Origin of the sequence: Paraburkholderia sp. GAS199 (assembly GCF_050436585.1) — a bacterium.
In the GTDB taxonomy this organism is placed as follows: Bacteria; Pseudomonadota; Gammaproteobacteria; order Burkholderiales; family Burkholderiaceae; genus Paraburkholderia.
The window spans coordinates 229,782-287,452 of record NZ_JBNDMM010000004.1; the positions used below are offsets into that span (position 1 = coordinate 229,782).

Annotated in this window: 43 protein-coding genes and 2 pseudogenes (2 of these 45 cut by a window edge); 30 read left to right on the top strand and 15 right to left on the bottom strand. The window is 64.3% G+C overall.

The annotated features are described in order from the left end of the window. The 3 genes in view from recC to P3T18_RS17950 are tightly spaced (each overlapping or abutting the next) and all read left to right on the top strand, a layout consistent with a single transcriptional unit that may run on beyond the window. Nucleotides 1-1,208: the final stretch of an exodeoxyribonuclease V subunit gamma gene (recC, locus tag P3T18_RS17940; RefSeq protein WP_429301307.1), read on the top strand. The gene continues 2,182 nt to the left of window position 1, outside the view; only the last 1,208 of its 3,390 coding nucleotides appear in the window; its start codon lies off the left edge, out of view; the stop codon is at nt 1,206-1,208. Further along, complete coding sequence (gene recB, locus P3T18_RS17945; RefSeq protein WP_429301308.1) at nt 1,205-4,894, top strand: exodeoxyribonuclease V subunit beta; 3,690 nt, start codon at nt 1,205-1,207, stop codon at nt 4,892-4,894. Before recC ends, recB begins: the two co-directional genes overlap by 4 nt. Continuing rightward, nucleotides 4,891-7,023 (top strand): AAA family ATPase, encoded by a 2,133-nt coding sequence (locus tag P3T18_RS17950; RefSeq protein WP_429301309.1) that lies wholly within the window; start codon nt 4,891-4,893, stop codon nt 7,021-7,023. The genes recB and P3T18_RS17950 overlap by 4 nt, the downstream gene beginning before the upstream one ends. Nucleotides 7,024-7,114: 91 nt before the next feature. On the opposite strand, the gene P3T18_RS17955 is transcribed toward P3T18_RS17950, so the two are convergent. Further along, the gene (locus tag P3T18_RS17955) at nt 7,115-7,759 is read right to left on the bottom strand and encodes a VC0807 family protein (RefSeq protein WP_429301310.1); all 645 of its coding nucleotides are present in this window, start codon (nt 7,757-7,759) and stop codon (nt 7,115-7,117) included. Between the two features lie 144 nt (nt 7,760-7,903). Here P3T18_RS17955 and arfB point away from each other — a divergent pair, with 144 nt between their 5' ends. After that, nucleotides 7,904-8,308 (top strand): alternative ribosome rescue aminoacyl-tRNA hydrolase ArfB, encoded by a 405-nt coding sequence (arfB, locus tag P3T18_RS17960; protein WP_429301311.1) that lies wholly within the window; start codon nt 7,904-7,906, stop codon nt 8,306-8,308. A gap of 124 nt (nt 8,309-8,432) precedes the next feature. On the opposite strand, the gene P3T18_RS17965 is transcribed toward arfB, so the two are convergent. Then, nucleotides 8,433-9,731 (bottom strand): EAL domain-containing protein, encoded by a 1,299-nt coding sequence (locus P3T18_RS17965; protein ID WP_429301591.1) that lies wholly within the window; start codon nt 9,729-9,731, stop codon nt 8,433-8,435. A 540-nt stretch (nt 9,732-10,271) separates the two neighbouring features. Between P3T18_RS17965 and P3T18_RS17970 the strand changes: the two genes are divergently transcribed. Next, on the top strand, nt 10,272-10,562 hold the full coding sequence (locus P3T18_RS17970; protein ID WP_429301312.1) for a putative quinol monooxygenase: 291 nt from the start codon (nt 10,272-10,274) through the stop codon (nt 10,560-10,562). A gap of 102 nt (nt 10,563-10,664) precedes the next feature. Here the strand turns inward: P3T18_RS17970 and P3T18_RS17975 are convergent, their stop codons facing one another. The 3 genes from P3T18_RS17975 to P3T18_RS17985 all read right to left on the bottom strand — a co-directional run bounded on the left by P3T18_RS17975 (nt 10,665) and on the right by P3T18_RS17985 (nt 12,387). Further along, complete coding sequence (locus P3T18_RS17975) at nt 10,665-10,922, bottom strand: hypothetical protein (protein ID WP_007182306.1); 258 nt, start codon at nt 10,920-10,922, stop codon at nt 10,665-10,667. Nucleotides 10,923-11,163: 241 nt separating this feature from the next. Then, nucleotides 11,164-11,403 (bottom strand): hypothetical protein, encoded by a 240-nt coding sequence (locus tag P3T18_RS17980; RefSeq protein ID WP_429301313.1) that lies wholly within the window; start codon nt 11,401-11,403, stop codon nt 11,164-11,166. Nucleotides 11,404-11,667: 264 nt separating this feature from the next. Next, the gene (locus P3T18_RS17985) at nt 11,668-12,387 is read right to left on the bottom strand and encodes a YdcF family protein (RefSeq protein ID WP_429301314.1); all 720 of its coding nucleotides are present in this window, start codon (nt 12,385-12,387) and stop codon (nt 11,668-11,670) included. Nucleotides 12,388-12,654: 267 nt separating this feature from the next. Here P3T18_RS17985 and P3T18_RS17990 point away from each other — a divergent pair, with 267 nt between their 5' ends. Further along, a complete protein-coding gene (locus P3T18_RS17990; RefSeq protein ID WP_429301315.1) occupies nt 12,655-12,978 on the top strand; it encodes a hypothetical protein in 324 nt (107 codons plus the stop codon). Nucleotides 12,979-13,420: 442 nt separating this feature from the next. On the opposite strand, the gene P3T18_RS17995 is transcribed toward P3T18_RS17990, so the two are convergent. Beyond that, nucleotides 13,421-13,675, bottom strand: a complete 255-nt coding sequence (locus P3T18_RS17995; RefSeq protein WP_429301316.1) for a hypothetical protein — start codon at nt 13,673-13,675, stop codon at nt 13,421-13,423. A 338-nt stretch (nt 13,676-14,013) separates the two neighbouring features. Next, a pseudogene (locus P3T18_RS18000) lies at nt 14,014-14,409 on the bottom strand (transposase); the annotation flags it as partial. A gap of 408 nt (nt 14,410-14,817) precedes the next feature. Between P3T18_RS18000 and P3T18_RS18005 the strand changes: the two are divergent. From P3T18_RS18005 to truB, 9 genes are all read left to right on the top strand, one after another. Continuing rightward, complete coding sequence (locus tag P3T18_RS18005) at nt 14,818-15,720, top strand: LysR substrate-binding domain-containing protein (RefSeq protein ID WP_429301317.1); 903 nt, start codon at nt 14,818-14,820, stop codon at nt 15,718-15,720. A gap of 100 nt (nt 15,721-15,820) precedes the next feature. Further along, nucleotides 15,821-17,026 carry a pyridoxal phosphate-dependent aminotransferase gene (locus tag P3T18_RS18010; RefSeq protein ID WP_429301318.1) on the top strand — a complete coding sequence of 402 codons (1,206 nt, stop codon included), beginning with the start codon at nt 15,821-15,823 and terminating at the stop codon, nt 17,024-17,026. A 334-nt stretch (nt 17,027-17,360) separates the two neighbouring features. Next, entirely contained in the window at nt 17,361-18,476 is a 1,116-nt protein-coding gene (scpB, locus tag P3T18_RS18015) for an SMC-Scp complex subunit ScpB (RefSeq protein WP_429301319.1), read from the top strand. Between the two features lie 63 nt (nt 18,477-18,539). Beyond that, on the top strand, nt 18,540-20,426 hold the full coding sequence (gene rluB, locus P3T18_RS18020; RefSeq protein WP_429301320.1) for a 23S rRNA pseudouridine(2605) synthase RluB: 1,887 nt from the start codon (nt 18,540-18,542) through the stop codon (nt 20,424-20,426). Nucleotides 20,427-20,969: 543 nt separating this feature from the next. Beyond that, the gene (rimP, locus tag P3T18_RS18025) at nt 20,970-21,428 is read left to right on the top strand and encodes a ribosome maturation factor RimP (protein WP_007182297.1); all 459 of its coding nucleotides are present in this window, start codon (nt 20,970-20,972) and stop codon (nt 21,426-21,428) included. Then, on the top strand, nt 21,425-22,900 hold the full coding sequence (gene nusA / locus P3T18_RS18030; RefSeq protein ID WP_429301321.1) for a transcription termination factor NusA: 1,476 nt from the start codon (nt 21,425-21,427) through the stop codon (nt 22,898-22,900). Before rimP ends, nusA begins: the two co-directional genes overlap by 4 nt. A gap of 94 nt (nt 22,901-22,994) precedes the next feature. Continuing rightward, a complete protein-coding gene (gene infB, locus P3T18_RS18035) occupies nt 22,995-25,937 on the top strand; it encodes a translation initiation factor IF-2 (RefSeq protein ID WP_429301322.1) in 2,943 nt (980 codons plus the stop codon). 89 nt (nt 25,938-26,026) lie between these two features. After that, entirely contained in the window at nt 26,027-26,392 is a 366-nt protein-coding gene (gene rbfA / locus P3T18_RS18040) for a 30S ribosome-binding factor RbfA (RefSeq protein WP_429301323.1), read from the top strand. A gap of 70 nt (nt 26,393-26,462) precedes the next feature. Further along, nucleotides 26,463-27,398, top strand: coding sequence for a tRNA pseudouridine(55) synthase TruB (gene truB, locus P3T18_RS18045; protein ID WP_429301324.1), 936 nt, complete (start codon nt 26,463-26,465; stop codon nt 27,396-27,398). A gap of 132 nt (nt 27,399-27,530) precedes the next feature. Here truB and P3T18_RS18050 read toward each other — a convergent pair. The 4 genes and pseudogenes from P3T18_RS18050 to P3T18_RS18065 all read right to left on the bottom strand — a co-directional run. Further along, nucleotides 27,531-29,123: pseudogene (locus tag P3T18_RS18050) on the bottom strand (DHA2 family efflux MFS transporter permease subunit); the annotation flags it as partial. 6 nt (nt 29,124-29,129) lie between these two features. Beyond that, nucleotides 29,130-30,359 carry an EmrA/EmrK family multidrug efflux transporter periplasmic adaptor subunit gene (locus tag P3T18_RS18055; RefSeq protein WP_429301325.1) on the bottom strand — a complete coding sequence of 410 codons (1,230 nt, stop codon included), beginning with the start codon at nt 30,357-30,359 and terminating at the stop codon, nt 29,130-29,132. Nucleotides 30,360-30,439: 80 nt separating this feature from the next. Further along, nucleotides 30,440-31,948, bottom strand: coding sequence for an efflux transporter outer membrane subunit (locus P3T18_RS18060; RefSeq protein ID WP_429301326.1), 1,509 nt, complete (start codon nt 31,946-31,948; stop codon nt 30,440-30,442). 49 nt (nt 31,949-31,997) lie between these two features. Then, entirely contained in the window at nt 31,998-32,513 is a 516-nt protein-coding gene (locus tag P3T18_RS18065) for a MarR family winged helix-turn-helix transcriptional regulator (protein ID WP_429301327.1), read from the bottom strand. A gap of 319 nt (nt 32,514-32,832) precedes the next feature. On the opposite strand from P3T18_RS18065, the gene typA reads away from it, so the two are divergent. From typA to P3T18_RS18095, 6 genes are all read left to right on the top strand, one after another. After that, nucleotides 32,833-34,659 carry a translational GTPase TypA gene (typA, locus tag P3T18_RS18070; protein ID WP_134456385.1) on the top strand — a complete coding sequence of 609 codons (1,827 nt, stop codon included), beginning with the start codon at nt 32,833-32,835 and terminating at the stop codon, nt 34,657-34,659. Nucleotides 34,660-35,003: 344 nt separating this feature from the next. Then, nucleotides 35,004-37,865 (top strand): 2-oxoglutarate dehydrogenase E1 component, encoded by a 2,862-nt coding sequence (locus P3T18_RS18075; protein ID WP_429301328.1) that lies wholly within the window; start codon nt 35,004-35,006, stop codon nt 37,863-37,865. A 151-nt stretch (nt 37,866-38,016) separates the two neighbouring features. Then, nucleotides 38,017-39,297, top strand: a complete 1,281-nt coding sequence (gene odhB, locus P3T18_RS18080) for a 2-oxoglutarate dehydrogenase complex dihydrolipoyllysine-residue succinyltransferase (RefSeq protein ID WP_429301329.1) — start codon at nt 38,017-38,019, stop codon at nt 39,295-39,297. Nucleotides 39,298-39,456: 159 nt separating this feature from the next. Beyond that, the gene (lpdA, locus tag P3T18_RS18085) at nt 39,457-40,887 is read left to right on the top strand and encodes a dihydrolipoyl dehydrogenase (protein ID WP_429301330.1); all 1,431 of its coding nucleotides are present in this window, start codon (nt 39,457-39,459) and stop codon (nt 40,885-40,887) included. A gap of 93 nt (nt 40,888-40,980) precedes the next feature. Next, nucleotides 40,981-42,078 (top strand): cell division protein ZapE, encoded by a 1,098-nt coding sequence (zapE, locus tag P3T18_RS18090; RefSeq protein ID WP_429301331.1) that lies wholly within the window; start codon nt 40,981-40,983, stop codon nt 42,076-42,078. 175 nt (nt 42,079-42,253) lie between these two features. Then, a complete protein-coding gene (locus tag P3T18_RS18095) occupies nt 42,254-42,697 on the top strand; it encodes a transposase (RefSeq protein WP_429301332.1) in 444 nt (147 codons plus the stop codon). A gap of 128 nt (nt 42,698-42,825) precedes the next feature. Here the strand turns inward: P3T18_RS18095 and P3T18_RS18100 are convergent, their stop codons facing one another. The 4 genes from P3T18_RS18100 to P3T18_RS18115 form a co-directional block, all read right to left on the bottom strand. After that, nucleotides 42,826-43,311: a DUF2147 domain-containing protein gene (locus P3T18_RS18100; RefSeq protein ID WP_429301333.1), complete on the bottom strand. Its 486-nt coding sequence runs from the start codon at nt 43,309-43,311 to the stop codon at nt 42,826-42,828. 285 nt (nt 43,312-43,596) lie between these two features. Continuing rightward, nucleotides 43,597-45,306 (bottom strand): ShlB/FhaC/HecB family hemolysin secretion/activation protein, encoded by a 1,710-nt coding sequence (locus P3T18_RS18105; protein ID WP_429301334.1) that lies wholly within the window; start codon nt 45,304-45,306, stop codon nt 43,597-43,599. A gap of 285 nt (nt 45,307-45,591) precedes the next feature. Further along, a complete protein-coding gene (locus P3T18_RS18110) occupies nt 45,592-47,049 on the bottom strand; it encodes a collagen-like triple helix repeat-containing protein (protein ID WP_429301335.1) in 1,458 nt (485 codons plus the stop codon). Between the two features lie 212 nt (nt 47,050-47,261). After that, nucleotides 47,262-48,734 (bottom strand): collagen-like triple helix repeat-containing protein, encoded by a 1,473-nt coding sequence (locus P3T18_RS18115; protein WP_429301336.1) that lies wholly within the window; start codon nt 48,732-48,734, stop codon nt 47,262-47,264. Between the two features lie 652 nt (nt 48,735-49,386). On the opposite strand from P3T18_RS18115, the gene P3T18_RS18120 reads away from it, so the two are divergent. From P3T18_RS18120 to P3T18_RS18160, 9 genes are all read left to right on the top strand, one after another. Beyond that, nucleotides 49,387-49,563, top strand: a complete 177-nt coding sequence (locus P3T18_RS18120) for a Flp family type IVb pilin (protein ID WP_429301337.1) — start codon at nt 49,387-49,389, stop codon at nt 49,561-49,563. 141 nt (nt 49,564-49,704) lie between these two features. Then, on the top strand, nt 49,705-50,205 hold the full coding sequence (locus P3T18_RS18125) for an A24 family peptidase (RefSeq protein WP_429301338.1): 501 nt from the start codon (nt 49,705-49,707) through the stop codon (nt 50,203-50,205). Further along, the gene (locus tag P3T18_RS18130; protein ID WP_429301339.1) at nt 50,202-50,699 is read left to right on the top strand and encodes a TadE/TadG family type IV pilus assembly protein; all 498 of its coding nucleotides are present in this window, start codon (nt 50,202-50,204) and stop codon (nt 50,697-50,699) included. Before P3T18_RS18125 ends, P3T18_RS18130 begins: the two co-directional genes overlap by 4 nt. An 88-nt stretch (nt 50,700-50,787) precedes the next feature. Beyond that, on the top strand, nt 50,788-51,738 hold the full coding sequence (cpaB, locus tag P3T18_RS18135; RefSeq protein WP_429301340.1) for a Flp pilus assembly protein CpaB: 951 nt from the start codon (nt 50,788-50,790) through the stop codon (nt 51,736-51,738). A gap of 41 nt (nt 51,739-51,779) precedes the next feature. Next, on the top strand, nt 51,780-53,267 hold the full coding sequence (locus tag P3T18_RS18140; protein ID WP_429301341.1) for a type II and III secretion system protein family protein: 1,488 nt from the start codon (nt 51,780-51,782) through the stop codon (nt 53,265-53,267). A 129-nt stretch (nt 53,268-53,396) separates the two neighbouring features. Next, nucleotides 53,397-54,638, top strand: coding sequence for a fimbrial protein (locus tag P3T18_RS18145; protein WP_429301342.1), 1,242 nt, complete (start codon nt 53,397-53,399; stop codon nt 54,636-54,638). Between the two features lie 3 nt (nt 54,639-54,641). Next, on the top strand, nt 54,642-56,024 hold the full coding sequence (locus tag P3T18_RS18150; protein WP_429301343.1) for a CpaF family protein: 1,383 nt from the start codon (nt 54,642-54,644) through the stop codon (nt 56,022-56,024). Continuing rightward, nucleotides 56,017-57,102, top strand: a complete 1,086-nt coding sequence (locus P3T18_RS18155) for a type II secretion system F family protein (RefSeq protein ID WP_429301344.1) — start codon at nt 56,017-56,019, stop codon at nt 57,100-57,102. The genes P3T18_RS18150 and P3T18_RS18155 overlap by 8 nt, the downstream gene beginning before the upstream one ends. A 2-nt stretch (nt 57,103-57,104) precedes the next feature. Further along, on the top strand, nt 57,105-57,671 hold the 5' portion of the coding sequence (locus P3T18_RS18160) for a type II secretion system F family protein (RefSeq protein WP_429301345.1). Its footprint extends 456 nt past the window's final position; the window shows 567 of its 1,023 coding nt (coding positions 1-567); the start codon lies at nt 57,105-57,107; its stop codon lies beyond the right edge, outside the window.

Below are 57,671 nucleotides of genomic sequence, written 5' to 3' on the forward strand. Positions count from 1 at the left end.
GCGACAACGCGCCGCTGCCGCCGGCGGCGCTGGTCGACGAACTGCTCGACTATCTCGCGCAGATCTCGGCGCCGGAAGGCGCGAGTCCGGCCGACCTGGAAGCGGCGCGTCAGGCGTTTATCGTCGAGCATCCCTTGCAGGCTTTCGCGTCCGATTACTTCTCGTCGGAGCGCGGCCTTTTCACCTACGACATGGATCGCGCGGAACTGGCGAGTCTGCTGGCGGCGCCCCAGCATGCGGCGGCCGCGCCGTTTTTCGACCGGCCTTTACCCGCCGAAGACGCGGCACCTGTCGCGTTCGACGAATTCGTGCGCTTCTGGCGTCATCCGGCGCGAGCGTTATTGCGCGACCGGCTGGGCATCGTGCTCTCCGACGCGCAAGGCGAACTGCTCGATACCGAGCCGTTCGACCTCGATTACGCGGGGCGCGACGCGCTGGCCGAGCGCCTCCTGCCCGTGCTGCTCGACAACGAGTCCGACGAGGTCCTTTACGAACGCGTGCGCCGGGTCGCGGCCGCGAGTCCGGAGTTGCCGGGCGGCGCGACCGGCGCGGTGTGGCGCTCGCGCGAACTGGGCGCGCTACGTCAGCTCGCCGACAGCGTGCGCCGCGAGGTAGCGGGCGGAGTCAGGCGTCTGCCGTTCGTGCTCGACATCGCGCCGCGCTGGCCCGATCCGAGCGACATCGCCGGCACGCTGTTCGGTCCGCACGACGCCGCTTTGCGCGAGAACGCCCAAACGCCGCTGCAACTGCACGGCACCTTGAATCTGCTGACTGAAACGGGACAAGTGATCTTCCGCTACGCCAAACCTACCGCGCGCGATTATCTGTCCGCGTGGCTCGCGCATCTGGTGTATTGCGCGGCGCTGCCCGATGGCCCACGCCGCACGGTCTGGCATGGCAGCGGCGAGAGCTTCGAACTCACGCCGGTCGCCGCGCCGCTCGCCGAACTCGCGCCGCTGGCCGCGCTGTTCAGAGCGGGGCGCCGGATGCCGTTACGGTTTTTCCCGAAGAGCGCCTGGGTGAAGGTGAGCGAAAGCGACTCGGCCGCGCAAGGCGTCTGGATCAACGACCGCGTGCGCGGCGAGTCCGACGACCCTGCCTTGCGTATCGCATTGCGCGGCACACCGCTCACGCTCGACGAACCGTTCGGCAGTCTTGCCGCGATCGTCTTCAAACCGCTCACGCACCATCTGCGGAGCGTGTCATGAGCGGCGCCGTGTCGAATCACGCGCTGGTGGCCGAAGAACTCGATGTCTTCGCCTGTTCGCTCGACGGCGTCAACCAGATCGAAGCGTCGGCGGGGACGGGCAAGACCTGGAACATCTGCGCGCTGTACGTGCGTCTGTTGCTCGAAAAGAACCTGAACGCGGACCAGATTCTGGTCGTCACGTTCACGAAGGCGGCCACGGCCGAACTGCACGAGCGCATTCGCGGCCGTCTCGCGGAATTGCATCGCGCCATCGAAACCGGTGACGACGGTGGCGATCCCTTCATCCAGCGTCTGTTCGAAACCACGCTGGCACCGCAGCGCGGGATCGAGCGTGACGACGCGTTGAAGGTCGTCCGGCGCGCGCTGCGCACGTTCGACCAGGCCGCGATTCACACCATCCACGCCTTCTGTCAGCGTGCGCTGCAGGAAGCGCCGTTCGCCGCGGCCATGCCGTTTGCGTTCGAGATGGAAGCCGACGACGCCGCGCTGCGTTTCGAAATGGCCGCCGATTTCTGGCGCGAACAGGTCGAACCGGTCGCGCACGCGCATCCCGCATTCGCTGCCTGGCTGGTCGCGCGCCGCGCAGGTCCCGGCTCGCTCGACGAGCAACTCGCGCGGCGTCTGAAGAAGCCGCTGGCGTTGTTGCGCTGGGGCAGTGTCGCGGCGGCCGGCGCGGTGGATCCGCGTGCCGCGTTCGACGCCGCCTGCGAACTCTGGCACGCCGAACGCGACACGATCGTGCGTCTGCTCGGCGAGGCACAAGACAGGCTCAGCAAGACCTCGCACAAGCCCGAACTCGTGAGCGCGGCGATTGCCGCGTGGGCCGACTATTTCGCGCAGGGCGACTGTCACGCGCCGCCGCCGCGTGCGGCGTTGAAGCTGACGGCGTCGGCATTGAAGAAAGCCACCAAGGTCAAGTTCGAACCGCCCGAGCATGCCTTCTTCGCGCACGCCGAAGACCTGGCCGCTGCGGTGGTCGCGGCGGAGGCCGCGCAACGCACGCGCTGGCTCGAACTCGTGCAAGGCTGGCTCGACTATGCGCCGGGCGAACTGGTCGCGCGCAAGCGCACGCGGCGCGTCGTCTCGTTCGACGACCTGCTGTCCAACCTCTACCGTGCGCTCGAAGCGCACCCCTGGCTCGCGGATGCCTTGCGCACGCGTTATCCCGCCGCGCTGATCGACGAGTTTCAGGACACCGACCCGCTACAGTTCGCGATCTTCAGCCGCATTTTTGCGCCGGCCGGACCGCTGTTTCTGGTGGGTGATCCGAAGCAGGCGATCTACAGCTTTCGCGCCGCCGACCTGCATACCTATCTGGCCGCGCGCGCGGCTGCTTCGGCGTGCTACACGCTGGCGGTCAACCAGCGTTCGACGGCGCCGATCGTCGAGGCCTGCAACCGCCTCTTCGAAGCGAATGCCCAGGCTTTCGTGCTCGACGGTCTCGACTATCAGCCGGTACGCGCAGGCGAGCGGCGCAGACCGCCGCTCGTCGATCCCGCTGCGGCCGAGGGCGACTTCCGCATCTGGACCTTGCCGCAAGGCGAAGCCGCGCTGACCAAACGCGACGCGCAGCGCGCGGCGAGCGAAGCGTGCGCGGCGGAAATCGTGCGGCTCTTGCGCGGCGCGCGCGAAGGCTCGGTGACGATCGGCGACGTGCCGCTCGCGCCGGGCAACATCGCCGTGCTCGTGCAGACCCACAAGCAGGGCAGTCTGATCAAACGCGTGCTGGCGGCGTGGGGCGTGGGCAGCGTCGAACTCGCGCAGGCCTCCGTATTCGCCACGCTCGACGCCGAACAGATCGAGCGCGTGCTGGCCGCCGTCGATACGCCAGGCGATCTGCGCCGCTTGCGCGCGGCACTCGCCACGGATTGGCTCGGCATGGACGCCGCCGCGCTCTGGCGTCTGGAGCAGGTAGCCGACGCACCCGCGCCGGCCGACGATCCCGCTCATGCCGCCGACGCGATGGGCTGGGTCGAGCGTTTTTCCCGCTATCGCACGCTGTGGCATGAACGCGGTTTCGCGGTGATGTGGCGCACGCTCATGCGTGAGTTGCGCGTCGCCCAGCGGCTGGTGGCCGGGCAGGATGGCGAGCGGCGTCTCACCAACGTGAATCATCTGGCCGAACTTGTGCAGGCGCGCGCGGCCACGCAACCGGGCATCGCGCCCACCTTGCGCTGGCTCGCCGCGCAACGTGCGCAAGGCGGTGGCGAAGACGCGCAACTGCGTCTCGAATCCGACCGCAATCTCGTGCAGATCGTGACCGTCCACAAGTCGAAGGGTCTCGAATATGCCGTGGTGTTTTGCCCGTTCCTGAACGATGGCGCGCTGCGCGATCCGCCGTCTTCCGGTCTGCCCGACGCGCGCGAGTATCACGACGAGAGCGGCGACGCGGTGCTGCATTACGGCTGCAACGACGAAGAAGCGGAGCGCGCGTCGCTGTACGCCACGCGCGAACAGGCAGCGGAGCGCGCGCGGCTTGTCTACGTGGCGCTCACGCGGGCCGTGTATCGCTGCTATCTGGTGGCGGGCACGTATCTGTCGTCGCGCTCCACCAAAGAGTCGCGGCGCAGCGTGCTGAACTGGCTGGTCGGCGGCAACGGTCATCGGTTCGACAACTGGCTGACCGACCCGCCCGACGAAGCGGCCCTTGCGGCCAGCTGGCAGGCGCTCGGCGGTGGACCGGTCGCGTTGCAGCCGTTGCCGCGCGTCGAGCGTCGCGTGCCGCTGGAGAGCTTGCAGGATAGCGGCGCGCGGATGCAGGCGCGCACAAGCCGCCGTTCCTTGCGCGACCAGTGGCGCATGGCGAGCTTCAGCGGTTTGATCGCGGCCGGCAGCAAGGCCGAGGAAGCGCCCGCGCCGGTCGAAGAGGTGCGTCCGGATCACGACGAGATCGCCGACGTGACGGCACACGCGCCGTTGTCCACTGTCCAGGCCGTACCTTATGCCGCGGACGACATCCTCGGCTTTCCGCGCGGCGCGGCGGCGGGGGATTGCCTGCACCGCATGTTCGAACTCGCGGATTTCACGCGGCCCGATAGCTGGCCCAAGGCAATCGAAGGCGCCTTGCGCGAACGTCCCGCGCCGGCCGCGCCCGAGCTTGCCGCGCGCTTGCCGGCCATGATGCACAACCTGATCGCGGACGTGGTCGGCACCGAATTGCAGCCCGGCATGGCGCTTGCCAATCTGGATCCGCGCCGGCGTCTGAACGAAATGGAGTTCCTGTTCGCGGCGCCTTCGCTCGATTTTCCCGGCTTGCGCGAGTTGCTGATCGAGCACGGCTATCCGGACGTCGCACTCGAACCCGGCGTGCTGCGCGGCTTCGTCAAAGGATTCATCGACATGATCGTCGAACACGACGGCCGCTTCTGGATCGTCGACTGGAAGTCGAACCATCTGGGCGACACGGCCGGGCACTATGCCGCCGCGCCGCTCGAAGCGGCGATGGCGAGTCATGCGTATCACCTGCAAGCTTTGCTTTACACGGTTGCCTTGCATCGTTATCTGAAAACCCGCGTGCGCGATTACGACTACGACACGCACATCGGCGGCTATCTGTATCTGTTCGTGCGTGGCGTGCGTCCGTCGTGGCACGACGCCGACGGACCCGCAGGCGTGCATCGACGGCGGCCCGCGTTCGAACTCGTCGCGCTGCTGGATGCGGCGATGATCGGGGGTGTCGCATGAGCACGCTGGATCAGACTCCGAACCTGCCGCCCGAACTCGACGACATCGAAGTGAACGCGCCCGCGCCGGCCGACTTCGGCACGGCGCTCGCGGAAGGTTTCGCGCGGCGCATCGGCGTGCTGGCGCAGCGCGGTGGCGCGTCTCCCGAAGCGGTCGAATGGGCCACGCGCGCAGCGTTTGCCGCCAGCCGCGCGACCGCCGAAGGACACGTGTGCGTGCCGCTTCGTATGCTGGCGCGGCGCTTCGAGGCGTCGAGCGGCGCAGTGCGCGCAGCACTCTTCGCGAGCGGCCTCGCGAGCGACGGCACCGAAAGCGCGGCGGCGTTGCGCCCGCTCGTCGTCGACGCGCAGGGCCGCCTTTATCTCGCGCGTTACTACGATTACGAACGACGCCTCGCGCGCTCGCTGGTCGCGCATGCGGGCGGTGAGTCTTCAACGGAAATTCGCGAGCAATCGGACGCGTCGCCGCGTCTGCTGCACGAGCGTCTGTTGCGCTATTTCGGTCCGCTTCGCGACGACGAGGTCGACTGGCAGCGCGTCGCCGCGGTGATGGCGCTCTCGGGGCGGCTCACCATCGTCAGCGGCGGTCCGGGTACGGGCAAGACGACGACCGTGGTCGGCGTGCTGGCCTGTCTGCTCGATGCGCACGCCGATCTGCGGATCGCGCTTGCCGCGCCCACCGGCAAGGCGGCGCAGCGCATGCAGGAAGCCTTGCTGGCACGCGCAGGCGATCTGCCGCCCGCACTCGCCGCGCGTCTGCCGCAAACGTCGTACACCTTGCACCGGCTGCTGGGTTCGGGGCCGGGCGGGCGCTTCCGGCATCATCGCGACAATCCGCTGCCGTACGACGTCGTGGTGATCGACGAGGCTTCGATGATCGACGTCGCGATGGCCGCGCATCTGCTCGACGCCATCGCGCCGCAGACGCGTCTCGTGATGCTGGGCGATAAGGACCAGCTGGCCGCGGTCGAAGCCGGAGCCGTGTTCGCCGAACTCAGCGCGCGGCCGAGCTTCACGCAGGACGGCTTGCGGCACATTGCCGACGCGCTTCGCATCGATCTGCCGAAGCTTGCCGGGGCGCTGCCGTCGGTGTCGACGCCGGCTTCGTCGCCCGCTTCGTCGCCAATTGAGCGGGATAGCCATTCCGTCGACGCGTCGTCTCACAGCGCGGCGCCACCCGACGATCTGTTCGCGCAGCTTGCGCCTGTCGAGGACGAGCTTTTCCCGAGCGCCTCCGGGCCTGCCTGGAATTCGCCGCCGCAAGCATCGCAGCCCATGGCCGGCCAGACGCCGCTCGCCGATTGCGTGGTCTGGCTGGAGCGCAATTACCGCTTCGGTCTGGAGTCGCCCATCGGCCGGCTCTCGCTGGCGATCCGCAACGGGTCCGCGCAGGCGGCGCTGGAGGTCCTGCATATCAATCCCACCGAAGATCCCGCCGAGCCTTGGGCGGCGGCGCTCCACGAAGATACGCATGTCACGCTCGCCGAGCGCACGGTCGCGCGTCTTGCGGCCGGCTTTGCGCCCTACGCGGAAGCGCTTCGCGACGTGCTGGCGTCGGACACGCCCGATCCGTTGCGTCTGTTCGACGCGTTGAACCGTTTCCGTATTTTGTGCGCGACGCGCTCCGGGCAACGCGGCGTCGATCAGGTGAATGCCGTGATGTCGGCCCAGGTGCGACGCGCGGCGGGTGTCACGCTCGCGGTCGGCGCGCAGTGGTTCGCCGGGCGCCCCGTCATGGTGACGCGCAACGATTACGCCCTCGGTCTTTTCAACGGCGATATCGGCATTGCGCTGCCCGGCGCGGGCGGCGCGCTGCGCGTGTATTTCCGCACCGGTGACGGCGGTCTGCGGGCGGTGTCGCCGGCGGCACTACCGCCGCACGACACGGCGTTCGCGCTGACGGTCCACAAGTCGCAAGGCTCCGAGTTCGAGCATGCCGTGCTGATGCTGCCGTCGGTATTCAGCCGGGTGTTGTCGCGTGAACTCGTTTATACGGCGATCACGCGGGCGCGCGAAAGGGTCGAGGTGATCGGCACGCGCGCCGTGCTGGCGCAGGCCATCGCCACGCCGACTCAACGCGACTCGGGACTGGCGGCGCGAATCGCGGAGGAGTGGGGTCAGGCAGTGTGATGTTATGTGTGAGCGCGAGCGGCTCAGCCCGATTCAGTGCGAACCGTCGCGTTCGGATCGAGGCCGGGTGCGCCGTTCGCCTGACCCAGCGTTATCCGCTCGCGGCCGCATCCGTTTGCACGCGCGCTTCGACGCGGCCGCGCATGGTCTTGCGATACCACAGCGTCCATAGCGTCAACGCGCCGTAAATGCCGTAGCCGATGAACGGCGAGATCACGAGAAAGCGCTCGATCGGCCACGTGAGCGCCATCCATGCGCGCAGCGCGGTTTCGCCGGTGAGTCCGACGCCCCAGACCAGCGTCATCAGACGCATGGCGCTGACGAGCGCCGGGCGTTCCTGCCAGAGCTTCTCGAAGCGCGCCGCGCCGCCTTCCATTTCGCGGGCAACGGTGGCGCGCGCGAGGTAAAAGATCAGCGGACGGCGCATCGGCAGTGACAGAAGAAACACCACGCCAACTGCGCCGGACACCAGCGATTCTCGCAGCAGCAACATGCGCGGACTGCCGCCCACCGCCATGGCCGCGACCGATAGCACGATGCCGGCAATCACCATGATGCTGAGCGCGTCGACGCGGCGAAAGCGCGCCAGTTCGATCAGGCTCCAGACGATCGGCGGAACCGCCGAGGCAATCAGCGCGCCCGTCTCGCCCAGGTGAGGCAGCGTGAAACGGTAGGCGAGCCAGGGGAGCAAAAAGTTGACGGCCAGTTCGAGCACGAAGCCTGGACGCAGTTTCATAGGACTATACGGATCGGGCGAAAATCGCAGTATCGGCGAGCCGGCCGCACCCTGGCAACGAGTTTCGTGTTCGCTCGCGCGGCCGATAGCCGATAATCGGCGAAGTCTTCATTTGCTATCCATTGAGTAATCAACCCGTCCGTCATGACCTCTCGCTATCCGATCCCGCCGAACGAAATCGAACTGACTGCAGTGCGCGCGCAGGGAGCGGGCGGTCAGAACGTCAACAAAGTGTCGAGCGCGATTCACCTGCGCTTCGACGTGCAGGCATCGTCACTGCCTGAAGTGTTGAAGATGCGGCTGCTCGCGCTGTCGGATCATCGGCTCACGCGCGACGGCGTGGTGATCATCAAGGCGCAGGAACATCGCACGCAGGAAATGAATCGCGCCGCGGCGCTGGCCAGGCTCGACGAGCTGATCGAGAGCGTCAGCGTGACGCGCAAACCGCGCGTGGCGACGCGGCCTACGCGCGCGTCCAATATGCGTCGGCTCGACGGCAAGGCCAAACGGAGCGAAATCAAATCCGGACGCGGACGGGTGGACGACTGAGCATCTTGCGAAATCTGGATCGCGCTCGCGTTTCGACGTGTCGCGGTCATGTGTTTCGCCGCAGGCTCGAGCGCCATTCAACACGCGCATGACCGCGGCTAGTTCACCACTGCCTGACCGCCGATCAGCTGCGTTTCGCGCCCCGGCCCGCGTGCCGTTTGTCGACTGCCGAAGCAGCCGGCATGAAGTCGACGCACAGCACGTGCGTGCCGTTGTGGTCGAAGGCGATGGCGGCCGTGTAGCAGTCCTGGCCGTCGGCGAGCGAGTAATGCGGTCCCATCATCGCGACGCGTCCCGGCGCGGCCAGCGCGTGCTTGAAGTAAGCGCGCCGCGACCAGTTGCTGTGCGAGTTGGTATAAAGCGGCGCGAGTCGCAAGGGCGGCGGCGGCACGGATGCGGCCGTGACCGATGGCTGCGTTTGCTCACCCTGGCCGTCGGTGATGAATACGCGGCGCGCTTCAGGAAGATGCCAGACTTTCTGCGCGGCCTGGCGCAAGTCGCCGGTCGCCTTGTAGGCATCGACGGCGGCAAGTACGGCTTCGGCGAAACCCTCAAATCCGAGGCGCTGGTGACGCGCATGCGCACGTTCGTAGTTCGCGAACTTGCTCCAGATCGATTCGATCATGGCGGGCACTTTGGCACAGGCTTCCTTGACCGAACCCTTGGGTTGACCGAGCCAGAAACCCTGCACGAAATCCACGTCCGCCTGCATCAGGATCATCAGTTCTTCGTCGGTTTCGACGCCTTCGGCCAGCACCAGCGTGCCCGACTGATGCAGCATCGCGATCAGATGGCCGATCAGGGACTCGTCGCCCTCGCGTCGACCCGCGCGCGCCACCAGCGAGCGGTCGAGCTTGACGATATCGGGGCGAAAGCGCCACACGCGATCGAAGTTGGAGAAGCCGGTGCCGAAGTCGTCGATCGCGATCAGGAAGTCGCGCGGCTGTGACGCCGACAGCATGCTGGCGACGGCGGATTCATCGTCGGCAGGCTGCTCGAGCACTTCGATCACGATGCGCTCCTGCGGCAGACCGAAGTGCGCGGACAGTTCATCGATGAACGCACGTTGCGGCCAGCCGGTTTCGAACACTTGCGGACGGGTATTCAGAAACAGCCAGCCGGTGCTGATGCCTTGCTCCATGAAGTTCGCCACGTGCAGGCAACGCGCAATGCGATCGAGTTCGCGTGCGTCGGCGGCGGAGCGCGTGCCCGAGAACAGCACCTCGGGCGAGACCGGCAGGCCGACCGGATCGAACGCGCGCAGCAAGCCCTCGTAGCCGACCACGCTCTGGTGCGTCACCGACAACACCGGTTGAAAGACGCTATGCAAAGTCAGCGCGCGCCACGTCGCCGTCCAGCCGGTTTCATCCCGGACCAGATGCGGTAGCAGACCGCTCAGGGTCATTTCGCTGACGGTTGGCATATAGGCGGGAAAGAGGGCGGACATAGTGGCATCACGGCAAACGGGTGATGGGATGCGCGGACAGCTTTTGCGCGCAATGGATGCATAGCCCAGGCGTCGATGGGATGAGTCGGACGAAGCCCGAAAATGAGCCCGAAAACGCGGAGAGCGATGCCAGCCATGCTGAACTCCGACGGTATAGTCAAAACGAGTCTAGCAGTTCGTTTGGCGCATGAATGTGCGGGTTATCACAGACGCCGGCAATGCTCGAACTCAGGTGAGAAGGTCCGCGAAACGCTGTTGAAACGGGGCGTCGCGCGGCTCGCGGCGAATCGGGTGCGAGGGCATCGTGCGCGCTCGCAGAGGGTGTCGCCGACTCAATCGATCGCTTGTATCAAGCCGAGCGTAACAGGGTCGCCGGTGACCACCCGCCAAACTCCAGGCGTCGCCGGTGCTCAGACGTTTTGCCCAAACCCGGTGCCTGCCACGAGGCGTAACGCTCGTCTGCAGGTTCGAAGCGCTGCGGGTATGCTGCTGCTTTTCATGAAACGGAGGTTGGGTATGGCGGAAGTCGCGGTGGTGGCAATCGCGGTGGCAAAGCCGGGATTCGAAGAACAGTTGCGCGAAGCGGCCGAAGGTATCGTCGGGCCGACGCGCAAGGAGCAGGGCGCGCTTCAGTACGATCTGCATCGCGACTTGCAGGAGCCGCGCCGCTTTGTGTTCGTCGAGCGTTGGGAGAGTCAGGAGGCGCTGGCGGCGCACGCTAAGTCGGCGCACATTCAGGCCTACGTGCAGGCCATCGCCGATTGGGTCGAACACTCGGAAATTCGTGTTCTGTCGAAGATTCTTTGAGCGACGCGAAGAAACCGATACGTCGTGAAACGGCGTTGCCCGGCTGCGACTGACGAGCAGGCCGGGCAATGTGAACGATGCGCTGAACGATACAGCCTTCGCCTAGTGCGTGGCTTGCGGGACGTCGAGGATCAGGATGATGGTCCAGTCGGCGTCGCCGTCATGGTGATACTGACGTTCCGCCACGATGAACGGTTGCTGCTTGCCATCGGGGCCGAGAAACAGCACGTCGCCTTCCATCGGCAGGCACTCGACAGGCGGCAGCGCGAGGAACGCTTCCTGACCGCCACGCGGCATCAGTTTTTCGATTTTGCGGGACGCTGCTTCGGTCCATTCGATATCAAGCTGGATGTTGCTCATGCTGTCCTCCGCACCTGGGTGCGCACGGGTTAGGGGAGTCGGCCGGTGGCCGGTTGGTGCGGGACTTTAGCATACCGCCGCAGGCGCGCCGCGGGTCTGGCGCCGTCGCTCCGGCCCGCTCGCACGCATCGATCGATTAGACAACAAAAAAGCCGAAACCGGCTGAGCCGGCTTCGGCTTTTCACCTTTGCGGCAGTGCCAGCAGGTGAGTCTTGCGATGGGTCGATTCAGACAACTCGACTCAGGAGCCGGCGTCGGCCTTCGGCATCTTCTTGTGATGCGGAGCACCCTTGTGATGTTTCATCGGGGCAGCCGGCGCGCTTTGCATGGCTTGTTGACGGTTTTGCAAATCTTGCGCGCGCTGTTCGACGTCGGCGGCCTTGGCCGGATCGGTGCTCATCATGACGCCGTTGTCCTGCGCATAAGCCGCGCCCGTTACGGCACTGAGGGAAACCAGGATCGCCAGGGACACTTTCTTCATTGTTACCTCCGCAGAGTGGTGATGGACCCGAGGAATTGCCTGTCCATAAGGAAAGACAATGCATTCTAGCCAGCAATATCCGCTCCAGCGGATGTTCTGTAACCGATATGACAATTAGTTACATCTGGTTACGCGGAGTGACGATTGAGTGACGTTTGCATGATGCTTTGCAGCATTTGAATTGGCTTTAACTGCATGACGGTCAGCCGATGCCGTGACTATCCATTCGCATCGCTAATCAAATCGATTCGACCAGCAAGGCGATTAGAACCAGCCGATCGCGCGATAGACGTGAAACTGCGCAATGCCGATCAACTCATGCAAAGCGATTTCCGCATTCACGAGATTTTCAAACTTGGGGAGTAAGCCGAGGTGAGCGCGTCTCGCACTCGAAATCAGCGGCTGCGGCGCAAGGCCGAAACGCTTGAAGTCGAGCAGCGCGCGCGGCATCTGATAGGCGGACGTGACGAGAATCAGCGAGTCGTAATTCGATTGTTCGACGATTGCCGTGACATTGCGGGCGTTTTCATAGGTCGTGCGGCTGCGGTTTTCGAGCACGATGTCCGCGCGCGGCACCTGCCGGCGCAGAAGATAGGGCAGATAGGTGTCGGCTTCGGTCACGCGGCGCCCCAGCGGGTCGCCGCCGCTCACGATCACCTCGCAGGTCGCCGAGGTGCGCTTGCAGGCGGCATAGCTGTCCGCGCTCGTCACGATCCGTTCGAACACGTCGCGCGGCGGCGCCAGTTCGTGTTCGGCGTTATAGATCAGACCGCCGCCCAGCATGATGATGGCCGTGCGCGGCGCGAATTTCGCAGGCGCGTCGGTTTGCCGGTGCGGCTGCGCGAGTTCGAGCAGCGGCGCCGTCAGCCAGCCGGCGGCAATCGACCAGAAGAAAACCGCGGTGCACAGCAGCAAAGGGAGCCGGGCGCCTTTCCATAGCATGATTGCTGCAAAAAAAAGCGCTAATAAAGTGAATAGAATCAATTTAGATGGGGTAACGTATGTCTTTCGGGACAAATCCATGGGCTTGCTATCGCGCCGCAGCGGTTGCATCGTCGGCTCGTGGACAGAACGCTACCATGCGTTCAGACGGGGGTCCTGAAAACGAGACCAGGCAGCACCGGACAGAAACGGGCCGCGCCACCAGCGCGGTCGGTTCCCAGCCACGGGCGGGTGCCATGCGCGTCACTGGTGGCGCGGTGACGTGTTGGGCATAGATGTGTCATAGCTGCACTTTAAGAAAGAAGTGAGATGACCACGTATTCCAACGAAGCGGTACTTGAAGCGCTGCGGCGGGCGCAATATCGCCAGGTCCCATGGGCAAGACGGCCGGGTGTATTCCAATATCTTCGCTCGCTCGGGCTCATGGACACAGTTCGGCAGCGCACGGTCGCGCCGGCTCCGGGTTTTCACGCACCTGTCGACATCGCCGTTCTCACCGATCGCGGCAGAGCAGAGTTCGAACGGCTCGCTCACGACGAACGGTCGATCAGCTGGACAGCGCAGCGCATGAACGACTACGTGCTCGGCTCGGCCGAGATACGGTCGCCGGCTGTGCTCGAAGCGCGGCCGTAGTCTCACCGCATAGCGGCGAGGCCTCGGCGGATGGTCGGCTGACGATCCGCCTGCAGAGCGACGGTTGATTGCCGGCTGAACCGGCTGATAACCCGTCGACCGCTGCCAGCGTCCGGCCGCATTTTTGCGGCTGGATGCCCATCCATTGCGTGCCGCCATGTGCGCGGCGCGATTCACTTCCGGTTACAACCTCGTCGCGCATGCGTGTTCGCGAACGCGTTGGCGTGCGCGCGCCAAAAACGTGAGCGTGCAAAAAACGCAGCCAAAAAAAAGCCCGTATCGCGAGGATACGGGCGTACCGGAATTACTACTGCCACGCTGTGCTAATGGCGTTGAATCAGACTTGCTGCGAAGCCGGTGGTTCCCCGTGCGCGCAACTTCTCGACAAGCGCAGGCGGATCAAATCGTGGTCCAAACGCTCAAGACCCCTAACGACGCACGCTTAACGACGTCGCCCCGGATCACCACGCGGCACATCGGGCCGCGCGCGCACGTTGCTCGCGATATCGCCGCGCAAGTCGCCGCGCGGCGTGGGCGGTGTGAAGTCGCGGCCACGCGCTTCGCTTTGCTGCCAGGCCTGGACGCTAGCCGTACGATCCGGACGCCAGTTCCAGCCCTGTGGACGCTGCTGAGCAAGCGTCGGTGCGGCCATCGATGAAACGACAATGCCGCACAGAAGCAGTGACATTGGTTTCATGCTGAGCTCCCGTCAAGCCCATCGACTCAAGGCCTGTTTGCATATCTCTACGGTAAGCCGAGCCGCGAAAGCACGCTGTAAGTAATAGTAAATGGATGTTTCATCCGCCACGCGGCGAGCGCGTGCGCACTCGTGTCGCGCGGGCTGAGGCGCGCGCGACCTAGGTGATTTCGGGACGAAAGTCGGAGGGGACAGCGGTATTGGGCGCGCCGGGGTGCGGTGCCCAAACTGGTGCGATATGCGTCCCGAGACGGTGCGCAGTGTCCCGGCGCCAAGACGCGTGGCCGGGTAGATGCCGGGCGCCAGCAGGCGCCCGGAGGCAATGCAAATTCGCGTCAGGCCATCTTGACCGGCGCGCGCCACGATTCCGGATTGGTCCAGAATGCGCCGCGCAGGCGGTCACGGCTCGGCGGTGCCGGCGGTTTGGCGGCGGTCGCGCCAATGCGTCCGCGCAGCGAAATTTCGCGGCCGCTCGTGCCGAGTCGCTTAACTATTTCGGCGAGCGTACCATCCGCTTGCCACTCGTCGAAACGACGGCGGCAAGTCGGCGGCGACGGATAGCGGCCCGGCAGCTTGGACCAGCCTTCACCCGTCGACAGTACCCAGAGCACGGCGTTGACGACCGCGCGCGCTTCCACACGTGGTCGACCACGACGTTCGCTCCGTGCTGGCTCCGCACAGAACAACGCCTCGACCAGCGCCCACTCGTTGTCTCTCAAATCGTCGAACAGCATCATGTTTCACCTCAGCGAAGCTAACTCCGGTGCGCTGCCCCGCGCCGCGCACTCTCCATGCACTCGATAGGCGAGTGCCAAGGGGGTCGGGCTTGTCATGGTCCTGATTGCAGTCAGAAATCATGGCGCCGACCCTGTGTGCTTCTTAATGCAGGATGTATGCCAGGTTAGGTCCAACTGCCTGAAAGCCCCGTGACAGCGGGCCAGCGCAGGCGCTAGCTAGGGGCGTATAAGAATCCAAAAAACCCATCTCGCAAATCGGGACAATCACCAATCTTGTGCAATCAAGCCCGTCCACCGTGCGTTTGCGCCTTCTTGCTGCATTGCAGCGAGACTGGCGAATTCGCATTTCGGCGACACTTTCGCCCTACAATGCGCATCAACTGATGCTATTGATGAGGTGGGTAAATGAATGTGACGCTGCGTCAGCTAAGGGTTTTCATCGAGGTGGCCCGTTTGCAGAGCTTCAGCCGGGCCGGCGATGAAATCGGCCTGACGCAATCGGCGGTGAGCCGCTGCGTGCGCGAACTGGAAGGCGAGATCGGGCTCAAGCTGATCGACCGCACCACGCGCGAAGTGCAACTGACCGACGTGGGCGGCAACCTGGTGTCGAGCGTCTCGCGGCTCCTCACCGATCTGGACGACGCCCTGCGCGAGATTCGCGAAATCGGCGAGCAACGGCGCGGCCGCGTGGTGGTGGCCGCCAGCCCGACGGTCGCCTGCCGCTTGATGCCGGGCATCGTGGCGGCTTGCGGACGTGACTTCCCCTACATCACGCTCGGTCTGCGTGACGACGTGCAAAGCGACGTGGTTCGCAAGGTCAAGTCGGGCGAAGTCGATTTCGGGGTCATCATCGGCCCGTTTTCCGCCGACGACCTGCTCAGCGAAGCGCTGATGACGGATTCCTTCTGCATCGTGATGCGCGACGACCATCCGCTCGCCAGCCGGGATCAGGTCAGGTGGACCAATCTCGACGGCCAGCAGCTCGTGATGCTCGATTACGCGTCCGGCAGCCGGCCCATCATCGACGCCGTCATGCTCGAGCATGGCGTGAGTGCCACCGTGGTGCAGGAGCTGGGGCATTCCGCGACCGTGTTCGGGCTGGTCGAGGCGGGTGTCGGCGTCAGCGTATTGCCGTGGCTGGCCTTGCCCTTGCCGGCGGGCGCCTCGCTGGTCGCGCGGCCGCTCGTGCCGCGCGCCGAGCGTACGGTCGAACTGGTGCGCCGGCGCGATCGCTCGTTGTCGCCCGCGGCCGAGGCGGTGTGGGGACTGATCCGTCAGCTGCCGGCACGGGCTGAGGACCTGAACTGAGTCGTGCCGGGCCCGGTTCGGCGCGGTGACGGAAGCCGCCGCGCTACACTGTCGGCCCACCCGACTGTCAATTTTCACCCGCTACTGAATGGAAGCCTCGATGAGCGAATCGGAACTGTCTGTGCCTGCCGTCCCCAATGCGCGCGATGCCGTGCGTGCGCTGCGTCCTTCGCTGATTCGTGAAGTCGCCAACGCCGGCTTCGGCGTCGACGACGTGTTGCCGTTCTGGTTCGGCGAGTCGGACCGGGTCACGCCGGCGTTCATTCGCGACGCGGCAAGCGCGGCCCTGAGTGCCGGCGCGACCTTCTATACGCATAACCTGGGCATCGCGCCGTTGCGGGCCGCGTTGGCGAGCTATGTGAGCGAGTTGCACGGGTCGACATCGCCGGACCAGATCGCCGTGACGAGCGCTGGTGTCAACGCGTTGATGCTGGCCGCGCAACTGGTGGTGGGCGCGGGCGACCGCGTGGTTGCCGTGACGCCCTTGTGGCCGAACCTCGTCGAAATTCCCAAGATTCTGGGCGCGCACGTCGAGACGGTGGCGCTGGGTTATGGCGAGCACGGCTGGCAACTCGATCTGGACCAGTTGCTGGCGGCGCTCACGCCCGACACCACGATGCTGATGATCAACTCGCCCAACAATCCGACCGGCTGGGTGATGAGCCGCGACGAGCAGCGCGCGGTGCTGGCGCATTGCCGCCGTCATGGCATCTGGATCGTCGCCGACGAAGTCTACGAGCGTCTCTATTACGAAGACGGCGACGGTCCCGCACGCACCGCGCCGTCGTTTCTCGACCTGGCTGCGCGCGACGAGCGGGTCATCTGCGTGAATTCGTTCTCGAAAGCGTGGCTCATGACCGGCTGGCGCCTCGGCTGGATCGTCGCGCCGACGGCGCTGATGGACGACCTCAGCAAGCTGGTCGAGTACAACACTTCGTGTGCGCCGGCCTTCGTGCAGCAGGCGGGCATCGCGGCGGTCGAGCAGGGCGAAGCGTTCACGCGGGATCTGGTGCGGGACCTGAAGGCGTCGCGCGATCACCTCGTCAAGGCACTGGCGAGCGTGCCGGGCATCGACGTCAAGGCGCCGCCCGGCGCCATGTACCTCTTTTTCTCGATGCCGGGCGCAACGCGCAGCCTCGAACTGTGCAAGGCGATGGTGCGCGAAGTGGGCCTGGGCGTCGCGCCGGGCAGCGCGTTCGGTCCGCAGGGCGAGGGCTTCGTGCGCTGGTGTTATGCCTGCGACACCGCGCGTCTCGACGCGGGCGTCGAGCGTCTGAAGCGTTTTCTGGCGCTGCATGGCAAGTGACGGCGTGATGCGGCGGGCGGCCCCGGTTCGGGTCGGCCACCGGGCCGCGAAGCGCGTCGAAGCCGGCGCGTCGCGGCCCGTGCAGGAAAATGCGCCGGGGATTTCGCCTTTACGCACTGATTGTTTTTGCGTAATATGGCGCTCAGTCACGCGATTCCTGTCAGGAATTTCGCTGCTCCGTCCGGCTGGGTTTGGCTCGATTGCCTGTTTCGCCTCCCCCCGGTGCGTGCTCCCATCAATATGACCGATCAGAATCGGGCGAGCGCGTCTTCAGTTCCACATCGTCTGTTTGATCCGGTTCTTTGACCCTAACTCATAAGGTCGACCTGGCTGCATGAATACCCAAGAGGCGAAGATCGTCCTCGAGACTGCCTTGATCTGCGCGCAGGAGCCGTTAAAGCTCGTCGAGTTGCGCAAGCTCTTTGCCGACGGCGTGTCGGCAGACACTGTTCGGACTTTGCTCGAAGATCTCAAGCGGGATTGGTCTGGGCGCGGTGTGGAGCTGGTCGGGCTGGCGTCGGGCTGGCGATTTCAAAGCAAGCCCGCGATGCGTTCGTATCTGGACCGTTTGCATCCCGAGAAACCGCCGAAATATTCGCGCGCGGTGCTCGAGACGCTTGCGATCATTGCGTACCGGCAGCCGGTCACGCGCGGCGATATTGAAGAGATTCGCGGTGTCACCGTGAATACGCAGGTCGTCAAGCAGCTCGAAGACCGCGGCTGGATCGAGGTAATCGGTCATCGCGACGTACCGGGCCGTCCGGCCTTGTATGCAACGACGCGGCAGTTTCTCGACGACCTCGGTCTGACGGCGCTCGACGAGTTGCCGCCGCTGGCGGACCCGTCGGCCCAGTTGAACGCCGACCTGCTGGGCCAGCACGCGATCGAGTTTTCCGATCTCGAAACGGCGGCAGACACCGCAAGCGTCGCGATTGAAGCGCTCGCGTCGACGGAAACCGGTGCGGCGTTGTCAGGCGAAACCGCGGAAGCGGGAGACCAGATTGCTGGAAGCCACGTCGAAGACGACGCGGTAGCAGGAACAGAAATAGCTGAAGTGCATGAAACTTCGGCAGGCAGTTCGCAGGACATCGGGAACGCCGAACACGGCGAAGCATCCGGGGCTCATGAAACTGGCGACGACGCGCATTGCGTGGCCGCTGGTCAAACCGGGTCGCCATCCGTTGACGAAGGCGCACCTCACGGTTCGAGCGCTGAATCAGCGCATGACGAATCCGAGGCCGGTGCCGCCGAACCCGCACTGAATCACGATCCGGTCTCCCAGGCCGATCCGGCAATACCCGCGCACGACTCGGGCGCACTCCGCGATACGGAGCGCGCCGCCGAGCCGAACCCGACCACGGCGGCGCACGGCGATCATGACGATCGCCGCGATGCCGCACAGGACGCAGGCGTTCTGACCGACGACGAACCTGAGTCGCGCAGCGCCTGACGTAACCGAACTTTTTTGCCGCGCCCGCAATGGGCGCGCGCGACCTGACATTTTGAGGTTGTTTTGACACATACCCACGACACCGATTCGTCCGAATCCGAGCGCGCCGTGCCGTCGGCGCGTGCTGACGAAGCGCGCACCACGCAAGCGTCGGCAGGCGAAGGCGAGCGCCCGGCGCAAACCACGGATGCAGACGGCGAAGACCGTCCGCGTCGCGGCTTGCGTCGCGGACCGCGCAGCCTGATCGCGCGTCGCCGTGCTGGAAGCAAGACGAAGGGCGCCGAGGGCGCGCCGGCACAAGGTGCGCCGGTCGTCGCCGAGGCGCCGCCGGACGGCGAGGTCGTTGCTCAGGTGCACATGCCGCGCAAGGACGCGGGCGCAAAGAGCCAGGGCGGCCGCCGCAACGCCGGTGCGAAGCGCGAGGGCGCCCAGCCCGAAGCTACGCCGCGCGAAGCACAAGGCGAAGGCCGACGTGAAGGTCGTCGCGAAGGTGGCCGGGGCGAGCGTCAGCCGCGCGAAGGCGGTCAGCGGCAGAACCGTCGTGGTGCCGAGGCGCCCGCTGCTGCGGTCGAGGCCGGTCAGGACGATCTGTTTTCGTATGTCACGTCGCCCGCATTCGACGCCGACAACAGCACCACCGGTGGCGTGCGCGCGCCCATGCTGCGCCGTGGCAAGCCTGCCGCACCGAAGCGCGTGCTGGCCGCGGACGACGACGCGCCGAAGCTGCACAAGGTTCTCGCGGAAGCCGGCATGGGTTCGCGTCGCGATATGGAAGAGCTGATCGTTGCCGGCCGCGTGTCGGTCAACGGCGAACCGGCTCACATCGGTCAGCGCATCATGCCGACCGACCAGGTTCGCATCAACGGCAAGCCGGTGAAGCGCAAGCTCGCCAACAAGCCGCCGCGCGTGCTGCTGTATCACAAGCCCACTGGCGAAATCGTCAGCCATGCCGATCCGGAAGGCCGTCCGTCCGTGTTCGACAAGCTGCCGCCGATGAAAACGGCGAAGTGGCTGGCCGTGGGCCGACTCGACTTCAACACGGAAGGTCTGTTGATGCTCACCACGTCGGGCGATCTGGCGAACCGTTTCATGCACCCGCGTTATAGCGTCGAGCGTGAATACGCGGTGCGCGTGGTCGGCGAACTCGCGGAAGGCATGCGTCAGAAGCTGCTACACGGCGTCGAGCTCGAAGACGGCCCGGCAAATTTCCTGCGTATCCGCGACGGCGGCGGCGAGGGCACGAATCATTGGTATCACGTGGCACTGGCCGAAGGGCGTAACCGTGAAGTCCGCCGCATGTTCGAAGCGGCCGGCCTGATGGTGAGCCGCCTCATCCGTACGCGTCACGGCCCGATTTCGCTGCCGAAGGGTCTCAAGCGCGGTCGCTGGGAAGAGCTCGAAGACAATCAGGTGCGCGCGTTGATGGCGTCGGTTGGTCTGAAGGCGCCGTCGGAAGAGAAGGGTGGCCGTAGCGCGGCGCCCGAGCGTCGTCAGCCGGACCCGATGCAGACGTCGATGGGCTTCATCAACCGCGAACCGGTACTGATGTCGCATGGCCGTTTTGACCAGCAGCAACCGCGCGGCCAGGGCCGTCGAGGTGCAGCGGGCGGCGGATTCGGCGGCGGCGCGGGCGCGGGTTTCGGTGGCAATTACGGCAATCGCGGTACCGGACGTAGTGCCGGTGGCTTCGGTGGCGCGGCGGGCGGCGGTGCGGCGGGTCCGCGCGGTGGACGCGACGTCGACGGCAATCGCGCACCGACGGGCAACGGCAATCGCGCGGCCGGCGGCGGCAAGCGCGCAGGAGGCGCGAACGGCAGTCCGGGCAACGGCGGTGGCCGTGGTCCCGGCGGCAATCGCGGTCCTGGCGGCAACCGCTCGGGCGGCACGCCGAACGCCGGCGGCCCGAATCGCAGTGGCGGCGCTCCGCGCGGCCGCACGCGTGGTCGCTGAAATTTAACGTTCGTATTTAACGTTCGTTGATGGCCGCAGCTCTTCGATCGTTTCGCTGATCGCAAGGGCTACCGGCCAGGTCGAACTCTGACGCCGTGCGCAATCTTCAACGAATAGAACGCACAAAAGCACGGCGTCCCCGGAATTAGGGGCGGAGTTTTCTGTTTCCGCCAGTTGAATCCGAGGTTCGCAGAGTCAGTGTGCGCCTGGCGCATCTTGCAAAAGGCACCGAACGTCGCCATATCGCTCAAAGAATCCCATGAAATCAAGCGGAAATGCGCTTTGGGCGGGGTTCTGCGGTTTGCGTTTGTCCCGAAAAATGGCTACAATCGCGGAGTCGCTGGGCGTGCGGCTTTTCATGTGCGGCTCAGGTGCGACCACCGGTAATAAGATGATGGGCGTTTAGCCCATTTTTTTTTGCCGCTCAGTTTAAGTGGTTCGGCATCTCGGGTAGCACGAACGTGCGCCGGCTTGGCGCGCGGCCCGCATTGGTTGTTTGCAAACAGGCGGCAGGCTCGCTGCGCGAACATCTAAGAGGGCAAAGTGCAACTGACGGAACTGATTGAAACCACGGTCGTGGGACTCGGCTACGAGCTCGTCGATCTCGAGCGCACCGGGCGCGGCATGCTGTGTATCTATATCGACCAGCCTGCCGGCATCGCGATCGAAGACTGCGAAAAGGTCACGCGTCAGCTCCAGCACGTTCTGACGGTCGAAAATATTGATTACGAGCGGCTTGAAGTATCGTCGCCGGGTCTCGACCGACCGCTGAAGAAACTGGCGGATTTCGAACGCTTCGCGGGCAGCGAAGTGGTAATCACATTGAAAAAGCCATTGGACGGACGGAAATCGTACCGGGGCATCCTGCATGCTCCGCAAGGCGAGACGATCGGTCTGGAATTTGAAGGGAAGGAAGGCGCCGCGATGCTTGATTTCACGCTCGCGGACATGGATAAAGCACGCCTCGTTCCGAAAGTTGACTTTAGGAGCCGCAAACAATGAGTCGCGAAGTGTTGATGCTGGTGGATGCGCTGGCACGCGAGAAGAATGTCGACAAAGACGTGGTATTTGCCGCGCTTGAAGCGGCTCTCGCTTCGGCCTCCAAGAAACTCTTCGAAGAAGACGCGGACATCCGCGTCCATATCGACCGTGAAAGCGGCGAGCACGAAACGTTTCGCCGCTGGAAAGTGGTGCCGGACGAAGCCGGTTTGCAGGAACCGGATCAGGAAATCCTGCTTTTCGAAGCACGTGAACAGAAGCCCGAAATCCAGCTCGACGACTACATCGAAGAGCCGGTGCCGTCGATCGAATTCGGTCGTATCGGTGCGCAGGCCGCCAAGCAGGTCATTCTGCAGAAGGTTCGCGACGCCGAGCGCGAGCAGATCCTGAACGACTTCCTGGAGCGCGGCGAGCACATCATGACTGGCTCGGTGAAGCGTCTGGACAAGGGCAATTTCATCGTCGAAACCGGCCGTGTCGAAGCGCTGCTGCGTCGCGATCAGCTGATTCCGAAGGAAAATCTGCGCGTGGGCGACCGCGTGCGTGCCTATATCGCCAAGGTCGATCGCACCGCTCGCGGTCCGCAGATCGAACTGTCGCGTACGGCGCCTGAATTCCTGATGAAGCTGTTCGAAATGGAAGTGCCCGAAATCGAACAGGGTCTGCTGGAAATCAAGGCGGCGGCCCGCGATCCGGGCGTGCGCGCCAAGATCGGCGTGATTGCCTACGACAAGCGCATCGATCCGATCGGCACCTGCGTCGGTATTCGCGGTTCGCGAGTGCAGGCCGTGCGTAACGAGCTCGGTGGCGAAAACGTCGACATCGTGCTATGGTCGGAAGATCCCGCACAGTTTGTGATCGGCGCGCTCGCGCCGGCAGCCGTCCAGTCGATCGTCGTCGATGAAGAAAAGCATTCGATGGACGTCGTCGTAGACGAAAACGAACTGGCGGTCGCGATCGGCCGCAGCGGCCAGAACGTGCGTCTTGCCAGCGAACTCACCGGCTGGCAGATCAACATCATGACGCCGGACGAATCTGCGCAAAAGCAGAATCAGGAACGCGGTGTACTGCGTGACCTGTTCATGGCGCGTCTCGATGTCGACGAAGAAGTCGCCGACATCCTGATCGACGAAGGCTTCACCAGCCTCGAAGAGATCGCTTATGTGCCGCTCAACGAAATGCTCGAAATCGAAGCATTCGACGAAGACACCGTTCACGAACTGCGTAATCGCTCGCGCGATGCGTTGCTGACGTTGGCGATCGCGAATGAAGAAAAGGTCGAAAATGTAGCGCTCGACCTGAAGAGCCTGGACGGCATGGATGCCGACCTGCTCGCCAAGCTTGCAGAACATCAGATCCAGACGCGCGACGAACTCGCCGAGCTGGCTGTGGATGAACTGGTCGAGATGACCGGAATGGAAGAGGATGCCGCTAAGGCGTTGATCATGAAAGCACGTGAACACTGGTTCCAGTGAGAAATGACCATGGCGCACTAAATTGAACGCGGCCGTCAGGCCGCATGACCCGATGCTAACCGCAAGGAATCGGTCCTTGCATTAAGAGGAATGAATGGCGAGTAACAACGTAGCCCAATTTGCCGCGGAACTGAAAATGCCTGCAGGCGTGCTGCTTGAGCAGCTGCAGGCGGCAGGCGTCACCAAAGCGAGCGAAGACGATACCCTGTCCGAAACGGACAAGGCGCGTCTGCTCGACCACTTGCGCAAGTCTCACGGCTCGACTGATGCGGACAAGCGCAAGATCACGCTGACGAAACGGCATACGTCGGAGATCAAACAATCCGACGCGACGGGCAAAGCTCGCACCATTCAGGTCGAGGTGCGCAAGAAGCGTACTTTCGTCCGCCGCGACGAAAACGCCGGTGAAGGCGCGGAAGCATCGAATCATGTGGCCGAGGCGGATGTCGACGATCTCGAACTTCAGCGTCGTGAAGAGGAAGCTCGTCACGAAGCCGAACTGCTCGAAAAGCAGGCTCAGGAGCTGAAGGCGCGCCAGGAACAGCTGGAACGCGAAGAAGCCGAACGTCAGGCGCGCGAGCAGGCTGCTGAAGCCGAGCGCCGCCGTGCCGAGGAAGAAGCAGCGAAGAAGCGTGCGGCGGCAGCCGCCGAAGCCGCGGCTCGCGAACAGGCTCAGGCCGCGAAGGCTGCACAGCCGGCGGCCGCGAAGGCGGAACCGGTTGCGGCTAAGGCCGAACCGTCGGCCGAGCAGGACGACGAGCGCGCAGCAGCGGAACGCGCGGCACAGCGCGAAGCAGCGAAGAAAGCGGAAGACGCAGCGCGTCAGGCCGCCGAGAAAACGCGTGCCGAGCAGGAAGAAATCGCCAAGCGCCGTGCTGCAGCCGAAGCTGAAGCACGCGCAATTCGCGAAATGATGAACACGCCGCGCAAGGCGCAGGTCAAGGCGCCGGAACCGGCACCGAAGCCGGCCGAGCCTGCCAAGGCTGCGGAAGCCAAGGGCACGCTGCACAAGCCGGCACGTCCGGCGGGCGAAACGACGGCGCGTCCGGCGGCCAAGAAGCCGGCTGCGTCGGCGCCGGCTGCCACGACGGCACCGTCGGCAGGCGACAAGAAGAAGCCGGGCGCAGGCAAGGGCGGCTGGCAGGACGACGCGGCCAAGCGCCGTGGCATCAAGACGCGTGGCGACACGAGCGGCGGTGTGGATCGTGGCTGGCGCGGTGGCCCGAAGGGTCGCGGCAAGCATCAGGATCAGAACACCACGTTCCAGGCGCCGACCGAACCGATCGTGCGCGAAGTGCACGTGCCGGAAACCATCACCGTGGCCGATCTGGCGCACAAGATGGCGGTGAAGGCGTCGGAAGTCATCAAGTCGATGATGAAGCTCGGCCAGATGGTCACGATCAACCAGATGCTGGACCAGGAAACGGCGATGATTATCGTCGAGGAACTGGGACACCACGCGGTGGCGGCCAAGCTGGACGATCCGGAAGCCATGCTGGTCGAAGGCGAGATTTCCGACGCGGAAGCGTTGCCGCGTCCGCCGGTCGTCACGGTCATGGGTCACGTCGACCACGGCAAGACCTCGCTGCTCGACTACATCCGTCGCGCGAAAGTGGCTGCGGGCGAAGCGGGCGGGATTACGCAGCACATCGGCGCTTACCACGTCGAAACGCCGCGTGGCGTCATCACGTTCCTCGACACGCCGGGCCACGAAGCATTTACGGCCATGCGCGCTCGCGGTGCGAAAGCAACCGACATCGTGATTCTGGTGGTCGCAGCCGACGACGGCGTGATGCCGCAGACGAAGGAAGCGATTGCCCACGCGAAGGCTGGCGGCGTGCCGCTCGTCGTGGCAATCAACAAGATCGACAAGCCGGATGCGAATCCGGATCGCGTGAAGCAGGAACTCGTCGCGGAAGGCGTCGTACCGGAAGAATACGGTGGCGATTCGCCGTTCGTGTCGGTGTCGGCGAAGAACGGCACGGGCATCGACGATCTGCTGGAAAACGTGCTGCTTCAGGCCGAAGTGCTGGAACTGAAGGCACCGGTGGAAGCGCCGGCCAAGGGTCTGGTCATCGAAGCGAAGCTCGACAAGGGTAAGGGTCCGGTTGCAACGATCCTGGTTCAGTCGGGTACGTTGAACCGCGGCGACGTGGTGCTGGCAGGTAGCGCCTACGGTCGCGTGCGAGCCATGCTCGACGAAACCGGCAAGCCGACCAAGTCCGCGGGTCCGTCGATCCCGGTCGAAATTCAGGGTCTGTCGGAAGTGCCGCAGGCTGGCGAAGAAGTCATCGTCATGCCGGACGAGCGCAAGGCGCGCGAAGTGGCGCTGTTCCGTCAAGGCAAGTTCCGCGACGTCAAGCTGGCCAAGCAACAGGCCGCGAAGCTCGAGAACATGCTGGAACAGATGGGCGAAGGCGAAGTGCAGTACATGCCGCTCATCGTCAAGGCAGACGTGCAAGGTTCGCAGGAAGCGCTGGTGCAGTCGCTGCTCAAGCTGTCGACCGACGAAGTCCGCGTGCAGATCGTGCACGGCGCGGTCGGTGGTATCAGCGAGTCCGACGTCAACCTGGCAACGGCTTCGAAGGCGGTCATCATCGGCTTCAACACGCGTGCGGACGCTCAGGCTCGCAAGCTGGCGGAGTCGAACGGTGTCGATATTCGCTACTACAACATCATCTATGACGCAGTGGATGACGTGAAGGCCGCGATGTCGGGCATGCTGGCGCCGGAGAAACGCGAAGTCGTGACGGGTACCGTCGAAGTGCGTCAAGTGTTCAAGGTGCCGAAGATCGGCGCCGTGGCCGGCTGTATGGTTACGGACGGCTTCGTCAAGCGCTCGTCGTCGGTGCGCGTGCTGCGCAACAACGTCGTCATCTTCACGGGCGAGCTGGATTCGCTCAAGCGCTTCAAGGACGACGTCAAGGAAGTCCGTCAGGGCTTCGAGTGCGGTATGTCGATCAAGAACTTCAACGACATCGTCGAAGGCGATCAGTTCGAAGTCTTCGAAGTGACCGAAGTCGCGCGTTCGCTGTAATTACGCGGCACGGCCAAAACGGGCGGAGCGGGCTTTAACGCCCGCTCCGCCCGTTGTTTTTGGGCCTCCGTATCAACATAGAATTCACCATGCCTAAAAAACGTACTTCTCCCAATCGCAACGTGCAGATCGCCGATCAGATCCAGCGGGATTTGTCGGAACTGCTGCGCGAGATCAAGGATCCGCGAATCGGTATCGTCACGATTCAGAGCGTCGAACTGACGCCTGACTACGCGCACGCCAAGGTCTACTTCACGACGCTGACGGGCGATCCGCAGCAAACGCTCGAAGCGCTGCAACACGCGGCCGGCCATCTGCACAACCAGTTGTTCAGACGCCTGCACATTCATACCGTGCCGACGCTGCATTTCCATTACGACCAGACGATCGAGCGGGCGGTCGAGATGTCGCGTCTGATCGACGAGGCGAACGCCAATCGCGCGAAGGACGACTGAACACGGGCTTCGGCCGTGTTCCGCCTTTTGTGTTTTTCGCGCTTTCTCCGCACCCATCCGCCTTTCTGATATGACCGCACCTCAACGTCCCCGCGTGCCGCGTCGCGCGCTCGACGGCGTGCTGCTGCTCGACAAGCCGCTCGGCCTGTCGAGCAACGATGCGCTGATTCGCGCGAAGCGTCTCTATCTCGCGAAAAAAGCGGGGCACACCGGCACGCTCGATCCGCTCGCGACCGGCTTGTTGCCGCTATGTTTCGGCGAAGCGACCAAGTTTTCGCAAGACCTGCTCGAAGCCGACAAGACCTATGAGGCCACCATGCGCCTCGGCATTCGTACGACAACCGGCGACGCCGAAGGCGAGGCGATCGACACGCGCGCCGTCACGTGCGACGAAGCTGCGGTACTGGCGGCGCTGCCGGCATTTCTCGGCGACATCGTTCAGGTCCCGCCGATGTACTCGGCACTCAAGCGCGACGGCAAACCGCTGTACGAGTACGCGCGGGCCGGTCAGACGGTTGAGCGGGAAGGGCGTCAGGTGACGATTCACGCGCTCGAAATGATGGCGTGCGCGCTGCCGGACGTGACGTTCCGGGTGACGTGCAGCAAAGGCACCTATGTGCGTACGCTTGCCGAGGATATCGGTGAGGCGCTGGGTTGCGGCGCGCACCTCGTCGCGTTGCGGCGCACCGGCGTCGGCGCGCTGACGCTCGACAACTCGGTCACGCTCGACGCCTTGTCCGACGCAACCGAAAGCGAGCGCGATGCGTGGTTGCAGCCGGTCGACGCCTTGCTGTCCACGTTTCCGTCCATCCATCTGGACGACGACGCGAGCCGTCGTTTTCTGCACGGCCAGCGCCTCAAGCTTTCTGAATTGACGATCAGCGCCGACGCCGCGAACGTCCCGCGCGTGCGGGTGTACGCGGCAGACGGCCGTTTGCTCGGTGTCGCGAAGCAGGGCGAAGGCGTGCTCGCGCCGGAGCGCCTCGTTGTGACCGCCGCAAGCTAAAGGTCTCAGCCCAAGAACTGCGGCTGCAAGCAAGGCAATAAAAAAAGCGGGATCGCTCCAAGGCGATCCCGCTTTTTTTTTCATCCCGCCAGGCTACGGACGTTGCCCGCAACGCAAGCGGTGCGCGAAAACCTAGTGCGCCGCGGCGGCCGCCGCACCGGCATCGCCGCCGGCGCGTTCTGGCCGGGTGATCCAGATCAACGCGATTAGCGCGATGAAAATGCCCGCCGACACGAAGAACAGGTCGTTCACGCCTAGTTGCGCGGCCTGCTGGGTGGCCATCGTATTGAAGAGCCCGTAAGCCTGTGGCTGACTGAAACCCGCAGCGCCCATCTGCCGGATCGACTGGTCGAACACCGGGTTGTACGCGTTGGCCTGCTCCGCCAGTTGCGCATGATGCATGATGGTGCGGTGGTCCCACGCCGTCTGGAAGATCGAGGTGCCGATGCCGCCGCACATGATCCGCACGAAATTCGACAGACCCGAGGCGGCCGGAATCCGGTTGCCCGGCAAGCCGGATAGCGTGATCGACACCAGCGGAATGAAGAAGCCGGCCATGCCGATGCCTTGAATCAGCGTAGGCAGCAGCAGCGAGAACGTATCGACGCCGGTCGTGTAGCGCGAGCGCATCCAGAAGCACAATGCGAACACGAGGAACGACAGGGTGGCGATGTAGCGCGGGTCGGTGCGCGGCAGGATTTTGCCCGTGATGGGGGACAGCAGCACCGCGAACAGACCGACGGGCGCCATCACCAGTCCGGCTTCGGTGGCGGTGTAGCCGATGTCGGTTTGCAGCCACAGCGGCAGCAGCACGAGATTGCCGAAGTAGAGCCCGTAGCCGATCGACAACGCGATCGTGCCGCCCGAAAAATTACGTCGGCTGAAGAGCGAAAGATCGACCACCGGATGTTCGGCCGTCAATTCCCACACCACGAAGAACGCGAGGGCGATCACTGCCACCAGCGTCAGCACGACGATCGTGGTCGAGGAAAACCAGTCGAGATCCTTGCCTTTATCGAGCATGACCTGCAACGAGCCGACCCAGACGATCAGCAAGCCGAGACCGACGCCGTCGATGGGTGCTTTTTTGATGATCGAATCGCGATTGCGGAAGATCATCCACGTCGCACCGGCGGCGATCGCGCCGACCGGAATATTGACGTAGAAGATCCACGGCCACGAGATATTGTCCGAGATCCAGCCGCCGAGAATCGGACCGGCCACCGGGGCGATCAGCGTGGTCATGGCCCACATGGATAACGCCATGGGCGCTTTCGCGCGCGGGTAACTGGCGAGCAGCAGCGTTTGCGACAGCGGAATCATCGGACCGGCCACCGCGCCCTGCAACACGCGCGACGCGAGCAGGAACGGCAGGGTAGGCGCGAGACCGCACAGCCATGACGAGATCACGAACAGCACGATCGACGCCATGAACAGACGCACCTGACCGATGCGGTCCGTCAGCCAGCCGGTGAGCGGCACGGAGATCGCGTTGGCCACCGCGAACGAGGTGATGACCCACGTGCCCTGGTCGGACGACACGCCGAGGTCGCCGGAGATCGACGGAATCGAGACGTTCGCAATCGACGTGTCGAGCACGTTCATGAAAACGGCGAGCGACACCGCGATGGTGCCGATCACCAGTTGCGCGCCCTCGAGCGGCGGATGAGGGACTTGCGCCTGAGCCTGAGCCATTAAAGAAGCCTTGTTCGAATCATCGTGCTGCCAGAATTACTTGGCGGCGGTCTTCGTCGTGCCCGCTTGAGCCGACTTCTGCGAGCCACCGTTCGGGCCCGCGTTTTCCGAGATGATGCGAGCGATTTCGGCGTCGGCTTCGTCGCCGTACTTCGCGAACACGTCGGTCTGATAGATCGTGTTCGGCGCCTGGCCGAGCTGGCCGCCGTTGTCATCCTTGATGCTGACGTCGGCTTGCATCGACAGGCCGATACGCAGCGGATGCTGTTCGAGTTCCTTCGGATCGAGCGCGATCCGCACCGGCAGACGCTGCACCACCTTGATCCAGTTGCCGGTCGCGTTCTGCGCGGGCAGCAGCGAGAACGCCGAACCCGTGCCTGCCGAGAAGCCGACCACCTTGCCGTGGTACACCACGGACGAGCCGTACACGTCGGCGGTCAGTTCGACCGGCTGGCCGATGCGCATATGCTTCAGTTGCACTTCCTTGAAGTTGGCGTCGACCCACACGCCGCCGAGCGGCACGATCGCCATCAGCGGGGTGCCCGGCGAGACGCGCTGGCCGACCTGCACCGAGCGTTTCGCCACGTAGCCCGTGACCGGCGCCGGCAGGTTGTTACGTGCGTTGTTCAGGTAGGCGTCGCGGACTTTCGCGGCGGCCGACTGCACGTTCGGGTGATTGGCGATGGTTGTGTTCGCGGTCAGCGCGCGGTTCGAGGCCAATTGTTGCTGGGCGGCGTCCACGGAAGCCTGCGCACTCTTCACGGCGTCGCGTGCGTGGGAAATTTCTTCCGCCGACACCGCGCCGGTTTGCGCCACCGTCAGACGACGCTTCAGGTCGTCCTGGGCACGCGACAGATCGGCCTGACGCTGGGCGACTTGCGCCTGGTATTGATTGTCGTCGGCGAACAGGCCGCGCACCTGGCGCACTGTCTGCGCGAGATTCGCTTCGGCCTGTTCCAGTGCGACGCGTGCGTCGGCCGGATCGAGCACGACGAGCGGATCGCCGACCTTGACCGTCTGCGTGTCGTCCGCGTTCACAGCGACCACCGTGCCGGTGACCTGCGGCGTGATCTGCACGACGTTGCCGTTCACGTAGGCGTCGTCGGTGTCTTCGTGGAAACGCGCGACGAGGAAGTAATACAGGCCGTAGGCGATCGCGGCGATCAGGATCACGATGACGAGCAGCGTCATCATGCGCTTGCGCTTGCCGCTATTGGCCGGCTGGGTCGGCTGCGAATTGGCCGCGGGCTGTTGGGGGGTGCTCATTGATGTGCTCCGGATTCTCTTGAACGACGTCGTTTATTCGGATATTCGTGCGTGGTGTGCTGTGCTTGCGTCTGGCCCGCTCAATTCGCCGCGGCCGTCGCGGCGGTGGCCGATGCCGGTGCATCGGTCGGCACCACGAGACCAGTCTTCGTGGCGTCGAAACCGCCGCCGAGCGCCTTGATGAGACTGATCTGCATGTCGCGGCGGCGCATCTTCAGACCCGTGACCGTCTGATCGGCGGCGAGGCGGTTCTGGTCGGCGGTCAGCACCTGCAATTGCGGCGACAAACCGGCCTTGTAGCGGATCACCGCGAGCTGATAGGCCTTGGTCGACGCGTCGAGCGCGCGCTGCGCGTCGCCTTGTTGCTGATCGATCGACTTGATCGACGACACCTGCGTTGCGACATCCGAGAGCGCGTTGATCAGCGTCTGGTTGTAGTTCGCGACGTCGAGGTCGAAGTCGGCGTAACGGCCCTTCAACTGCGAGCGCAGGGCGCCGGCGTCGAAGATCGGCAGGTGAATGGCCGGGCCGAACTGGATCTGACGGCTTGCCGAGGTCAGGAAGCGGCCCCAGCCGAAGGCGTCGAAGCCGAAGCCGGCGGCGAGGTTGATGTCCGGGAAGAACTCGGCCTTGGCTTCCTTGACGTCGTGCATCGCAGCTTCGACCTGCCAGCGCGCGGCAACGATATCGGCGCGGCGCGCCACGAGGTCGGCCGGCAGATTGTCGGGCAGTGCCACGGCGCCGCCGTTGGTCAGGGTGGGCTGGGCGATCTGCAGACCGCGATCCGGACCTTTGCCGAGCAGCGCGCCCAACTGGTAACGCACCACCGTGATCTGGCCGTCGAGGTCGGTCAGGTTCGACTGGCTGGTCGCAATATTGCCGTTCGCCGTCTGACGCTCGACGTTGGTGTCCAGGCCCGCCGTCACGCGGCCGTTCGTAATGCGGCCGATGTCCTGCCGGTTGGCGATTTCGCGCGCGGCGATGTCGCGGAACGCGTAGAGCTGGGCGAGCTGGTTATACGTGCTCGCCACCGACGCGGCCAGCGTGATGCGCGCCTGCTGCATATCGGCTTCGGCCGCTTTTTCCTGCGAGACGGCCTGACCGAGCCGCTGACGGTTCTTGCCCCACAGGTCGAGATCCCACGACGCGCTCGCCAGCACGTTGTTTTCGCTATACCAGGTGCCGCCGTACGGAGGCGGGTAGAGCGCGTTGCCCGAGAACAGTTCGCGGTTCCACGAATAGCTGCCGTTCACCTTCGGGTAGAGCGCCGAGCGCGAGCTTTCGATGTACGACGACGCCTTGGCGACGCGCGCCTGAGCCTGCGCGATCGACGGACTGCCTTCCAGCGCTTCGGCGATCAGTTTGGGCAACTGCGGATCGCCGAACTGGTTGGCCCAATCCAGCGACGGCCACTGGCCGCCCTGCGACGGCAGGCTTTGCGACGACTCATACTGTGCCGGCGACGACATCTGCTTGTCGTCCTTCATGCCGAAGTAGTTCGCGCACCCCGTGAGGGCGATCGCCGCCACCGCAGCGGCGACAGCGGCCCGGCACGACAGCGCAGGCGCGGACAGGGAAAGGGATTTCATCGCTCGACTCTTTGAGTGTAATTTAATGGTGGACACTGCAAGCAATTTCTTACGATTTGCTGTCGGGATTGCTTGCTGCATCACGGGTCAGGCCCGTATGTTCGCCGGAATTGATGAGTGCTCGCCGCAGCATGCTCTTGAGAAAACCCACTTCCTCGGGCGTGAAGCCGTTCAGCAGTTTGTCCAGCACGCCGTTGAAGATGGCCGGCATTTTCGCCGCGATCGCATGACCTTCGGGCGTCAGCGCCAGCCGCACGACCCGCCGGTCTTCGTTGCTGCGCACCCGCGTGAGCAAGCCGCGTTTTTCGAGGCGATCCACGAGACGTGTGACCGCGCTTGCGTCGATGCCGTACTCACGCGCCAGTTCCGCCGCCAGCAGGCACTTGCCGCTTGCCACCATGAACAGGATGCTGCCCTGCTGGCTGGTGATGCCCAACTCGGCCATGCTGCGCTGAGTGATGAGGTTGGACATGGTCGATTTCACGCGCGAGAGCAGGTAGCCGACGCTTTCGCCCAGTTGATACTGGCTCAGGTCTGGCTCGGGGGTGGAAGACGGCTCCGTCATGATTCTCGTGCGAATGCAATGGTTGACTAGGCAGGATTATAGGCAGCGGTTGATTGACGCGGCAAGTGTTATTACAGCTTAGGCAAGGAACTTTTCCCAACCAAGGCACAATTCGAACGGAATTGCGTAGGGTTTCGGCCGCGCGACAACGGTTATTTTTCTGGTGGCCGCCGCGTGATGTTCCGACGGTCTATCAGGGAATACCAGAAAGCTTCATTCGGCCGTGCTATAATGTTGGGTTCCCAAAAGTGCGCTTTGGGCTTTGTTGGCTTCGTACACAAATGCTGCTGCTGGCGCACTCAACTGTCTCCAGGTTCCTATGACTCGCGCCCTACGCAACATCGCCATCATTGCCCACGTCGACCACGGCAAGACTACGCTCGTCGACCAACTGCTTCGCCAGACCGCCACGTTCCGCGACAACCAGCAGATTGCTGAGCGCGTGATGGACTCGAACGACATCGAAAAGGAACGTGGCATCACGATTCTTTCGAAGAACTGCGCGGTCGAATACGAAGGCACGCACATCAACATCGTCGACACCCCGGGCCACGCCGACTTCGGCGGTGAAGTGGAGCGCGTGCTGTCGATGGTCGACTCCGTGCTGCTGCTGGTCGACGCGGTCGAAGGCCCGATGCCGCAAACGCGCTTCGTGACCAAGAAAGCACTGGCCCTCGGCCTGAAGCCGATCGTCGTCATCAACAAGGTGGACCGTCCGGGCGCGCGTATCGACTGGGTGATCAACCAGACGTTCGACCTGTTCGACAAGCTGGGCGCCACCGACGAACAACTCGACTTCCCGATCGTCTACGCATCGGGCCTGAACGGTTACGCAGGCCTCACGCCGGACGTGCGCGAAGGCGACATGCGTCCGCTGTTCGAAGCCGTGCTGGAACACGTGCCGGTTCGCCCGGCCGATCCGAGCGCGCCGCTGCAACTGCAGATCACGTCGCTCGACTACTCGTCGTACGTCGGCCGTATCGGCGTGGGCCGCATCACGCGCGGCACGATCAAGCCGGGTATGTCCGTCGCCGTGCGCTCGGGCCCGGATGGCGCGATCCTCAACCGCAAGATCAACCAGGTTCTGTCGTTCAAGGGCCTCGAGCGCGTGCAGGTCGACTCGGCTGAAGCCGGTGACATCGTGCTGATCAACGGTATCGAAGAAATCGGCATTGGCGTGACCATCTGCGCACCGGAACAGCCGGAAGCGCTGCCGATGATCACCGTCGACGAACCGACCCTGACGATGAACTTCCTCGTCAACTCGTCGCCGCTGGCCGGCCGCGAAGGCAAGTTCGTCACGAGCCGTCAGATTCGTGACCGCCTGATGAAGGAACTGAACCATAACGTCGCGCTGCGCGTGAAGGAAACCGGCGACGAAACCACGTTCGAAGTGGCGGGTCGCGGTGAACTGCACCTGACCATTCTGGTGGAAAACATGCGTCGTGAAGGCTACGAGCTGGCCGTGTCGCGTCCGCGTGTGGTGATGACGGAAGTCGACGGCGTGAAGCACGAGCCGTACGAAAACCTGACGGTCGACATGGAAGACGGCCACCAGGGCGGCGTGATGGAAGAACTGGGCCGCCGCAAGGGCGAAATGCTCGACATGGCGTCGGACGGCCGTGGCCGTACGCGTCTCGAGTACCGTATTTCGGCACGTGGCCTGATCGGCTTCCAGTCGGAATTCCTCACGCTCACGCGTGGTACGGGCCTGATGAGCCACACGTTCGATTCGTATCAGCCGGTCAAGGAAGGCGCGGTGGGCGAGCGTCGCAACGGCGTGCTGATTTCGCAGGACGACGGCGCGGCCGTGGCCTACGCGCTGTGGAAGCTGCAGGATCGCGGCCGTATGTTCGTGTCGCCGGGCGAGCCGCTGTACGAAGGCATGATCATCGGCATTCACAGCCGTGACAACGACCTGGTCGTGAACCCGATCAAGGGTAAGCAGCTCACCAACGTGCGTTCGTCGGGTACCGACGAAGCCGTGCGTCTCGTGCCGCCGATCCAGATGTCGCTGGAATACGCTGTCGAATTCATCGACGACGACGAACTCGTCGAAGTCACGCCGCAATCGATCCGCCTGCGCAAGCGTTATCTGAAGGAACACGAGCGCCGCAGCGCCAGCCGTAAGGGCGCGGTGGACTAAAGTCAGCGGCGATTTATCGTCACGCTGTCAGACAAAAGCTGCCTTCGGGCAGCTTTTGTCGTTTCTGGTGTCGTGTAAAACGATGGCGAGAGCGCTTGTCCCCGTTTTCCGCAGGAGACTGTTGCGCATCCCGTAAACAGTCCGCAAGCCCGTCGCTAAAGGCTTGAGCGGCAATCCGTCTGCTATCTGCGGTATCGGTTCTGTGATATGCTCCCCGGGTGCAAAGTTTTAGGTCCTTCCAAGCAAGACTTGATTCGCGCAATCCGCTAAACGGTCAGGCCGTGTCGCGGAAGGTTCTGTAACCCGCTATTTCTCGAGAAACTCGAAGAAAGGTGAGCGTAAAAATGATGAAGCAATTCCAGTCGAACTCTTATCTGTTCGGCGGCAATGCTCCGTACGTAGAAGAAATGTACGAAGCGTATCTCGATAATCCGGCGTCAGTGCCCGAGAACTGGCGCAGCTATTTCGACGCGTTGCAGAACGTCCCTGCATCGGATGGCAGCAATGCCAACGACGTGGCCCATGGCCCGATCGTCGAATCGTTCGCACAACGGGCCAAGGCTAACGCCTTCATCCCGCGCACGGCAGCTGGCGGCGAAGATCTCGCTACCTCGCGCAAGCAGGTTTTTGTGCAATCCCTCATCGGCGCATATCGCTTCCTCGGCTCGCAATGGGCCAATCTCGATCCCCTGAAGCGCCGCGAACGTCCCGCTATTCCCGAACTCGAACCCGCGTTCTACGACTTCACCGAAGCCGACATGGACCAGGAGTTCAGCGCAACGAATCTGTATTTCGGATTCGAGCGTGCGTCGCTGCGCGAGATCGTCAAGGCATTGCGTGACACCTACTGCGGCACGATCGGCGCCGAGTACATGTACATCAGCGATCCGGAACAGAAGCGCTGGTGGAAAGAGCGGCTCGAATCGATCCGTTCCACGCCGAATTTCTCGAACGAGAAGAAAAAACACATCCTGAATCGCCTGACGGCAGCCGAAGGCCTCGAGCGCTTCCTGCACACGAAGTACGTCGGCCAGAAGCGCTTCTCGCTGGAAGGCGGCGAAAGCTTCATCGCCTCGATGGACGAAGTCGTGCGTCATGGCGGCGCCAACGGCGTTCAGGAAATCGTCATCGGCATGGCTCACCGCGGCCGTCTGAACGTGCTGGTCAACACGCTGGGCAAGATGCCGGCCGACCTCTTCGCTGAATTCGAAGGCAAGCACGTCGACGATCTGCCGGCTGGCGACGTGAAGTACCACAAGGGTTTCTCGTCGGACGTCTCGACCGAAGGCGGCCCGGTTCACCTGTCGCTCGCGTTCAATCCGTCGCACCTCGAAATCGTCAACCCGGTTGTCGAAGGCTCGGCCAAGGCCCGTATGGATCGCCGCGGCGACGACAGCGGCCTGCAGGTTCTGCCGGTTCAGATCCACGGCGACGCGGCCTTCGCGGGTCAGGGCGTCGTGATGGAAACGCTGAACCTCGCGCAAACGCGCGGTTACGGCACGCACGGCACGCTGCACATCGTCATCAACAACCAGATCGGTTTCACGACGTCGGATCCGCGCGACTCGCGCTCCACGTTGTACTGCTCGGACGTCGTCAAGATGATCGAAGCGCCGGTGCTGCACGTGAACGGTGACGATCCCGAAGCGGTCGTGCTGGCAACGCAGCTGGCTATCGACTTCCGGATGCAGTTCCACAAGGACGTCGTCGTCGACATCGTCTGCTTCCGCAAGCTGGGCCACAACGAGCAGGACACGCCGGCGGTCACGCAGCCGCTGATGTACAAGACGATCGCCAAGCACCCGGGCACGCGCGCACTGTACGCTGAAAAGCTGGTGCAGCAAGGCGTGATCACCGCGGAAGAGGGCGATGAATTCGTCAAGGCGTACCGTAAGGCGATGGACGAAGGTCACCACACGGTCGACCCGGTTCTCTCGAACTACAAGAGCAAGTACGCAGTGGACTGGGTTCCGTTCCTGAACCGCAAGTGGACCGACGCAGCCGACACGGCCGTGCCGCTCGCCGAACTGAAGCGTCTCGCCGAGCGCGTGACCACGGTTCCGGAAAACTTCAAGGTTCACCCGCTGGTGGAGCGCGTTCTCAACGACCGTCGCGCCATGGGCCGTGGCGAAGCGAAGCTCGACTGGGGCATGGGCGAACACCTGGCGTTTGCGTCGCTGGTCGCATCGGGCTATGCAGTGCGCCTGACCGGTCAGGACTCGGGCCGCGGCACGTTCACGCACCGTCACGCGGTGCTGCACGACCAGAACCGCGAACGCTGGAACGACGGCACGTACGTGCCGCTGCAGAACATCGCCGAAGGTCAGGCGAAGTTCACGGTGATCGACTCGGTGCTGTCGGAAGAAGCCGTGCTGGGCTTCGAATACGGTTACTCGACGGCTGAGCCGAACACGTTTGTCGCGTGGGAAGCGCAGTTCGGCGACTTCGTGAACGGCGCGCAAGTCGTGATCGACCAGTTCATCTCGTCGGGCGAAGTGAAGTGGGGCCGCGTCTCGGGCCTGACCATGTTGCTGCCGCACGGCTACGAAGGTCAGGGTCCGGAGCACTCGTCGGCGCGTATCGAACGTTTCCTGCAACTGTGCGCAGACCACAACATGCAGGTCGTTCAGCCGACCACGCCGGCGCAGATTTTCCACCTGTTGCGCCGTCAGATGATCCGCCTGTTCCGCAAGCCGCTGATCGTCGCGACGCCGAAGTCGCTGCTGCGTCACAAGGAAGCCGTATCGGATCTGTCGGAACTGGCCAAGGGCTCGTTCCAGCCGGTGATCGGCGAAGTCGACGAAGCGATCGACGCGAAGAAGGTCAAGCGCGTGGTCGTGTGTTCGGGCCGTGTCTACTACGACCTGCTCGCACATCGTCGCGAATCGAAGTCGAACGACGTCGCAATCGTCCGTATCGAACAGCTCTATCCGTTCGCGCACAAGCAGTTCGAAGCGGAAATGAAGAAGTACGACAACGCGACCGAAGTGGTGTGGGTGCAGGACGAGCCGCAGAATCAGGGCCCGTGGTTCTACATCGAGCATCACCTGAAGGAAGGCATGAAGGAAGGACAGAAGCTGGCATACAGCGGCCGTCCGGCTTCGGCCTCGCCGGCAGTCGGCTACTACGCGAAGCACTACGAGCAGCAGAAGGCGCTGGTCGAAGGCGCGTTCGGCCGTCTCAAGAGCTCGTCGATCGCTAAATAAGCAAAACAGACGAACCGGGAAAGCGCAATGCGCTTTCCCGTGCCGCATCCGGTGACCATCAGAAGGTCATTCGTGGCAGTCATGGTTCGCAGGCGGTCGTTGGGTCGATAGATCGCGCGCCGTCACCCGATACGTATTCAGGATATTCATAATGGCTATTGTTGAAGTCAAGGTTCCCCAGCTCTCCGAGTCGGTCTCGGAAGCCACGATGCTGCAGTGGAAGAAGAAGCCCGGCGAGGCTGTTGCCCAGGACGAAATTCTCATCGAAATCGAGACCGACAAGGTCGTGCTCGAAGTGCCGGCGCCCTCCGCTGGCGTGCTCGCACAAGTGATCTCGAACGACGGCGACACCGTCGTCGCCGATCAGGTGATCGCCAAGATCGACACCGAAGGCAAGGCAGGCGCTGCTGCTGTCGAAGCAGAAGTGAAGCCGGCTCCGGAAGCCGCTCCGGCTCCCGCCGCCGCTCCTGCAGCGCAAGCCGCATCCGCAACGGGTGCGAACACCTCGGCTTCGCCGGCTGCCGGCAAGCTGATGGCTGAAAAGGGTCTGTCGTCGGGCGACGTCGCCGGCACGGGCCGCGACGGCCGTATCACGAAGGGCGACGTGCTGACCGCCGGCGCCCCGGCTGCGAAGGCCGCGCCGGCACCGGCTCCGGCCGCTGCGCCGAAGGCTGCCAAGCCGTCGCTGCCGGACGTGAAGGCTCCGGCCTCCGCCGACGCATGGCTGAAGGACCGTCCGGAACAACGCGTGCCGATGTCGCGTCTGCGTGCGCGTATCGCCGAGCGTCTGCTCGAGTCGCAGCAAACCAACGCCATCCTCACCACGTTCAACGAAGTGAACATGGCGCCGGTGATGGACCTGCGCAACAAGTACAAAGACAAGTTCGAAAAGGAACATGGCGTGAAGCTGGGCTTCATGTCGTTCTTCGTGAAGGCGGCCGTTCACGCGCTGAAGAAGTTCCCGCTGGTGAACGCGTCGATCGACGGTAACGACATCGTCTATCACGGCTACTTCGACATCGGTATCGCTGTCGGTTCGCCGCGTGGCCTGGTGGTGCCGATCCTGCGCAACGCCGATCAGCTGAGCCTCGCCGAAATCGAGAAAAAGATTGCCGAGTTCGGCCAGAAGGCCAAGGACGGCAAGCTGTCGATCGAAGAAATGACCGGCGGCACGTTCTCGATCTCGAACGGTGGTGTGTTCGGTTCGATGCTGTCCACGCCGATCATCAACCCGCCGCAATCCGCGATTCTCGGCGTGCACGCCACCAAGGAACGCGCTGTGGTCGAGAACGGCCAGATCGTGATCCGTCCGATGAACTACCTCGCGCTGTCGTACGACCACCGCATCATCGACGGCCGTGAAGCCGTGCTGTCGTTGGTCGCCATGAAGGACGCGCTGGAAGATCCGGCACGTCTGCTGCTCGACCTGTAATTCCGGTCCGGCCGGCGCCGGCTTGCCATTGCGCAAACCGGCGCCATATGAGTACCAGACAGGTATCAGGCAGGTATCGCGTCTATCGCATTCCGCAGTACAGGAGCGGCGCGCCCACGAAACGTGGCCGCGCGCCGTTCCGCCATCCAAAGGATTGTCATGTCCAAAGAATTTGACGTCGTCGTGATTGGCGCAGGCCCCGGCGGTTACATCGCCGCAATTCGCGCAGCGCAGCTCGGCAAGACCGTCGCATGTATCGAAAAATGGAAGAACCCGGCCGGCGCGCTGAAGCTCGGCGGCACGTGCCTGAACGTGGGTTGCATTCCGTCGAAGGCGCTGCTCGCGTCGTCGGAAGAATTTGAAAACGCCTCGCATCACCTCTCGGACCACGGCATTTCCGTGGAAAACGTGCAGGTCGATATTTCGAAGATGATGGCCCGTAAAGAAGGCATCGTCGAGAAGATGACCAAGGGCATCGAATTCCTGTTCCGCAAGAACAAGATCACGTGGCTCAAGGGTCACGGCAAGTTCACCGGCAAGACGGACGCCGGCGTGCAGATCGAAGTCAGCGGCGAAGGCGAAACCGAAACGGTCACGGCGAAGAACGTGATCATCGCCACGGGTTCGAAGGCACGTCATCTGCCGAACATTCCGGTCGACAACAAGATCGTCGCCGACAACGAAGGCGCGCTGAGCTTCGATTCCACGCCGAAGAAACTCGCCGTGATCGGCGCGGGCGTGATCGGTCTGGAACTGGGTTCGGTGTGGCGCCGTCTGGGTGCGGACGTGACCGTGCTCGAAGCGCTGCCGGAATTCCTGGGTGCAGCCGACCAGGCACTCGCCAAGGAAGCCGCCAAGCAGTTCAAGAAGCAGGGTCTGGACATTCACGTCGGCGTGAAGGTCGGCGAAGTGAAGGCCACCGAGAAAAACGTCACGATCAACTACACGGATAAGGACGGCAACGCGCAAACGCTCGAAGCCGACCGTCTGATCGTGTCGATCGGCCGCGTGCCGAACACCGACAACCTCGGCCTCGAAGCCATCGGTCTGAAGGCCAACGAGCGCGGCTTCATCGACGTGGACGACCACTGCGCGACGGCCGTGCCGAACGTGTACGCGATCGGCGACGTGGTGCGTGGCCCGATGCTCGCGCACAAGGCAGAAGACGAAGGCGTGCTGGTTGCCGAAATCATCGACGGCCAGAAGCCGCACATCGACTACAACTGCGTTCCGTGGGTGATCTACACCGAACCGGAAATCGCGTGGGTCGGCAAGACGGAACAGCAGCTGAAGGCCGAAGGCCGCGAGATCAAGACGGGCCAGTTCCCGATGATGGCCAACGGCCGCGCACTCGGCATCAACAAGGCGGAAGGTTTCGTCAAGATGATCGCCGACGCGAAGACCGACGAAATCCTCGGCGTGCACATCATTGCCGCGGACGCATCGGACCTGATCGCGGAAGCCGTGGTGGCGATGGAATTCAAGGCGGCGTCGGAAGACATCGGCCGGATTTGCCATCCGCACCCGTCGCTGTCGGAAGTCATGCGCGAAGCCGCGCTGGCCGTCGACAAGCGCGCGCTGAACATGTAATCACGCGCACGCCTGACTGACAGACAGTACTCTGGTATCACCACGAAGGCGGGCGGGTTCATTCCCTCCCGCCTTTCTTTTTGCAGCAACACAATGAACGTCACCGAATACTACGAAAAAGAACTGCAGACGCGCGGCTATCAGTCCGACCCGGCGCAACGCGCGGCGGTCGACCGTCTGCAGCGGTGTTATGAAGAGTGGGTCGAGTACAAGGCGCGCCGCTCGAATGCGTTCAAGAAGCTGATCAACCGTCCCGATCCGCCGCGTGGCGTGTACATGTGGGGCGGCGTCGGGCGCGGCAAGAGCTTCCTGATGGACAGCTTCTATATGATCGTGCCGGTGCAGCGCAAAACGCGTCTGCATTTCCACGAGTTCATGCGCGAAGTGCATCGCGAACTGGAAGAACTCAAGGGCACGGCCGATCCGCTCGACGAACTCGCGCGCCGCATCGCCAGGCGTTATCGCCTCATCTGTTTCGACGAATTCCACGTCTCGGACATCGCCGACGCGATGATCCTTTACCGTCTGCTCGACAAGCTCTTCGAGAACGGCGTGCAGTTCGTGATGACGTCCAATTACGATCCCGACACGCTCTATCCGGACGGCCTGCACCGCGATCGCATGTTGCCCGCCATCGAGCTCATCAAGGAGAAGCTCGACGTGATCAACGTCGACGCGGGCGTCGACTACCGGCAGCGTACGCTGGCCCAGGTCGAGGTCTATCACTCGCCGTTGGGCGCCGCCGCCGACAAGGCGTTGCGCGACGCGTTCTCGCGTCTTGCCGCGGTCCCCGACGAGAGTCCGATCCTGCATATCGAGAAGCGCGAACTGAAGGCGCTGCGCAAGGCCGACGGCGTCGTCTGGTTCGATTTCGCGACGCTGTGCGGCGGTCCGCGCTCGCAGAACGACTACCTCGAACTGGCGAGCCGTTTTCACGCCGTGGTGCTGTCGGGCGTGCCGCAGATGTCGGCGCGTATGGCCTCGGAAGCGCGCCGCTTCACGTGGCTCATCGACGTGTTCTACGACCACAAGGTGAAGCTGCTGATGTCCGCGGCCGTGCCGCCCGACCAGCTTTACGTCGACGGTCCGATGGCCAACGAATTCACCCGCACGGTGTCGCGTATCGTCGAAATGCAGTCGAAGGAATATCTCGACACACCGCGCCGCATCGTGGATACCTCGCTGACCTGAGCGCGACCTGCGCCTGAGCTGAGCCGACCCCGGCCAGGTGTTCTGCGATAGGCCACTGCCCGCAGGGCGGTAGTGCGCAGTCCGCCGGCGCATTTTCAAGATTCGGACTGGTCTTATATTCCCTCCGTGGACGACTGGATATCTTCTTTGTCATCGTTTTGACAAAGGAGTAACCATGAACCCGTATCGCGACATCAACGACGAAGAATGGCAGCGCATCGCGCCGCTGCTTCCGGAACTGCGTCCGCGTTCCGAACTGCGCGGCCGTCCGCTTGCCAACACGCGCTCCGTGCTCAACGGCGTGCTGTGGGTCATGTACAGCGGCGCCACCTGGTCGGCCATGCCGCGCAGGTATCCCTCGTATCAAACCTGTCATCGCCGCTTCAAGGCGTGGTATGAGTCCGGCGTGCTCAAACGCGTGATGGATCAACTGTTCGGCGCGGCGAGCGAAGAACTGTGCAGCCTGATGGAAGCACGCATGCGCGCGCACGTGGCCGTCGAGAAAAAAGAAAAGAAAGCGGGGAAGCCGCTTGCGCCCGCGATCCAGACGCCGGCCAGCATGCCGCTTCCGTCGTCGTCATTCATCTTCGGATCGTCGCCGTTCAAACACGCTGCATGACGGGTCTGTCCGGTCTGCACGACACAATGAAAACGGCCGAACCATTCACAGGGTTCGGCCGTTTTTGCATCTGCCGTCCGGCCGCATGAGCGGCCTTTTTTACGCGCGGCGCGTGCCCCAGAATTCTCTTACTGCTGACGCACCCAGGTTTGCGACCGGCCCAGCAGCGCCACGCCGATATAACCGCGCACCACCAGCTTGTTGCCGCCGTCTTCCAGGTGCATCTTGCACTTGTAGAGCTTGCCGTTTTCCGGGTCCAGAATCTGCCCGTGGTCCCAGCCGTCGCCGTCCTTTTTCATGTCGCTGATGATCGTCATGCCGAGAATCGGCTGATCCTTGCGTGCGTCGGTGCAGGCGGTGCAGCGACGGTCCGGCTGATCGTTCGCGCCCAGGCCCTTGATGACCTTGCCGCTCAGCGAGCCGCTGCCGTCGTCGGCGATCTGCACAAGCGCTTTGGGCTGACCCGTGTGATCGTCGATGGTCTGCCATGTGCCGACCGGCGTGGTGGATTGCGCCATTGCCGTGACGGCGCTCGCCAGCAACACGCCTGCGAGAGCCGCATGCCTGGCTGTACGAAGCGCCACGGCGCGAATGCGTTGATTGAAATGCGTCATCGTCTTCCTCCTTGAAGTGAAACGGCGCGATCATGGTCGCGCGGCGTGTTATCGGCATCTCGGGCGGTGCCGGATGGCGCACCGCCGTAATGCCTCGTGTTGCTGCTCCTACCGATACTCGTGCTGCCTGTGTCGCCTCTCAGGTTTTATGCCAAGGTCCTACGCCAAGGTTCTGTGGCCGCGGCGGCTCGCGCCGCTGGTCGAACGTCACCCGCGCAGAATACGTGAAAGTGCGCGCAGCGTTTGATAGTGGACCCTCTAATCAGCCCGCGGCACTGTCGACAATCAGTTCAGCTGATAGGAGAAGGTGGCGTTCACGCGCGGACTGCGCGAGGCGCTTTCCACGGGTGCATCGCCGACCGGCTTGGCCACCGAGAGGTCCAGGCTGTAGTACTTCGCGTCCGAGATCCGAAAGCCGAATGCAATCGATGAAAGCTTAGACGGCGACGGCGTGCCGGCATGCAGATAGACGCGCGCCATGTCGAACGACACGTACGGCGTGAAGGTGCGCAGATAAGTGAAGCCCGGCGCGAACGCGCGATTGACCTCGACGCTCGCGCCCCAGCCCGAATCGCCCGACGCTTCGCCCGGCTCGTAGCCGAGCGCGAAGCGCTGCGCGCCGAACGAAATCTGTTCCGAGGTCGGCAGCGATACCGCGCTGTACTGACCCGTCACGGAGACCGCGGTGCCGATCTTCATCGGCCATTCGTTGGTCTGCGAAAAAGTCGCGCCCGTGCGCACGAAATTGATCGACGCCGGATTCGTTTCGACAAAGCCCGGCACGTTGGAGTCGCCGCCTTTCGAGGCGCCGAGAATGTTGAAGGCCTTCGCGACATTGAAGCTCGCGCGTCTCACCTGGGTTGGCTGGACGCTGGTGTAATCGGCTTGCAGTTGCAGCACGCGCACTTGCGAATGCAGGCCGATCTGCGCGCCGGTGGTCTGCGCGTGATAGCGGTCTTCGTCGTGCGATGCGTAGACCGACGCCGTGCCCATCAGGCTGCGTTCGTTGCTCAGCAGGATCGGATAGGCGAGCGAGCCGCCGATCTTGTCGTTGATGACCGTGCGCTGAATGGTCGAAGGCAGACCGGGGTTGTCGGTCGGATTGCCGCGATAATGCGACGCATCGATCTTGCCGACCAGGCCGTTGCTGCCGATCGGCACCGCGGCGTGCGCGGCCAGATAGGTGACGTTGTCGCGTCCCTTCGGCAGCAACGCCGACACGCTCAGCTGTTCGCCGAGCGCGGTCAATCCGTTTTCCGTGGCGGTCAGCAGACCTTGCACGCCGGGATGGTTGAAGTCGATACCGGTGCTGACGTCGAACGGCTTGCGATCGACGTTGAGTTCCAGCGTCGTCGCGCCGTCGGTGTTTTGCGGCGGCGGCACGTTGGCCGCGACCTTCACGCCGGGCAACAGACCCAGCACGTTGACGTAGCGCTCGAACGTCGCGCGCCGCAACGGCCGGTCGGCGACGATGTGATCGGCGATCGCGCGAATCTTGTCCTCGACGGCGCCCGCCTTGCCGGTCACTTTCACCGCCGACACATAGCCTTCCACCACGGTCACGCGAACCACGCCTTCGTCGAACGTCTGCGCCGGAATGAAGGCGAAGGAGAGGGCGTAGCCGCGGTCCTGATAGAGCTTGGTGACGCCGTTGGCAACCTGGATCAGATCGCCGATGGTGATGTCCTTGCCGACGAGCGGCGTGAAGCGTTGCGCGACTTCGTCGAACGGAATGGACTTCACGCCCTCGATCTGCACGCGCGAAGGCGTCAGATGGCGGGCGAGCAGTTCCTGTAACTGGGGTGCCTGCGACTCGACCTGAACGGTCACGTTCGGACCCTTGTCGGGTGCCTTGATCTGCGGCAGCGAATCCATCGGATTACCGCCGACTGCCGCGCCGCCTGGGCGGGACTGCGCTTGTGCGTCTACTTGCAACGTGCTTGCCGCGATGGCTGCAAGCACGAGGGTCCATTTACTGCCATACCCGAGTTTCATCGGATTTTCCTCGTATGCCGTTCTTGTCTTGCGGGCGAGCCGCCTGGCCGGGCTGGTCGCGATCGCTTATGTAAGGCTCGACGCATACTGCCATGCTTGCTGTATTACGTCACGCGCGGTGCGAGGCTTGAGCAGCCCCCGCAAAAACATCCGGTACGTGATGATGCGAACTGCATATGCGTGCGGCATGAGTGGCCTGATGAGCAGGACATCGAGACATCCAGTGAGCGTACTCACGCGAGGACCACTCATGCGCGCGCCGTCGACAGACGGTTTTTATGCGGACTACTTATGGCTCACCGGCAACAGTCCACCGACCAGCGTCGTCAGGCCGCTGGTGGACGTGGTGGTGCCGCTTGCCGAACTCGTGACCGTGGTCAGCGTGCCGGTCAACTGGCCGACCAGCGCCGTCACCGGAGCGAGCGGGCTCGCGCTGCTGCCCGAGGTGCCGCCCGACAGACCGGAGAGCGCGCCCGTCAGCGACGACAGCGGGCTGGACGTGCTACCCGAGCCGCCCAGCACCGAACCCAGCGGCGTGCTGCCGAGCACCGAGGTCAGCGAACTCAGCGGCGTGCCGTTCAGCGCGGAGGTCAGGGAGCCGAGCGGCGAGCCGGAGCCGTTCAGCGCCGAGGTCAGCGAACTCAGCGGCGTGCCGTTCAGCGCCGACGTCAGACCCGCGAGCGGCGTGCCGCCGAGCAGGGTCGACACCGAGCCGAGCGGGTTGTTGCCGAGGCCGAGGCTCGCCAGCGAATTCTGCAGCGGGCTCAGCGGATTGCTGTTGGCCGGCGGTCCGTTCTGCACGCTGACGCTCGTGCTGCCGACGAGGCTCGTGATCAGACCGGGAATCGGATTGGCGCCGTTCGGGCCGTTCGGATTGACGAGGCCGCCCGCGTTCGTGACGGTATTGCCGAGCGAGCCGACCAGCGAGCCGACATCGGCGCCGACCGGGTTGTTGGTCGCCGAACCGACCTGCGTGCCGGCCGAGCTGAGTGCGCCGCCGACCTGCGCGAGCACGCCGCCGAGCGGAGCGCCGAGACCGGTTTGCGTACCGACGGTCTGCGTCACGAGTCCGGCGGTCTGCACGATCGGCGTGATCGCGGTGCTGAGCGGTTGCGTGATCTGTTGCACGGGTGCCGAAGCCAGCGAGTTGCCGAGCGTCGTGCCGCCGGCGTTCAACGCGCCCGCCGTGGTGGAGAGGACCGTCGAGAGCGGCGTGGTGAGCGGCGAGAGCGGCGCGAGGTTGCCGGTGCCGAGACCGCCGACCGCGGTGCTCAGACCTTGCACGACACCGCTCGTCGAGCTGACCACGGACCCAAGACCGGCCACCGTCGTGCCGACCGGATTGGCGGTCGTGCCGGTTTGTCCGAGGCCGGTGCTCACGGCGTCGGCGAGCGAGTTGAGCGTGGTGCTCGTGCTCGACACTGCATTGCCCACGCCTTGCGTGACTTGCGGGCTGAGGCCCGGAATCGTGGTCGACGCGATCGTGTCGCCGAGATCCTTGGTGGTCTGCGCTGCGGCGGTCGCGAGGCCGCTCGTGCCGGTCGTCGCGACGGGCGTGGTGCTGCCGCCGCCGGTCGTGCCCGTACCGCCGTTGCTACCGCTGCCTGCCGCGCTCGGCGGCGTGACGGTGCTGCCGCCGCATGCGGCGAGCAAGCCGGCGACTGCAACGGCGACTAACGGTGCGCGCAACGACGACACGGTCGCGCACGCCGCATGGAGAGTAAAAAAACGTTGAGTGGACATGTGTGCTCCTCTGTGTCTTCTGAATGTCGTGTGCGGTGGTCGCCGCGCGGGTGCAACGGTTCGGGCCGGTCGGCCCGGTGGTGACGGGCGGAACACGGCTGGCGTTCCGTGTCCCGTCTGCGGGTTACTGCGCTTTCGTGATCGCGGCCGGCGTATGGACGACCCGGGGACGACCCGGGGACGACCCGGGGACGACCCGGCCGCGGATGCGATTACTTCTTCGTGAGACCGCCCAGCAAGCCGCCGACGAGCGACGTCACCGGTGCGAGCGGGTTGCTGCCCGTGCTCTTGCCGCTGGTGCTCGACAACGACAGTCCGGTGGTGGTGCTGGACGTGGTCGTGGTCGCTGCGGTGGAGGCCGTCGTCGATGCTGTGGTCACGGCGCCGCCGAGCGTGCTGGTCAGGTTCGTCAGCAGGCCGGTGACCGGTGCGAGCGGGCCGCTGCTGCCGCCGGTCGCGCTGCTCAGACCGCTGGTGACGGTGGTGAGCAGACCGGTGACCGGCGCGAGCGGGCTGCCGCCCGACGTACCGCCGCCGAGACCGCCGAGCGCGCCGGTGAGCGACGAGAGCGGGCCGCCGCTGGTGCCGCCCGTGAGGCCGCCGAGCGCGCTGGTGAGCGCGCTGGTGAGCGGTGCGAGCGGACCGCTGCCGGTGCCGCCGGTGAGACCGCCGAGTGCGCTTGTGAGCGGCGCGAGCGGGTTGCTGCTGGTGCTGCCGGTGAAGAGGCCGCCCACCGAGCTGACCGTCGTACCCGTCGCGGTGACCGTCTGGCCAAGCGCCGCCGTGACAGGGTTGCCGCCGGTTGCGCCGAGCAGCGCGCCGGCCTTGCCGATACCGCCGCCCAGCGTCGAGAGCAGGCTGTTGAGCGGGGCACCGAGGCCCGTGGTGTTGCCGACCGTCTGCGTGGTCGAGGCGACCATCGACGTGATCGGCGTGATCGCCGTGCTGAGCGTTTGCGTGACCTGCTGCACCGGACCCGTCGAGAGTGCCGTGGTGAGCGAGCTGCCGCCGTTCGTCACCGCTCCGCCGAGCGTGCTGACGAGACCGCCGACCGGGTTCGTGATGGCCGACAACGGAGAGAGAGGTCCGCTGCCGAGGCTCGTCACGAGCGTGCCGGCATCCGTCACTGCGTTGCCGACATGACCGACCACACCGCCGACGCTCGACACCGTCGTGCCGATTGCGTCGTTGCCGGTACCGAGCTGACCCAGGCCTTGGGACACGCCAGTACCGAGCGTCGAGACTGCCGAACCGACCTGCGAGACGACACCGCCGGCCGCCTGCGTGGTTTGCGCGCTGACACCCGGCAGCGATTGCGAACCGATCACCGAGCCGATACCCGACACCGTCGCACCGACGCCCGACACGATGCCGCTGGCATTGTTGGCCACCGTTCCCAGCGCATTCGAAACCGGCGTCGTGCCGCCGCCCGTGCCCGTTCCGTTGCTGCCGGTGTTGGTGCCCGTGTTCGTTCCGGTGTTCGTGCCGGTTCCCGAACCGCCCGAGCCCATCGAACCACTGCCGCCACTGGTTGTCAGCGTGCCGCCGGCCGAGCCGCTACCGCTGCTTCCAGTGCCGGAACTCAGGGTTCCGGAGCCCCCGCAGGCACCAAGAGAAAGCATCGCGGCGATGCTCGCCGCAATCAGGGTTGCCCGTACCGTCGTGTTGGTCGTTTGAATGTTCATGTCGCCCTCGCATCGCATGTGTTGTTAGGTGTTGCTGCGTGCCTATCTCTGCAGGACCCGTGCCATTTCTGCAGACCAACACGAGGATTTTTTTGTGCGCGACACACTGAGCCTTTTGCAATAAGGCTTTGCGGGCAATTCACAAATTGCGAATGGCGGTAATCCGGGCTTTTAATTTAATTTCGCTAAACGTTTGCGAGGGGTTCGTAACGTAACGGGACGCCTGCGCCGTTACGGCGAACGTCGTAACGCAAACGCAGCGAGAGGGGCAAATTCGCTTGAAACGTGCTGTTCAAACAGTTAATTAGTGGAGCGAATCTAACTAGGGTTAATCCTATGTGCGGTAACGCACAAACGGCCGTTAACCTGAAAGAGGAGGCAAAACGCATAAAGAGCAGGGGAGGGCAGCGGACAATTGCTTAAATAAGATTGTTCGGCTATAAAACGCAAAAGCATGAATGATTGATGTTGGAGGTGCGTTATCGAACAGACAGCAAACAGTCATCTGTTTTATTGAAACCGGCTGCAAGTCGGGGTGATCGCAGCGCAACGAGAAGGGCCAGGCATGAGAGAGCAATGGTCCGTTTCGCTAGAGAGCCCTGGCGTTCGAGCAGCACATCAACACACGAAAAATTAATTCCGAGGGTTCAACATGAAAAAGTTCACACAACGCTTCCTGAGAGAAAGCAAAGGCGTCACGGCCATCGAATATGGCCTGATCGCGGGGTTGATCGTCCTGGTCATTTCGGTGGCGGTCGGCAACATCGGCACCAATCTCAACACGGTTCTGGGCGACATCGCTAACGCAATTCACGCGCCGGCGGCATAAGAAAGCAGCCCTAAACGCACCGCGAGAAAGCCGGCGCCGCCGCGCCTCCTTTCTCCGCGGCGTTTTTTAGAGCACGGCCATTCTATTTAATGCGAATTGAATTTTAATTCGCATGGCTTTGCTTCGCCTGTCGAGTGCCAAATGAATGTTTTTGTCGGCGTTCCGTTATTTATTATCTGGTGCGGTGTCGTTGCGATTAGCGACTGCCGTAATCGGCGTATTTCCAATTCCATTGTGCTGGCCGGCCTGATGGCGGCATTCGCCTGCGCGCTCGCGCATTGCGGCCCGTTCAATATTTCGGTGCCGCGTGCGGCGCTGGGCGCGCTCGTCGGTCTGGCCGCGCTGATGCCTTTCTTCGCGCTCGGCGTGATGGGTGCCGCCGACGTCAAGATCTTCGCCGTGCTCGGCGCCTGGTGCGGCATGCATGCCTTGCTCGGTTTGTGGATGGCCGCGAGCCTCGCGGCCGGCATTCACGCGCTCTGGCTGCTCGTCACTACGCGCACGCGCCTCGCGGCACTCGGCCGGCAGGGCGGCGCCACTTTCGAACTCGCGGGCAAAGCCGCCACACCGTACGCCGCCTGCCTCACGGCCGCCGCGACCGGCTGGCTCGGACTGCAGGCGCTCGCCGGAGGCCTGCGGTGAAACATCAGCGCACTTCGCCTCAGCGTGCCGTCCGCAATCGTCGCGGTCGCGTCAGTCGGCGTGCGCAGCGCGGTTCGACCGTCGTCGAGTTCGCGCTCGTGTTCCCGCTCTTCTTCACGATCCTCTACGCGATCGTGACGTTCAGTCTGATTTTCGTTGCTCAGCAGAGCCTGACGCTCGCGGCCGAAGAAGGCGCGCGCGCCGCGCTCAACTGGCAGAGCAACACTTCCATGCAGAGCGCGCTCGTCAATCGCGGCGCAGCGGCGTGTACAGCGGCAAGTCAGATGGCCGCCACGATTATCCAGTCGATGACGTGCACGCCGACCTCGGCGCCGTGCGGCCCCGGCAATGCGATGCAATGCATCACCGTGGCGCTGAGCTACAACTACCAGTCCAACCCGTTCGTGCCGAATCTGCCGCTGCTGAACATGACGCTGCCGAGCACGCTGGCGAGCACGGCCACCGTTCAACTCAATCCGGAGAATATTCAGTGATGTTTGCGCCGGTCCTCAGCCTTTATCGTCGACGCGCGCAATCGTGCCCGTGCGGCGAGGCCCTGTTCAACCGACGCTGCGAGCCGTCATGCCGAATCTGACCAAAATTCTCGCGGGTGTCCTGATCGCGCTCGCACTACTGCTCGGCGTGTTCGCGTGGTCGCTGTCGCGCCGTCCGGCGCCGGCCGTCGTCGCGCCGGTGACGCAAGCGAGCTTCCCGGTGGTGGTGGCCACGCGTCCGCTGCCCGCGGGCAAAGCCATCACGGTCGACGCCTTGCGCGTGCAGACGCTGCCGATCAACCCGAACGGCGCGTTCGCCGATCCGGCGCAACTGGCCGGACGCGTGCCGAACGCGGACATCGGTATCGATTCGCCGGTGCTGGAGACGCAACTGTCGTCGGGCATCGCCGAGCGCATCGAACCCGGCGAGCGTGCGCTGGCCGTGCGCGTCGACGAGGGCAATGCGGTGGGCAACCGTCTGCGGCCGGGCAATTTCGTGGACGTGTTCTTCACGCTCAAACGCGACGGCTCGATGGGAACTGGCGGCGAAATCGATCAGACCCAGGCGCGTCTGCTGATGTCGAAAGTGCGCGTGCTCGCGTTCGGTAACGCGAGCACCACCAACGACACCGGCGGCGATCCGAACGGACTCGTGCGTACGGCGGTGCTCGCCGTGCCGGTCGCGGACGTGGACCGTCTCACGCTGGCCGAGAGTTCCGGCCGTCTCATCTTCGCATTGCGCAATCCCAAGGATACCGAAGTAATCGACCCGAGCGCGCTGCCGGTCTATCCGGGCGTGCTGAAGACGGCCGCGCACCTCGGCGCCTCGGATGCGCAGGCGGACTCGACACGTGCCGCGGCCGGGGTCGCGTTGCAGTCGCTGTCGGGCAGCGCCGGTGCGGGCAGTGCCGCGCTGCGGGTGCCGCCGCTGCCGGTGCAGCGCATGGCGCAGCCGACGCGCGTGGCAGCCAGCACGGATAACACAAAGAACAGTATCGAAGTGATACGGGGTGGGCGCGCCGAATCGGTCGCCCGGTAAGCAGTTTCAGGGAGCGGGCGGCCAGACGCGTCCATAACTACATGACAAAACGGATTTTTGTGTTCGGGAAAGCGGCTTCGCTCGGGGCGATGTTGCTGGCGGTATCGGCTGCGACGGATGCAGCCGCACCGCTGGTTCAGCGCGGCCATGCAACGCCGGCTTCGCAACAGACGCAGCAGACCCAGCAGACGCAGCAGGCGCAGCCGGTGAACGGCGCGCAGACCATCGACCTCACGGTCGGCGCGCAACAGTCTCTGGCGGCCGGCCATACGTTGCAGCGGGTCGCGATCGGCGATCCGGCGGTGGCCGACGTGCTGGTCATCAAGGGCGAGAAGCGCGGCGGCGTGCTGCTGGTCGGCAAGTCGGCGGGCACGACGAACCTGATGCTGTGGGAGCGCGATCGCGACGCGCCGCTCAGCTACACGGTGAACGTCACCGCTGCCTCGGCCGCCACGCTGCTCGGCCCCGATACGTCGAGCGTGAAGGTGCTCGGCAACACGGCGGTGGTGTCCGGCCGGTCGGCGACGATGGAAGCGCATCAGCGCGCCGTCGTGGTGGCCGAAGGCTCGCTCGTGAAGGATGCCTCGGGCAAGGACGGCGCGGCAGGATCGAAGGACGGTTCGGTGTTCGATACGTCGACGGTGGATACGCGCTCGGTCGTGCAGGTCGAGGTGCGCGTGGTCGAGTTCAGCCGCACGGTGCTCAAGCAGGTCGGCTTCAACTTTTTCAGTCAGCGTAACGGGTTTTCGTTCGGCTCCATCGGGCCCAACGGCGCGACTTCGGTAACGACGCCGCAGAAGGCGTTCAATCCTGAAACGAGCGCGACCCTGGGACCGGCGGTGGCCTCGCCGATGGCCTCGGCCTTCAACCTCGTGTTCGGCTCGGCCACCAAAGGTCTGTTCGCCGACCTGAGCCTGATGGAGAGCAACAACCTCGCGCGCGTGCTGGCCGAGCCGACGCTCGTGGCGTTGTCGGGACAAAGCGCGAGCTTCCTCGCGGGCGGCGAGATTCCGGTGCCGGTGCCGCAAGGGCTGGGCACGACTTCGATCGTCTACAAGCCGTACGGTATCGGTCTCACGTTGACGCCCACCGTGCTGAACCCGCAGCGCATCGCGCTGAAGGTCGCGCCCGAAGCGAGCCAGCTCGACTTCACCAACGCGGTGACGATCAGCGGCGTGTCGGTGCCGGCCATCACCACGCGGCGCGCCGACACCACGGTCGAGCTCGGCGACGGCGAGAGTTTCGTGATCGGCGGCCTGATCGACCGCGAGACGACCTCGAACGTATCGAAGGTGCCGATGCTCGGCGATCTGCCGATCATCGGTTCGTTCTTCAAGCAGCTGAGCTATCAGCAGAACGAGAAAGAGCTGGTGATCATCGTAACGCCGCATCTGGTGTCGCCTGTTGCAAAGGGCGCACCGTTGCCGTCCACGCCGGGCGAGCAGTCGGAGCAGCGCAACGGTCCGGTGTGGCGCTCGTTCATGGGCGGTGTGATGTCGCGCGATGCCGTGCCGGGATTTTCGAAGTGATGCCGGCGTGCGCCGTTCAGGCGCGCCGGATCTGTGGAGCAAACCAGCCTGCGCGCATCTTGCGCGCGAGCGCTGGCGAGGAGTACGACGCGGCGGCTTTACAGCCCATGCCGCAAGAGGGTGTCCAACATGAACGCGAGAACGCATTCATTGACTGAACGAGCAGTCACCGATTATTTCGTGTTTGCGTCGCTGGCCGACGAGCACGTGCATTGGCTCGCCAATACGCTGGTCGGCGCGGGCGTGGTCGAATCCGCCACGCTCGATCCGTCGATGCTGATGCAGCGTATCGCCACGCTGAATCCGTCGCTGGTCTTCATCGACTTTTCCGGCGGCCGCGCCGCTTCGGCGAGTGCCGCGGCGAGCAGCGTGCGCACCGCCTATCCGAGCCTGCAGATCGTCGCGCTCGGTTCGCTGGCCGAGCCGGAAAGTGCGCTGGCCGCGCTGCGCGCTGGCGTGCGCGATTTCATCGATCTCTCCGCGCCGGCCGAAGACGCGCTGCGCATCACGCGTCAGGTGCTCGACAACCTGATCGAGCCGGTCAGCCGTCACGGACACGTCACCACCTTGCTGGGTGCGCGCATCGGCATGGGCGTGAGCACGCTCGCCGCGAATCTCTCGGTCATGCTGCAGCGGCGCGACGTGGCCCAGGGACGGCAAGCCGCCTTGCTCGATCTCGGCCTGCCGGCCGGCGATGGCTCGCTGCTGCTGAACACCCGCGCCGAATTCAATTTCGTCGAAGCCGTGCGCAATCTGCGCCGCTTCGATCAGACCTTCGTGCATACCGCGCTGTCGCATCATACGAGCGGTCTCGCGCTCACCGCCTTGCCGCCCAATCTGGCCGACATGCGCGAGGTGTCGTATTCGTCGTCGATCGGTTTGCTGAACCGCCTGCGCGCGTTCTTCGACCAGCAGATCGTCGACCTCGGCGGCTTCAGCAACAGCGAATTCATCGCGCACGTCGTGCAGGCTTCCGACGAAACCTGGTTGCTGTGCGATCAGGGCGTGGCGTCGATCGTCTCGGCGGTCACGGTGCTGGACGGCCTGCGCGAAGAAGGCGTGGACACCGCCAACGTGCGGCTGATCGTCAACAAGTTCGACGCCGACCTCGGCCTCGCCGCGGCGCAGATCGCGCAGCGTCTGGAGATACCGTTGCTGGCCACGCTGCCGGACCGGCGCGTCGTGCTGGGACAGGCGGTCAACCAGGGTCATCTGCTGGCCGACACGGTCGCGCGCGACCCGTACGTGCGCGCGCTCGAACCCTTGATCGAAAGACTCGGCGGCGACGCCGGCGCGAGTTCGCAGGTGCGCGGCAAGTCGGCGCTCGGCGCGCTCAAGCGCTTCATTCCAACCTCTCAAAAGCGGTCATAGACGATGGCAAAAGAGATCGAATTTGCCGACGACGCGCCTTCGTTCGCGCATAGCCAGCAGTTCCAGGACATCAAGAACGCGGCGCACGAGCATCTGCTCACGCGTATCGAGGAGCTCGGCTCGGAGTTCGGCCGCTGGTCGCGCAATGCGATCAACCAGTTCGTCGACCTGGAGATGGACAGCTTCGTGCGGCTGCGCCGGATTCCCATCAACGAAAGCGAAGTGCGCTCGATTGCCGACGCGCTGACCAAGGAGCTGGCGGGCTTCGGCCCGATCGAAGACCTGCTCGCCGATCCGGCCGTAGAAGATATTCTGATCAACGGCTACAACGACGTGTACGTGTCGCGGCACGGCATTCTCACGCGCATCCAGGTGCGTTTCGCCGACAACGCGCACCTGCTGCGGATCGTGCGGCGGATTCTCGCGCCGATCGGCCGCCGTCTGGACGAATCGAACCCGATGGTCGACGCACGCCTGCCCAACGGCGGCCGCGTGAACGTGGTGATCGAACCGCTCTCGATCGACGGTCCGATCGTCTCGATCCGCAAGTTCCGCAAGGACCCGATGCGGCCGGACGATCTGCTCGCCAACGGCACCTACAACCCCGAAATCGGCGCCTTGCTGCAAGCCGCGGTGGCGGCGCGCTGCAACGTGCTGGTGGCGGGCGGCACGAGCTCGGGCAAGACCTCGCTGCTCAACGCGCTGGCCTTTCACATTCCCGAGCCGGAACGCGTCGTCACGATCGAAGACACGGCCGAACTCTCGCTGAATCACCCGCACGTGGTGCGGCTCGAAAGCCGGCCGGGCGGTTTCGACGGCGCCGGTGTCGTGACGATTCGCGATCTGCTGCGCAACACGTTGCGGATGCGTCCGGACCGCATCATCGTCGGCGAAGTGCGCGGCGGTGAAGTGCTCGAAATGCTGCAGGCCATGAACACCGGCCACGACGGTTCGATGGGCACGGTGCACGCGAGTTCGCCGCGCGAATGTCTGTACCGCCTCGAAATGCTGGCCGGTTTCGCGGGCTTCCAGGGTACCGAGTCGAGCCTGCGCCGCCAGATCGCCAACGCGATCGACTTCATCGTGCAGATCGGGCGCCTCTCCAACGGACGTCGCCGGATTCTCTCGATCACCGAAGTGACCGGTCTGTCCGACAACATCATCGCGACGCAGGAGCTGTATCGCTATGAGCCGGTTCTGACCGCCGAGGGCGACGAGCTCGACAACTGGGTGTCGCTGGGCATTCATCCGCACTCGCCGAAACTGGCGCGCTTCCGTCAGGCGCTGGGCGGCGCCGAGCCGAACAACGCGTTCGGCAACGCGGGCTTCGGCAACTTCGGCGGCGGTGGTGGCGGTGGCGGCTTCGGTGGAGGCTTCAATGTCTAGCGCGGTTCTGGTCCTCGCGGCGCTCGCGCTTTTGTGCGCGGCGCTTGCCCTGTTGCTGTGGCAACGTGGCATCCAGCGCAAGGGCCAGGTGAGTGTCGAACGTTATATCGACAGCCGGATGGCGTCGGCGATGCCGGCGGCCGGCATGAGCGTGTCCGGCGCGCCGCTGGGTGCGCCCTTGGGTAGTCAGGCAGGCGGGCAGGCCGGCAACGCGGCGGGCGCGTCGAACGCGCCGCGCGGCGCGGCCGCGCGCAACGCGACGCCGGCCGTGCTGATCGCGCCGCCACCGCCTGCCGCCGACGCCGACCTGCTGACGCAACTGCGTTACCAGTACGCGCGCCTGCGCTTCATCGCGCAGCACGCCTTGTCGCGCGCCGGCATTGCCAGCGCGAAAGGCCCCGCCGCGATCGCCGGCAGCGTCGTGCTGATCGCTACCGTGTGGGCCGCGTCGGCGGGTGGCGCATTGGCCGCGGCCGTGACGCTGTGCACCTGCGTGATGTTCATCTATTTTCTGCTGGCGATGCGCACCAACAAGCGCCGTCAGCTGATCGTGCGGCAATTGCCGCTATTCCTCGACGGCATCGTGCGGCTGATCACGCTCGGCAACAGCGTGCCCGCCGCGTTTCAGGCCGCGCTGCAGAACACCGAAGCGCCGCTGCGCGAATGTCTCGACTACGTGTCGCGCATGCTGCGCACCGGCATCGAAATCGATCGCGCGCTGTATCAGGTCGCGGTGATCTACGGCGTGCGCGAACTCGAACTGGTCGGCTCCGTGCTGCGTCTGTCGGTCAAATACGGTGGCCGCGCCGACGTGATGCTCGACCGCATGTCGTCGTTCATGCGCGACCTCGAACAAGCCGAACGCGAACTCGTGGCGATGTCGGCGGAAACGCGGATGTCGTCATGGGTGCTGGCGGCGTTGCCGGTCGGCATCGGCGGTTTCCTGATCCTTTCCAATCCGAAGTATTTCGCCTCGATGTGGTTCGACCCGACCGGCCGGCAGATGGTCTATCTGGCTTTCGCCTTGCAGATTTTCGGCGCCTGGCTGCTGTACCGCCTGGCCAACCTGAGGTCATGACAATGCAAGCGAATCATCTTGCCGCTCTCGCGCTGGCCATCGCCTCGCTCGCCTTGCTGCTGATCGCCGGGGTCGTGCTCGCGCGCGTGGCGGCGGTGCGGCGCAGCGAGCGCACCTTGCGGCACGCGCTCGACGAACGCGCGCAGCAGAGCGCGGCGCTCGCCGGCGCGGCCGCGCGCAGCGCCGAGGCGGGGCAAGCGGGCGCGCAATCCGGCGCAAAAACGGCGGCGCGCAGCGCACCGCCGGCAGGTTTCAAGGGACTGCTCGAACGCTTCGCGCATGCGGGCGTGCGCTGGCTCGATACACCGTTCGGCCGGCAGATCGTCGCCGAGGAAGACCGGCGTCTGCTCGAACAATGCGGCTTCGTCGACACGCGCACGCGCGGCCTGTTTCTCGTCACACGGCTTGTTTGTGCGGTGCTGCTGCCGCTCGTGATCGGCGTGCTGGCGCGCGCGCATCTCGAGGGGCCGCGCTACGCCGCGCTCGTGATCGTCGCGATGGGCTGCGGCTTGATGTTGCCGAAGTTCGTGCTGAAGCGGCGCGCCGCGAAGCGCCGCCGTGGCGTGGTG

Excerpts from the sequence above, each read along its gene's own strand:
- recB (WP_429301308.1), top strand. The coding sequence starts at position 1,205 with ATGAGCGGCGCCGTGTCGAATCACGCGCTGGTGGCCGAAGAACTCGAT.
- P3T18_RS17950 (WP_429301309.1), top strand. The coding sequence starts at position 4,891 with ATGAGCACGCTGGATCAGACTCCGAACCTGCCGCCCGAACTCGACGAC.
- P3T18_RS17955 (WP_429301310.1), bottom strand. The coding sequence starts at position 7,759 with ATGAAACTGCGTCCAGGCTTCGTGCTCGAACTGGCCGTCAACTTTTTG.
- arfB (WP_429301311.1), top strand. The coding sequence starts at position 7,904 with ATGACCTCTCGCTATCCGATCCCGCCGAACGAAATCGAACTGACTGCA.
- P3T18_RS17965 (WP_429301591.1), bottom strand. The coding sequence starts at position 9,731 with ATGCCAACCGTCAGCGAAATGACCCTGAGCGGTCTGCTACCGCATCTG.
- P3T18_RS17970 (WP_429301312.1), top strand. The coding sequence starts at position 10,272 with ATGGCGGAAGTCGCGGTGGTGGCAATCGCGGTGGCAAAGCCGGGATTC.
- P3T18_RS17975 (WP_007182306.1), bottom strand. The coding sequence starts at position 10,922 with ATGAGCAACATCCAGCTTGATATCGAATGGACCGAAGCAGCGTCCCGC.
- P3T18_RS17980 (WP_429301313.1), bottom strand. The coding sequence starts at position 11,403 with ATGAAGAAAGTGTCCCTGGCGATCCTGGTTTCCCTCAGTGCCGTAACG.
- P3T18_RS17990 (WP_429301315.1), top strand. The coding sequence starts at position 12,655 with ATGACCACGTATTCCAACGAAGCGGTACTTGAAGCGCTGCGGCGGGCG.
- P3T18_RS17995 (WP_429301316.1), bottom strand. The coding sequence starts at position 13,675 with ATGAAACCAATGTCACTGCTTCTGTGCGGCATTGTCGTTTCATCGATG.
- P3T18_RS18005 (WP_429301317.1), top strand. The coding sequence starts at position 14,818 with ATGAATGTGACGCTGCGTCAGCTAAGGGTTTTCATCGAGGTGGCCCGT.
- P3T18_RS18010 (WP_429301318.1), top strand. The coding sequence starts at position 15,821 with ATGAGCGAATCGGAACTGTCTGTGCCTGCCGTCCCCAATGCGCGCGAT.
- scpB (WP_429301319.1), top strand. The coding sequence starts at position 17,361 with ATGAATACCCAAGAGGCGAAGATCGTCCTCGAGACTGCCTTGATCTGC.
- nusA (WP_429301321.1), top strand. The coding sequence starts at position 21,425 with ATGAGTCGCGAAGTGTTGATGCTGGTGGATGCGCTGGCACGCGAGAAG.
- infB (WP_429301322.1), top strand. The coding sequence starts at position 22,995 with ATGGCGAGTAACAACGTAGCCCAATTTGCCGCGGAACTGAAAATGCCT.
- rbfA (WP_429301323.1), top strand. The coding sequence starts at position 26,027 with ATGCCTAAAAAACGTACTTCTCCCAATCGCAACGTGCAGATCGCCGAT.
- truB (WP_429301324.1), top strand. The coding sequence starts at position 26,463 with ATGACCGCACCTCAACGTCCCCGCGTGCCGCGTCGCGCGCTCGACGGC.
- P3T18_RS18055 (WP_429301325.1), bottom strand. The coding sequence starts at position 30,359 with ATGAGCACCCCCCAACAGCCCGCGGCCAATTCGCAGCCGACCCAGCCG.
- P3T18_RS18060 (WP_429301326.1), bottom strand. The coding sequence starts at position 31,948 with ATGAAATCCCTTTCCCTGTCCGCGCCTGCGCTGTCGTGCCGGGCCGCT.
- P3T18_RS18065 (WP_429301327.1), bottom strand. The coding sequence starts at position 32,513 with ATGACGGAGCCGTCTTCCACCCCCGAGCCAGACCTGAGCCAGTATCAA.
- typA (WP_134456385.1), top strand. The coding sequence starts at position 32,833 with ATGACTCGCGCCCTACGCAACATCGCCATCATTGCCCACGTCGACCAC.
- P3T18_RS18075 (WP_429301328.1), top strand. The coding sequence starts at position 35,004 with ATGATGAAGCAATTCCAGTCGAACTCTTATCTGTTCGGCGGCAATGCT.
- odhB (WP_429301329.1), top strand. The coding sequence starts at position 38,017 with ATGGCTATTGTTGAAGTCAAGGTTCCCCAGCTCTCCGAGTCGGTCTCG.
- lpdA (WP_429301330.1), top strand. The coding sequence starts at position 39,457 with ATGTCCAAAGAATTTGACGTCGTCGTGATTGGCGCAGGCCCCGGCGGT.
- zapE (WP_429301331.1), top strand. The coding sequence starts at position 40,981 with ATGAACGTCACCGAATACTACGAAAAAGAACTGCAGACGCGCGGCTAT.
- P3T18_RS18095 (WP_429301332.1), top strand. The coding sequence starts at position 42,254 with ATGAACCCGTATCGCGACATCAACGACGAAGAATGGCAGCGCATCGCG.
- P3T18_RS18100 (WP_429301333.1), bottom strand. The coding sequence starts at position 43,311 with ATGACGCATTTCAATCAACGCATTCGCGCCGTGGCGCTTCGTACAGCC.
- P3T18_RS18105 (WP_429301334.1), bottom strand. The coding sequence starts at position 45,306 with ATGAAACTCGGGTATGGCAGTAAATGGACCCTCGTGCTTGCAGCCATC.
- P3T18_RS18110 (WP_429301335.1), bottom strand. The coding sequence starts at position 47,049 with ATGTCCACTCAACGTTTTTTTACTCTCCATGCGGCGTGCGCGACCGTG.
- P3T18_RS18115 (WP_429301336.1), bottom strand. The coding sequence starts at position 48,734 with ATGAACATTCAAACGACCAACACGACGGTACGGGCAACCCTGATTGCG.
- P3T18_RS18120 (WP_429301337.1), top strand. The coding sequence starts at position 49,387 with ATGAAAAAGTTCACACAACGCTTCCTGAGAGAAAGCAAAGGCGTCACG.
- P3T18_RS18125 (WP_429301338.1), top strand. The coding sequence starts at position 49,705 with ATGAATGTTTTTGTCGGCGTTCCGTTATTTATTATCTGGTGCGGTGTC.
- cpaB (WP_429301340.1), top strand. The coding sequence starts at position 50,788 with ATGCCGAATCTGACCAAAATTCTCGCGGGTGTCCTGATCGCGCTCGCA.
- P3T18_RS18140 (WP_429301341.1), top strand. The coding sequence starts at position 51,780 with ATGACAAAACGGATTTTTGTGTTCGGGAAAGCGGCTTCGCTCGGGGCG.
- P3T18_RS18145 (WP_429301342.1), top strand. The coding sequence starts at position 53,397 with ATGAACGCGAGAACGCATTCATTGACTGAACGAGCAGTCACCGATTAT.
- P3T18_RS18150 (WP_429301343.1), top strand. The coding sequence starts at position 54,642 with ATGGCAAAAGAGATCGAATTTGCCGACGACGCGCCTTCGTTCGCGCAT.
- P3T18_RS18155 (WP_429301344.1), top strand. The coding sequence starts at position 56,017 with ATGTCTAGCGCGGTTCTGGTCCTCGCGGCGCTCGCGCTTTTGTGCGCG.